This window comes from Agrobacterium tumefaciens (assembly GCA_025560025.1).
GTDB lineage: Bacteria > Pseudomonadota > Alphaproteobacteria > Rhizobiales > Rhizobiaceae > Agrobacterium.
Genome location: CP048485.1, coordinates 1,940,089 through 1,997,759 on the forward strand (window position 1 = coordinate 1,940,089; position 57,671 = coordinate 1,997,759).

Annotated in this window: 53 protein-coding genes (2 of these 53 only partly in view); 22 read left to right on the top strand and 31 right to left on the bottom strand. The window is 59.1% G+C overall.

All coding sequences use genetic code 11. The annotated features are described in order from the left end of the window. On the top strand, positions 1 to 65 hold the 3' portion of the coding sequence (locus FY152_09530) for a metallophosphoesterase (GenBank protein UXS32316.1). Its footprint begins 886 nt before the window's first position; only the last 65 of its 951 coding nucleotides appear in the window; its start codon lies off the left edge, out of view; the stop codon is at positions 63 to 65. Between the two features lie 214 nt (positions 66 to 279). Here FY152_09530 and leuA read toward each other — a convergent pair whose 3' ends face one another. From leuA to benE, 4 genes are all read right to left on the bottom strand, one after another. Further along, complete coding sequence (gene leuA, locus FY152_09535; protein ID UXS32317.1) at positions 280 to 1,989, bottom strand: 2-isopropylmalate synthase; 1,710 nt, start codon at positions 1,987 to 1,989, stop codon at positions 280 to 282. A 319-nt stretch (positions 1,990 to 2,308) separates the two neighbouring features. Further along, entirely contained in the window at positions 2,309 to 2,551 is a 243-nt protein-coding gene (locus FY152_09540; protein UXS32318.1) for a CopG family transcriptional regulator, read from the bottom strand. Continuing rightward, a complete protein-coding gene (locus tag FY152_09545; protein ID UXS32319.1) occupies positions 2,532 to 2,801 on the bottom strand; it encodes a BrnT family toxin in 270 nt (89 codons plus the stop codon). Before FY152_09545 ends, FY152_09540 begins: the two co-directional genes overlap by 20 nt. 34 nt (positions 2,802 to 2,835) lie before the next feature. Then, positions 2,836 to 4,014 (bottom strand): benzoate/H(+) symporter BenE family transporter, encoded by a 1,179-nt coding sequence (gene benE, locus FY152_09550; protein ID UXS32320.1) that lies wholly within the window; start codon positions 4,012 to 4,014, stop codon positions 2,836 to 2,838. Positions 4,015 to 4,299: 285 nt separating this feature from the next. Here benE and FY152_09555 point away from each other — a divergent pair, with 285 nt between their 5' ends. After that, positions 4,300 to 5,382, top strand: coding sequence for an esterase-like activity of phytase family protein (locus FY152_09555; GenBank protein ID UXS32321.1), 1,083 nt, complete (start codon positions 4,300 to 4,302; stop codon positions 5,380 to 5,382). 85 nt (positions 5,383 to 5,467) lie between these two features. On the opposite strand, the gene FY152_09560 is transcribed toward FY152_09555, so the two are convergent. Together FY152_09560 and FY152_09565 are read right to left on the bottom strand one after the other, a co-directional pair. Then, a complete protein-coding gene (locus FY152_09560; protein UXS32322.1) occupies positions 5,468 to 6,112 on the bottom strand; it encodes a DUF1109 family protein in 645 nt (214 codons plus the stop codon). Further along, on the bottom strand, positions 6,109 to 6,657 hold the full coding sequence (locus FY152_09565) for a sigma-70 family RNA polymerase sigma factor (protein UXS32323.1): 549 nt from the start codon (positions 6,655 to 6,657) through the stop codon (positions 6,109 to 6,111). Before FY152_09565 ends, FY152_09560 begins: the two co-directional genes overlap by 4 nt. Positions 6,658 to 6,842: 185 nt before the next feature. Between FY152_09565 and FY152_09570 the strand changes: the two genes are divergently transcribed. Beyond that, positions 6,843 to 7,100, top strand: a complete 258-nt coding sequence (locus FY152_09570; protein ID UXS32324.1) for a pentapeptide MXKDX repeat protein — start codon at positions 6,843 to 6,845, stop codon at positions 7,098 to 7,100. A 173-nt stretch (positions 7,101 to 7,273) separates the two neighbouring features. Here the strand turns inward: FY152_09570 and FY152_09575 are convergent, their stop codons facing one another. Then, positions 7,274 to 7,855, bottom strand: a complete 582-nt coding sequence (locus tag FY152_09575; protein ID UXS32325.1) for an ATP-dependent Clp protease proteolytic subunit — start codon at positions 7,853 to 7,855, stop codon at positions 7,274 to 7,276. A gap of 235 nt (positions 7,856 to 8,090) precedes the next feature. Here FY152_09575 and FY152_09580 point away from each other — a divergent pair, with 235 nt between their 5' ends. Together FY152_09580 and FY152_09585 are read left to right on the top strand one after the other, a co-directional pair. Beyond that, positions 8,091 to 8,681 (top strand): protein hupE, encoded by a 591-nt coding sequence (locus FY152_09580; protein UXS32326.1) that lies wholly within the window; start codon positions 8,091 to 8,093, stop codon positions 8,679 to 8,681. 100 nt (positions 8,682 to 8,781) lie between these two features. Beyond that, positions 8,782 to 9,528, top strand: a complete 747-nt coding sequence (locus FY152_09585) for a DUF2076 domain-containing protein (protein ID UXS32327.1) — start codon at positions 8,782 to 8,784, stop codon at positions 9,526 to 9,528. Between the two features lie 25 nt (positions 9,529 to 9,553). Here FY152_09585 and queF read toward each other — a convergent pair whose 3' ends face one another. The 4 genes from queF to FY152_09605 form a co-directional block, all read right to left on the bottom strand. Continuing rightward, complete coding sequence (queF, locus tag FY152_09590; GenBank protein ID UXS32328.1) at positions 9,554 to 10,018, bottom strand: NADPH-dependent 7-cyano-7-deazaguanine reductase QueF; 465 nt, start codon at positions 10,016 to 10,018, stop codon at positions 9,554 to 9,556. Positions 10,019 to 10,035: 17 nt separating this feature from the next. Beyond that, on the bottom strand, positions 10,036 to 10,938 hold the full coding sequence (locus tag FY152_09595; protein ID UXS32329.1) for a cation transporter: 903 nt from the start codon (positions 10,936 to 10,938) through the stop codon (positions 10,036 to 10,038). A gap of 156 nt (positions 10,939 to 11,094) precedes the next feature. Further along, on the bottom strand, positions 11,095 to 11,523 hold the full coding sequence (locus FY152_09600; GenBank protein ID UXS32330.1) for a VOC family protein: 429 nt from the start codon (positions 11,521 to 11,523) through the stop codon (positions 11,095 to 11,097). A gap of 69 nt (positions 11,524 to 11,592) precedes the next feature. Continuing rightward, the gene (locus FY152_09605) at positions 11,593 to 12,699 is read right to left on the bottom strand and encodes a branched-chain amino acid ABC transporter substrate-binding protein (GenBank protein UXS32331.1); all 1,107 of its coding nucleotides are present in this window, start codon (positions 12,697 to 12,699) and stop codon (positions 11,593 to 11,595) included. Positions 12,700 to 12,983: 284 nt separating this feature from the next. Between FY152_09605 and FY152_09610 the strand changes: the two genes are divergently transcribed. After that, complete coding sequence (locus FY152_09610; protein UXS32332.1) at positions 12,984 to 14,159, top strand: DUF3095 domain-containing protein; 1,176 nt, start codon at positions 12,984 to 12,986, stop codon at positions 14,157 to 14,159. Positions 14,160 to 14,298: 139 nt separating this feature from the next. On the opposite strand, the gene FY152_09615 is transcribed toward FY152_09610, so the two are convergent. The 4 genes from FY152_09615 to FY152_09630 all read right to left on the bottom strand — a co-directional run bounded on the left by FY152_09615 (position 14,299) and on the right by FY152_09630 (position 18,298). Continuing rightward, positions 14,299 to 14,619 (bottom strand): helix-turn-helix transcriptional regulator, encoded by a 321-nt coding sequence (locus FY152_09615; protein UXS33257.1) that lies wholly within the window; start codon positions 14,617 to 14,619, stop codon positions 14,299 to 14,301. 545 nt (positions 14,620 to 15,164) lie between these two features. Then, on the bottom strand, positions 15,165 to 16,211 hold the full coding sequence (gene choV / locus FY152_09620; protein ID UXS32333.1) for a choline ABC transporter ATP-binding protein: 1,047 nt from the start codon (positions 16,209 to 16,211) through the stop codon (positions 15,165 to 15,167). Beyond that, the gene (gene choW / locus FY152_09625; protein ID UXS32334.1) at positions 16,208 to 17,059 is read right to left on the bottom strand and encodes a choline ABC transporter permease subunit; all 852 of its coding nucleotides are present in this window, start codon (positions 17,057 to 17,059) and stop codon (positions 16,208 to 16,210) included. The genes choV and choW overlap by 4 nt, the downstream gene beginning before the upstream one ends. A gap of 285 nt (positions 17,060 to 17,344) precedes the next feature. Beyond that, positions 17,345 to 18,298, bottom strand: a complete 954-nt coding sequence (locus FY152_09630) for a choline ABC transporter substrate-binding protein (GenBank protein UXS32335.1) — start codon at positions 18,296 to 18,298, stop codon at positions 17,345 to 17,347. Positions 18,299 to 18,614: 316 nt separating this feature from the next. Here FY152_09630 and FY152_09635 point away from each other — a divergent pair, with 316 nt between their 5' ends. From FY152_09635 to FY152_09645, 3 genes are all read left to right on the top strand, one after another. Then, positions 18,615 to 19,196 (top strand): thymidine kinase, encoded by a 582-nt coding sequence (locus FY152_09635; GenBank protein UXS32336.1) that lies wholly within the window; start codon positions 18,615 to 18,617, stop codon positions 19,194 to 19,196. Positions 19,197 to 19,408: 212 nt separating this feature from the next. After that, entirely contained in the window at positions 19,409 to 19,861 is a 453-nt protein-coding gene (locus tag FY152_09640) for a pseudoazurin (GenBank protein UXS32337.1), read from the top strand. 238 nt (positions 19,862 to 20,099) lie between these two features. After that, positions 20,100 to 21,257, top strand: a complete 1,158-nt coding sequence (locus tag FY152_09645) for a DUF2333 family protein (GenBank protein UXS33258.1) — start codon at positions 20,100 to 20,102, stop codon at positions 21,255 to 21,257. A 22-nt stretch (positions 21,258 to 21,279) separates the two neighbouring features. Here FY152_09645 and FY152_09650 read toward each other — a convergent pair whose 3' ends face one another. Together FY152_09650 and FY152_09655 are read right to left on the bottom strand one after the other, a co-directional pair. Continuing rightward, a complete protein-coding gene (locus FY152_09650; GenBank protein ID UXS32338.1) occupies positions 21,280 to 21,996 on the bottom strand; it encodes a LuxR family transcriptional regulator in 717 nt (238 codons plus the stop codon). A 100-nt stretch (positions 21,997 to 22,096) separates the two neighbouring features. Continuing rightward, the gene (locus FY152_09655) at positions 22,097 to 22,618 is read right to left on the bottom strand and encodes a TIGR00645 family protein (GenBank protein UXS32339.1); all 522 of its coding nucleotides are present in this window, start codon (positions 22,616 to 22,618) and stop codon (positions 22,097 to 22,099) included. A gap of 359 nt (positions 22,619 to 22,977) precedes the next feature. Between FY152_09655 and FY152_09660 the strand changes: the two genes are divergently transcribed. Continuing rightward, entirely contained in the window at positions 22,978 to 25,215 is a 2,238-nt protein-coding gene (locus FY152_09660; GenBank protein UXS32340.1) for a TonB-dependent hemoglobin/transferrin/lactoferrin family receptor, read from the top strand. A gap of 57 nt (positions 25,216 to 25,272) precedes the next feature. Here the strand turns inward: FY152_09660 and FY152_09665 are convergent, their stop codons facing one another. Beyond that, positions 25,273 to 26,211 (bottom strand): extensin family protein, encoded by a 939-nt coding sequence (locus FY152_09665; GenBank protein UXS32341.1) that lies wholly within the window; start codon positions 26,209 to 26,211, stop codon positions 25,273 to 25,275. A 282-nt stretch (positions 26,212 to 26,493) separates the two neighbouring features. Here FY152_09665 and FY152_09670 point away from each other — a divergent pair, with 282 nt between their 5' ends. Then, the gene (locus FY152_09670; GenBank protein ID UXS32342.1) at positions 26,494 to 28,683 is read left to right on the top strand and encodes an anthranilate synthase; all 2,190 of its coding nucleotides are present in this window, start codon (positions 26,494 to 26,496) and stop codon (positions 28,681 to 28,683) included. An 85-nt stretch (positions 28,684 to 28,768) separates the two neighbouring features. Here the strand turns inward: FY152_09670 and FY152_09675 are convergent, their stop codons facing one another. After that, positions 28,769 to 29,716, bottom strand: coding sequence for an HD-GYP domain-containing protein (locus tag FY152_09675; GenBank protein UXS32343.1), 948 nt, complete (start codon positions 29,714 to 29,716; stop codon positions 28,769 to 28,771). Positions 29,717 to 29,993: 277 nt separating this feature from the next. Between FY152_09675 and ade the strand changes: the two genes are divergently transcribed. After that, complete coding sequence (gene ade / locus FY152_09680; GenBank protein UXS32344.1) at positions 29,994 to 31,688, top strand: adenine deaminase; 1,695 nt, start codon at positions 29,994 to 29,996, stop codon at positions 31,686 to 31,688. 226 nt (positions 31,689 to 31,914) lie between these two features. Here the strand turns inward: ade and FY152_09685 are convergent, their stop codons facing one another. Then, the gene (locus FY152_09685) at positions 31,915 to 32,370 is read right to left on the bottom strand and encodes a GNAT family N-acetyltransferase (GenBank protein ID UXS32345.1); all 456 of its coding nucleotides are present in this window, start codon (positions 32,368 to 32,370) and stop codon (positions 31,915 to 31,917) included. Beyond that, positions 32,367 to 34,031, bottom strand: coding sequence for an alpha-glucosidase (locus FY152_09690; GenBank protein ID UXS32346.1), 1,665 nt, complete (start codon positions 34,029 to 34,031; stop codon positions 32,367 to 32,369). The genes FY152_09685 and FY152_09690 overlap by 4 nt, the downstream gene beginning before the upstream one ends. A 154-nt stretch (positions 34,032 to 34,185) precedes the next feature. Here FY152_09690 and FY152_09695 point away from each other — a divergent pair, with 154 nt between their 5' ends. Both FY152_09695 and FY152_09700 read left to right on the top strand, forming a co-directional pair. Then, complete coding sequence (locus FY152_09695) at positions 34,186 to 35,106, top strand: sugar kinase (protein UXS33259.1); 921 nt, start codon at positions 34,186 to 34,188, stop codon at positions 35,104 to 35,106. 203 nt (positions 35,107 to 35,309) lie between these two features. Further along, positions 35,310 to 36,359: a glycosyltransferase family 1 protein gene (locus FY152_09700; GenBank protein ID UXS32347.1), complete on the top strand. Its 1,050-nt coding sequence runs from the start codon at positions 35,310 to 35,312 to the stop codon at positions 36,357 to 36,359. A gap of 185 nt (positions 36,360 to 36,544) precedes the next feature. Here FY152_09700 and FY152_09705 read toward each other — a convergent pair whose 3' ends face one another. The 5 genes from FY152_09705 to FY152_09725 form a co-directional block, all read right to left on the bottom strand. Next, positions 36,545 to 37,156 carry a hypothetical protein gene (locus tag FY152_09705; protein UXS32348.1) on the bottom strand — a complete coding sequence of 204 codons (612 nt, stop codon included), beginning with the start codon at positions 37,154 to 37,156 and terminating at the stop codon, positions 36,545 to 36,547. Positions 37,157 to 37,277: 121 nt separating this feature from the next. Further along, positions 37,278 to 37,886: a DUF2026 domain-containing protein gene (locus tag FY152_09710; protein ID UXS32349.1), complete on the bottom strand. Its 609-nt coding sequence runs from the start codon at positions 37,884 to 37,886 to the stop codon at positions 37,278 to 37,280. 199 nt (positions 37,887 to 38,085) lie between these two features. Further along, positions 38,086 to 39,516 carry a ribosome biogenesis GTPase Der gene (gene der, locus FY152_09715; GenBank protein UXS32350.1) on the bottom strand — a complete coding sequence of 477 codons (1,431 nt, stop codon included), beginning with the start codon at positions 39,514 to 39,516 and terminating at the stop codon, positions 38,086 to 38,088. A 133-nt stretch (positions 39,517 to 39,649) separates the two neighbouring features. Further along, positions 39,650 to 40,321, bottom strand: coding sequence for a tetratricopeptide repeat protein (locus FY152_09720; protein UXS32351.1), 672 nt, complete (start codon positions 40,319 to 40,321; stop codon positions 39,650 to 39,652). A gap of 155 nt (positions 40,322 to 40,476) precedes the next feature. Next, complete coding sequence (locus tag FY152_09725) at positions 40,477 to 41,061, bottom strand: NnrU family protein (protein UXS32352.1); 585 nt, start codon at positions 41,059 to 41,061, stop codon at positions 40,477 to 40,479. A 149-nt stretch (positions 41,062 to 41,210) separates the two neighbouring features. Between FY152_09725 and FY152_09730 the strand changes: the two genes are divergently transcribed. Next, complete coding sequence (locus FY152_09730; GenBank protein ID UXS32353.1) at positions 41,211 to 42,194, top strand: polysaccharide deacetylase family protein; 984 nt, start codon at positions 41,211 to 41,213, stop codon at positions 42,192 to 42,194. Between the two features lie 243 nt (positions 42,195 to 42,437). Here FY152_09730 and sbmA read toward each other — a convergent pair whose 3' ends face one another. From sbmA to FY152_09750, 4 genes are all read right to left on the bottom strand, one after another. Further along, positions 42,438 to 43,706 carry a peptide antibiotic transporter SbmA gene (gene sbmA / locus FY152_09735; GenBank protein ID UXS32354.1) on the bottom strand — a complete coding sequence of 423 codons (1,269 nt, stop codon included), beginning with the start codon at positions 43,704 to 43,706 and terminating at the stop codon, positions 42,438 to 42,440. Positions 43,707 to 43,891: 185 nt separating this feature from the next. Next, the gene (locus FY152_09740) at positions 43,892 to 45,082 is read right to left on the bottom strand and encodes an MFS transporter (GenBank protein ID UXS32355.1); all 1,191 of its coding nucleotides are present in this window, start codon (positions 45,080 to 45,082) and stop codon (positions 43,892 to 43,894) included. Between the two features lie 318 nt (positions 45,083 to 45,400). Continuing rightward, a complete protein-coding gene (map, locus tag FY152_09745) occupies positions 45,401 to 46,153 on the bottom strand; it encodes a type I methionyl aminopeptidase (GenBank protein UXS32356.1) in 753 nt (250 codons plus the stop codon). Between the two features lie 54 nt (positions 46,154 to 46,207). Beyond that, positions 46,208 to 47,269, bottom strand: coding sequence for an LLM class flavin-dependent oxidoreductase (locus FY152_09750; protein ID UXS32357.1), 1,062 nt, complete (start codon positions 47,267 to 47,269; stop codon positions 46,208 to 46,210). 220 nt (positions 47,270 to 47,489) lie between these two features. Between FY152_09750 and FY152_09755 the strand changes: the two genes are divergently transcribed. The 5 genes from FY152_09755 (at position 47,490) to FY152_09775 (ending at position 54,621) form a co-directional block, all read left to right on the top strand. After that, a complete protein-coding gene (locus FY152_09755; protein ID UXS32358.1) occupies positions 47,490 to 48,266 on the top strand; it encodes a 3-hydroxybutyrate dehydrogenase in 777 nt (258 codons plus the stop codon). 139 nt (positions 48,267 to 48,405) lie between these two features. After that, positions 48,406 to 49,875, top strand: a complete 1,470-nt coding sequence (xdhA, locus tag FY152_09760; protein ID UXS32359.1) for a xanthine dehydrogenase small subunit — start codon at positions 48,406 to 48,408, stop codon at positions 49,873 to 49,875. A gap of 194 nt (positions 49,876 to 50,069) precedes the next feature. Then, positions 50,070 to 52,409 (top strand): xanthine dehydrogenase molybdopterin binding subunit, encoded by a 2,340-nt coding sequence (gene xdhB, locus FY152_09765; protein ID UXS32360.1) that lies wholly within the window; start codon positions 50,070 to 50,072, stop codon positions 52,407 to 52,409. Between the two features lie 193 nt (positions 52,410 to 52,602). Further along, positions 52,603 to 53,457 (top strand): xanthine dehydrogenase accessory protein XdhC, encoded by an 855-nt coding sequence (gene xdhC / locus FY152_09770; GenBank protein ID UXS32361.1) that lies wholly within the window; start codon positions 52,603 to 52,605, stop codon positions 53,455 to 53,457. Positions 53,458 to 53,694: 237 nt separating this feature from the next. Next, positions 53,695 to 54,621, top strand: coding sequence for a LysR family transcriptional regulator (locus FY152_09775; protein ID UXS32362.1), 927 nt, complete (start codon positions 53,695 to 53,697; stop codon positions 54,619 to 54,621). Here FY152_09775 and FY152_09780 read toward each other — a convergent pair. Then, the gene (locus FY152_09780; protein UXS32363.1) at positions 54,597 to 54,935 is read right to left on the bottom strand and encodes a hypothetical protein; all 339 of its coding nucleotides are present in this window, start codon (positions 54,933 to 54,935) and stop codon (positions 54,597 to 54,599) included. The two genes, FY152_09775 and FY152_09780, sit on opposite strands and share 25 nt — an antisense overlap. 566 nt (positions 54,936 to 55,501) lie before the next feature. Here FY152_09780 and puuD point away from each other — a divergent pair. After that, complete coding sequence (gene puuD / locus FY152_09785; GenBank protein UXS32364.1) at positions 55,502 to 56,764, top strand: urate hydroxylase PuuD; 1,263 nt, start codon at positions 55,502 to 55,504, stop codon at positions 56,762 to 56,764. Beyond that, positions 56,761 to 57,671 carry the 5' portion of a guanine deaminase gene (gene guaD, locus FY152_09790; protein UXS32365.1) on the top strand. It continues 400 nt past the right edge of the window, so 911 of the gene's 1,311 nt are visible here — the first part of the coding sequence; its start codon is at positions 56,761 to 56,763; the stop codon falls past the right edge of the window. Before puuD ends, guaD begins: the two co-directional genes overlap by 4 nt.

Here is a 57,671-nt window from a genome sequence, read left to right on the forward strand (position 1 = left end):
TGGAGGATGTGCGGGTGTTTTATGAAAACGGCCGGCCGCTGGGGTTCTCGCTGCCGAAGGAATAGAGTCCGGAGCGGTTGTGTCAGTGGGTGGGGCTTACCCCCCTCTGCCCTGCCGGGCATCTCCCCCTCAAGGGGGGAGATCGACTCGTGGTTGGGTCTCGCCTATCTCAACATTTGCGAATGAAGTGCCGGTAGCGCTTCTTGCTGATCTCCCCCCTTGAGGGGGAGATGTCCGGCAGGACAGAGGGGGGTGCCCTGCCCCACCCTCAAAGCAAGCTCACTTAGCCCGCTCTTCCAGCACCCGATTGGCCGCCGAAACGATCGCCTCCAGCGAAGCCGCCACGATATTCGTATTGACGCCTGCCCCGAACAGCTTGCCGCCCGGATGCTCCATCTCGACATAAGCGATGGCCGAAGCGTTCGAGCCATGCTGCAGCGAATGCTCCGAATAATCATTCACCGACAGGTCGATGCCGAGATAGACCGACAGCGCATTGATGAACCCGTCGATCGGGCCGGTGCCCTTGCCCTCGATGCGCTTCACCTCGCCATTATCGGTAATTTCGGCAGCGACGATGCGCACGCCCTTGAAATCACCGGCCGGATAGGTGTGGTGATCCACGAACTTGATGCGCGCATTCGGCTGCGTCACGTAACGCTCGATAAAGCGCTCGTAGATGCGCTTGGCCGGCAGCTCCACGCCCTCTTCATCGGTGATGCGCTGAATGTCCTCGCGGAATTCCACCTGCAGGTTGCGCGGCAGGTTGATGCCATAATCCTGCTGCAAAATATAGGCGATGCCGCCTTTACCGGATTGCGAGTTGATGCGGATGATCGCCTCATAGGAGCGGCCGACATCCTTCGGATCGATCGGCAGATAGGGCACTTCCCAGACGGGATGGTTGGCGACCTTGATCGCCTTCATGCCCTTGTTGATCGCATCCTGATGCGAGCCGGAAAAGGCGGTGTAGACCAGTTCGCCGACATAAGGGTGACGCTCGGGGATCGTCATCTCGTTGGAATATTCGTAGACGTCCTTGATGCGCTCGATATCGCGGCAATCCAGCTCAGGGTCCACGCCCTGCGTATACATGTTCAGCGCCAGCGTCACGACATCGACATTACCGGTGCGTTCGCCATTGCCGAACAGCGTGCCTTCCACGCGGTCAGCACCCGCCATCAGGCCCAGCTCGGTCGCGGCGATGCCCGTGCCGCGGTCATTATGCGGATGCAGCGAGATGATGACGTTTTCGCGATTGTCGATATTGCGGCACATCCATTCGATCTGGTCGGCATAGATGTTCGGCGTCGCCATTTCCACCGTCGAAGGCAGGTTCAGGATCAGCTTGTTGTCGGCCGTCGGTTTCACAACCTCGACCACGGCGTTGCAGATTTCCAGCGCCACTTCCAGCTCGGTGCCGGTAAAGCTCTCAGGCGAATATTCGAAGCGGTAACCGCCGCCGGCCTTCGCCGCCATATCGGTGATCATCTTGGCGGCATCGACGGCGATCTGCTTGATGCCGTGCACATCCTTGCCGAACACCACGCGGCGCTGCAATTCGGAAGTGGAATTGTAGAAGTGGATGATCGGCTTGTTGGCGCCTTCCAGCGCTTCAAACGTGCGGGTGATCAGCTCCGGGCGGCATTGCACCAGCACCTGCAGGGAAACATCATCAGGCACATTGCCTTCTTCCACGCACCAGCGGGCGAAATCGAAATCCGTCTGCGAGGCGGAAGGGAACCCGATCTCGATTTCCTTGAAACCCATTTCGAGCAGCAGCTTGAACATCCGGGCCTTGCGGTCGTGGCCCATTGGGTTGACCAGCGACTGGTTGCCGTCGCGCAGGTCCACCGAACACCAGATCGGCGCCTTGTCGATGGTCTTGCCCGGCCAAGTGCGGTCGGGGATATTGATGGTCGGATAAGGGCGATACTTCACGCTCGCGTCAGCCATGCCCTTGGAAATATTGGTGATCTTGCCGTCCATTTCGCTTCCTCCTTGCGCAGTCCGCGGGCTTCTTCAAGCCATCGGCGGATGCGCGGCCCTTGAGAGCCTAAATCCAGTATAAAATGAGATTTCGAGATGAGGAGCGTTAGCGCCAGCGGGCTTTCGGCCGCCGGGCGCTCCTCACTGGACCCGGCAACCGCGTGTAAGGTCGAGGCTAAGAAGCGAGAGTGCACCGCACAGCGAGGCCATCGCAGAAATCTGCGCGCTCATGCCGGAAATGGTTGCGATGCTGTTGCTCATGGCGATGTGTATAAACAGCGGCTGGCGGTCTGACAAGTGATCTTGTGCCGTGCGCCGGTTATTTTCCCGGCCTGCCGCTCTCCAGCCTTTCGGCGATCCATTCAGCCATCAGGGATTGACGTGTCCTGCCAAGGCGCGCCGCTTCCGCATCCACTCTCCGCAAAACTTCTTCAGGAAGATCAACATCGACATGCACCAACTCCAGCCCGGGACGAGTTGCCTTGGACCAGTCGACATAGTCATCCAGATCTTCGCCATCATCGAATTTTTTGTCGAAATCTTCAGCGCTTATCGTCTTCATAACGCTGCTTCTCCTTGTCTCTGGAACGCCTGACGGAAATGATCCGCAACCGGTCATTTCTATAGGTATAGACGGCGCTCCAGCACTTTCCGCGCAACTGAGCGATCATAATATACCGCTCTTCGGAGGTGGTTTCGAGAGGAACGACGAGTCTTTTCTCGTCCAGCCAAAGCGCTCTTGCCTCGACGAAATCTATTCCGTGTTTGTCTTTGTTACTTTCACTTTTGGCAGGATCGAATTCGAAATCCATAAATAATTTTTCTTTAAAACAATAAGCTCCCTATCTAACCACGCTTCACCACCCGCTGCAACGCCATCATCAGCCCCCCACCGATCAAACCCCAGAAGGCCCCGGAAATGCCGCCGAAGGAAAGGCCGGATGCGGTGATGAGAAAGGTGATGGCCGCCGCCTCGCGGGTTTCCGGCTCCCTGAAGGCTGCGACAGCGGAGCCGGAAAAGGCCCCAACCAGTGCCAACCCTGCCACCGCCTGAATGAGAATAGGCGGCGCCAGCGCCACGAAGGCCGTGACCACGCCCGCCAAAAGACCGAAAATAATATAGCCGACACCGCCGATGATCGCCGCCCAGTAACGTCGCTTTGGATCAGGATGGGCGTCCTCGCCAGCGCACATAGCCGCCGTAATCGCCGCAAGATTGACCGCATGGCCGCCAAACGGTGCGGAAAGCAGCGAGAAGAAGCCGGTCGAGGCGAAAAGCGGGCCGGGCTGCGGGTCGTAATGATTGACCTTCAGCACCGCGATACCGGGAATATTCTGCGAGGCCATGGTGACGATGAAGAGCGGCAGCGCGATGGAGACAACCGCGCGGAGACTGAAGACGGGCGTTACCCATTCCATCGGCGGTGTCAGCGATTGCGCCACGCTATCAAGCGCACCCGCCGGAATTTCAACGCCGAAAATCATCACCAGTACGAAGGCGGCAAGGGCCGCCGGCACGGCGAACAGTCGTTTGAAGGCTCCCACCACGATCCAGGCGAGGATGATCGGCAGGCCAAGTGCCGGGTTGAAGCCGATCGCCTTGATCGGTGCAAAACACAGGCCGATGATGACGCCGGAGAGCATGGCATTGGCAAGCGGCGCTGGAATGGAGGCGACCGCCTTTCCAAGCGGCCTGAACAGGCCGGCGATGATGATCAAAATGGCGCAGATGATGAACCCGCCGACGGCCGCCGGAAAGCCGCCCTCAATGACGCCGGTGGTCGCAAGCAGCGCGGCGCCTGGCGTCGACCATGCGATGCTGATGGGGAGCCGGGTGGCGACGGAAAGAGCGATGGCGCAAACCCCCATCGCCACCGAAAGGGCCATCAGCCCGGATGCCGCCTCGAAATCCGTCGCGCCGACAGCCTTCAGGCCCTGCAACACGACGGCAAAGGAACTGGCGAAGCCGACAAAGGCGGTCAGGCACCCCATGAACAGGCTCTGGACGGAAAAATCTCTCAGCATAAAAGCACTCTGCGGCCTGCTGCCCGTCGCGGAAGACGCACAGCGGCTGCACTGGCGACAGGCGGAAAACAAAACTTGAAGCATGCTTGCGTGCATCCGGAGATGGCGACACGCTTTGGATGAAGCACTGATCTATTCAGAATCAAAAAAGAAGCGGCTTGGCAAGATGAAGCACCGGACTTCAGGTACGGCGGTATGGAAAACGTCATCAAAGTTTAGCGGCAGGGCGCTAATCCTCTCGGCAGTCGTCATTACAGGGCATTCGCCACAACAGGGGTCGTCTCCATGCTTCGCATCGTCACCATCGCCGCTTTCTGTTTCGCTGCCCTTCCAGCCGCAGCGCAAACCCCGCCAGCACCGGCCTTTCTTGGCCAGATCGTCGTGCCTTCGGGCCTCTCCATCAATGGCGTCACCTTCGGCGGCATTTCCGATCTGAGCTTCGACAGCCAAACCGGACGTTATCTCGCCATCTCCGATGACCGTGTCGAAAAAGGCCCGGCCCGGTATTACGAACTGGAACTGGCAGTCACGGAAGGCGTCGTCACGCTGAACATTGCCGCCATGCGGGAATTGAAGGACGAGACCGGCGCCGCTTTCGCCCCGAAGGGCATCGATGCTGAAGGCATCGCGCTCGACCGCAAGGGCGGCAAGCTCTACTGGTCCTCGGAACGCGACCTGAAGAACCAGCCGGCGCTTTATGTCTCGGACCTCGATGGCAGCAATGTGAAGCGGCTGGAATTGCCTGATGCCTATCTCGTCGATGACGCAAAGACCAGGGGCGTGCAGAACAATCTCGGCTTCGAGGGACTGACACTGGCATCCGGAAAGCTCATCGCCGCCACGGAAAATGCGCTGACACAGGACGGTCAGAAGGCCACGCCGCAGGCCGGCAGCCCCGCGCGTTTCCTCGTGATCGATACTGCAACGCTGAAACCTGTCGCGGAACATGTCTACGTCACGGAAGCGATCTCCAAGACCCCGACTTCCGCCGAACCGAAATATAACGATAACGGTCTCTCAGCGCTGGCGGCCATGCCGGACGGCCGTTTCGTCGCCGTGGAACGCAATTTCGCGTCCGGCGTCGGCAACCACATCCGCTTTTTCATCGTGGACCTTTCCAAAGCGGAGAATATCCTCGGCAAAGACAGGATCGACGTGGCAAATCTGCGCCCCCTATCGAAAACGCCGTGGTTCGAAATCAACGAAGGCGATTTCGGCCTCGATATCGACAATATCGAAAGCTTCGCCTTCGGGCCGGTCGTGGATGGCAAGCAGATATTCGTCATCGCCTCGGACGACAATTTCAATGCGGGCAAACAGTTCACCCAATTCGCGGCTTTCGCAATTCCCGCCAATCTGGGTCAGTGACATCCACCATAGCAGAGTGCCGGCTCCGGACGACGTCCGGGCCGGCATCGGCTAATAGAGGCGCTGCAGGCAATGGATACGCTCTTTACCAGCGCAGAAGGCGTGCGCCGGCAAAAGCGCCGATAAAGCCGGTCAAGAGAATGCCGAGCGAATACCAGATCAGCACGAATGCCATGCCGTTTTCGGTGCAGAACCACGAATAGACCCAGGCTCCCGCCGCACCTGCCGCGATGCCTGCGACAAAACCCGCAAGTGTCGGATCGGCGGGCGCGGAACGCTTGAGAACCGAAAAATTCGCCAGAAAGATGGGAAGCGCAAAAGCAATGATCAGAAACGGGCAATGCAGCGCCGACGATCCCATGATCAGGGCACCGTAATTGCCCGGCAAGGCGAACCCCAGCTGAACGAGCGCTATCGCCGCCATTGCAACGAAAATCACCGCAAGCCACACGAAAAGACGGCCGCTCTCGCCATCGGGCCGGGCAAGACGTCTGACAGCAAAAAAAGCAGCCACGGCCAGCAAGGCATTATAGGCGGACTTGATCCAGAAACCCACTTCGGTCATCGCACCGCCCATATCGCCGCGCATCCCGAGAATGAAGAGCAGCAGCAGCAGCGAAACGACAATCCCCGCCAGGACGGCAAGCGTCAGCCTGCGCTCCAGCGCAAAAGCGGGGACAGGCTTCAGATCACCCGCCAGTCGGTCAATGATGTCATCCGTCTTTCTCACGTGTCTCCCCGCAACTTTGCCGCCAGGATTTTCAATGTCCTGTGAATGCCGACCCTCGCTGCAAGCTCGGTCTGGCCGGATTTCTCTGCCGCTTCGGCGATTGACTGACCTTCGAGTTTTACCCGTCGAATGAGGTCGCGTTGCCGCTCCGGCAAATCATCGAGCAACCGCTCGACATCCATGCGCGCCGTGACCGCGTCGACAGACGATTCCGCCTCCAGCGTCTCATCCAGCTCGACTTCCGCCAGCCTGCGCGCGCCCCTGCCCCGATAGTGGTCGATGAGCTTGTAGCGCGCTATCGAAAAAAACCACGCCGTAAAGGGTCGCGCACGGTCGTAGGTCTCCCGCTTGGCGTGGAGCGATAACAGCGTCTCCTGCACAAGATCCTCCAGATCACCTCTGGAGGAGGACGCCATGCGGCGTCCGTAATAGGCGATCAGCAGCCTGCGAAGGGCATGAAGCAAATGCCTGTAGGCGCCTTCGTCCCCGTCAAGGGAACGCAGCATCAGCATTTTTAATGTTTCTTCCGAAAGGCTGCCTGTCATCGTCACTATCAGGTTATTCGCAGTCCGCAGGATATTGTTACATAATGGTTTGAAAAAAATCTCGCCCGAATATCTCGTCACAAGCGCGTGAAGCTGTAACGATGGGCCACTCCCGACCGAATGGACAAGAGTGAGCCCCGGCACAATGCCGGCGGACATAAAACGACGTCCAGAGGAGACCCTTCATGACCCGCATTTTTGCCGCCATCGCCACCGCCTCGATGCTGTCAGCACTGTCTTTCGCAGGCATTGCCCAAGCCGACAGCATGAAAACCGATGCGATGAAGAAGGATACCATGCACAGCGACACCATGAAGACGGAGACGATGAAAAAGGACGGCATGTCCATGGCCAGCAAGAAGGACTGCATGCACAAGGCCGGCATGGAAATGGACAAGATGAAAAAGGCCGACATGATGAAGGCCTGTGACACCATGAAATGACACCAGAGCATTTCCGCTTTTCTCCGAAACGCGAAAACAATCTGTCTCTTTGTTTTTACGCATTGTCCTGACGTAAAAGCGATCCCGCTTTTACTGGAAATGCTCTAGCCTGAATGGAAAAAGCCCGCGCCGGTTCTCACCGGCACGGGCTTTTTCAACGGAAAGTCAGAAACTTAAAGTTCCGACTGGCTTTCGACGATCTTGCCGACGAGGCCATAATCCTTGGCTTCTTCCGCGCCCAGCCAGTAGTCGCGGTCGATATCCTTGGCGATCTTTTCTTCGCTCTGGCCGGTGGCCTTGGAGAAGATCTTGATCAGGCGCTGGTTCATCTTGATGATTTCGCGAGCCTGGATTTCGATGTCGGATGCCATGCCGCGCGTACCGCCGGAGGGTTGGTGCAGCAGGAAGCGGGTGTTCGGCAGGCAAAGGCGGCGTTCCTTCGGCACCGATACATAGATCAGCGCGCCGGCAGAGGCGACCCAGCCCGTGCCGATGATATAGACCTTCGGCTTGATGAAATTGATCATGTCATGGATGGAATCACCCGATTCGACATGGCCGCCCGGCGAATTGACGTAAACGCGAATGTCGTCGTCGCTGGCGGCGGCAAGGGCCACGAGCTGCGTGCAGACCTTCTGCGCCAGTTCCTGCGTGATGCCACCATAGATGAAGATCGAACGCGACTTGAAAAGATTCGCTTCCGTTTCCTTGCCGATCGGCAGTTCCTTGCTCTTGTCGTCTTCGTCTTCGTTCATCAACGGCTCTCTCCAGCGTAATTCGTGCATGCCCTTCGGACATAGTGCGACTTGTTACGTAAGGCAATGAGAGAAAAAGGCAAGGTTTGCGCCTGAACAATAAACATTACCCCCGGCAGATGACGCATGGACAGCCTCTCGCCATTCGCGATATCGTCGGCCCCTCGTTGCAGTGCCGCTGTTGCTGGAAACCCCAAGATTCCCATGCCGGCGGCGACAATCAAAAGAGGGAACCATGCTGAAAAGACTAAGCCTCACTGCCGCCGCACTGGGCATTACCACCCTGCCCGCTTTCGCCCATCTGAACCCGGAAGAACACGGTTCCTTCATGGCCGGTGTTTCCCACCCCTTCTTTGGTGCGGACCACATTCTGGCGATGGTGGCCGTCGGCATCTGGGCCTCGCAGATCGCCGTGGCGCAGAACGACCGCAAGGCATTGTGGATCGTGCCTTCCGCCTTCGTCGGCACCATGGCCGCCGGCTTCCTGATGGCGGTCTACGGCATCGAACTTCCCTTCGTCGAACCTGCCATTCTCGCCTCCGTCATCGGCCTCGGCCTGCTGGTTGCCATGGCGGCAAGGCTTCCGACGGCCGCCGCTGCTGCGGTGGTCGGCGCTTTCGCCCTTTTCCACGGCCACGCCCATGGCGGTGAACTCGGCAGCGCCGGCGCATGGCAATTCGGCATCGGCTTCATGATCGCGACAGCCATCCTGCATGCGGCCGGTATTGCACTCGGCCTCGGCATTGCGCGTTTCGGCACAGTCGCAAGCCGCACCGTCGGCGCGTTGACGGCGATAGCGGGCCTGTCGCTCGCCTTCGGCGGCTGACGATCATTACCGAAATTTAAAATTCGGACCGCTTTGAAAAGCCGGAATTGAGGCCTACCTCCTTATCGTGGATTTTCGCTTCACGGTAAGGAGGCATCATATGTCACCGGAAGAAAGCCAGCTTCTCAAGGCCCTGTTCGACAGGACCAGAACCGCATCCGCCACCCCGCGTGACCGCGAGGCGGAAACATTGATCGCAGACGCCGTGCGCGATCAGCCCGCAGCCCCCTATTATCTCGCCCAGGCGGTGATCGTTCAGGAAAAGGGTCTCGAAGCGGCAGCAGCCCATATCAAGCAGCTCGAAGACCGTATCCACGCGCTGGAAAGCGGCAATGCCGCCCCGCAGGCGGCCGCTCAGGGCGGTTTTCTGAGTTCCATCTTCGGCACCGGCCAGCCGCAGCCGCCTGCACCGACGCCCGCCCCTGCCCCACAGACATCCTGGCGTAACGACACCGCCGGCCAGACAGCCGGTCCCTGGGGATCGCCAGCCGGTCAACAGCAACCCGGCGGCCCCTGGAGCCAGCAGCCCGGCGCAGTCGGCCGTTCAGGCGGCGGCTTTTTGCAGGGCGCGCTCGGCACCGCCGCCGGCGTCGCTGGCGGCATGCTGCTTGCCAATTCGCTGAGCGGAATTTTCGGCAGCCACATGTCGTCACTCGGCCTGGGGTCGCCCTTCGGCGGCGGGACTGCCGCCGGCAACGCCCCCGTCGAGGAAACCGTCATCAACAATTACTACGGCGACAGCAACAACCCGCAGAATAACGACGATGACGATATCCAGCAGGCCGACTACGATGACAGCACTGACGACGTGGATTCCGATTCAGGCGACGACGGTTCGTTCGCCTGAATCTTCGTGACTTTAAACAGCCGGATCAGCCGCGACCGCGATAGGGCGCAACACCCTGATCCGGCAGCCACACGCCTTCGGGCGCCGCTCCGGTCTGCCAGAAAACGTCGATCGGAATGCCGCCGCGCGGATACCAGTAGGCGCCGATCCTCAGCCATTTCGGCTGCAACAGGTCCACAAGCCGCTTGGCGATATAGACGGAGCAATCCTCGTGGAAAGCGCCGTGATTGCGGAAGGATTGCAGGAACAGCTTCAGCGACTTGGATTCCACCAGGAAATCACCCGGAATATAGTCGATGACGATATGGGCGAAATCCGGCTGGCCGGTCATCGGGCAAAGCGAGGTGAATTCGGGCGCGGTGAAACGCACCACGTAATCGGTGCCGGCATTGCCGTTCGGCACCTTTTCGAGAATGGCCTTTTCCGGGCTCTCTGGCGTATCGACCTTCGTGCCCAGCTGCGACAGGCCGGAAACATCCGTCACGGACATGGAAAACTCCTGACTATTCAAACAATCACTTTGACGCCATGCGCCTTTTCGCCTTCCGGCTCGACGTGAATGGCAAGGCTTGCGCCCGGTATGACGTCCCTTATGGCATCTTCAAGGCGGTCGCAAATATCATGCGCCGCCCGCACCGTCATCGTTGCGGGGACAACGACGTGAAAATCGATGAAGGCGGCCGCGCCGGCGCGGCGCGTCCTGAGGTCATGTACGCCAATGACGCCGCCGGAATGTTCGGCGATGGCCTTCTTGATCGCCTCGTCCTCTTCCGGCTCCACCGCACGGTCCATCAGCCCGCCAAGCGAATGCAGAATGACCTTCGATCCCTGAAACAGGATGTTGATGGCCACCAGAATGGCGAGCAGCGGATCGAGAATGGCATAACCCGTTACCAGAGCCAGAATAAGACCGACGAGAACACCCGCCGAGGTCACGACGTCGGACATGATGTGGTGGCCATCAGCGGCAAGCGCCGGCGAGGCATATTTTCTGCCGACGCGGATCAGGGTCGTTGCCCATACCGCATTGATGACGGCTGCAAACGCGTTGATGGCAAGACCCAGAACCGGAGCCTCCGGCAGCCTCGGGTTGAACAGACCGCCCCAGGCCTCCTGCACGATCAGCAGTGCGGCAACGACGATCAGCACGCCTTCCACCACGGCGGAAATATATTCCGCCTTGTGGTGGCCGAACTGGTGATCGTCATCGGCAGGCTTCTGCGCATAACGAATGACGAAATAGGCAATGAAGGCCGCGACTACATTAACGGTCGATTCCAGACCGTCAGACAGAAGCGCCACCGACCCCGTGACCCACCAGGCCACTAGCTTGAGACCCAGCACGCCGAAAGAAAGCGGAATGCCCCAGAATGCGAGCTTCCTTACCAGTGCATTGCCTTCACTGTTCATTTTTTGCCCCCGTGCGGATGCGAACGAATTGCAGAACCGACTGCCAAAACGCACGAACCGCGCGCACGGGTTTCCCGTGCGCGCGGTTCGCTATTTGCGTTTTCTATCGTTCAAACCGCAGCCGAGGTCAAGACCCTCAAGGCCGCGCCAAGGCTGTCACGCCTCGCTTTTCTGTTCGCAGAAACGGATTCGGTTGCCGAACGGGTCGATGACTTCCATCATCTCGCCCCAGGGCAATGCCTCAACCCCCGGCTTCAGGAAGCGATAATCCTTGCCCGCCAGTTCCTGCTGAAAGGCGTGGACGCCCCGCATGGTGACGAAGACGTTGGAGCCCGGCGTCGCATCGCCGTGATGACCGCTGAGGTGAAGCCCCATTCCGGCCCGGGAAACCTGCATATAGAGCGGAAAGTTTTCGCCGAAACGATGTTCCCAGTCGATCTGGAAGCCGAGAAAATCAACGTAGAATTCCCGCGCCTTGGCTTCATCGAAAATTCTGATGATCGGGAATATCTGGCGGAAGCCGATGTCCGGAAGGTCTTCCGCGCCCGAGGCGCTCACATCCGGGGCATTAAGATCGTTGCCCATTCTGCATTCCCTTTTCCAGACGTTTGGAAACGGTACCGGCCGCAGCGGGTGCGGCCGGTACTTATCGCCTTATTCGGCTGCGACGATCTTGCCGTCCTGCCACTTGTAGAGCGAGAAGGCCTGCGACGTCAGGTCGCCGTTTTCGCCATAGGTGACCTTGCCGATTGCGGTTGCGAAAGCATCGCCGCTCTTCAGAGCCGTGGCGACCGCTTCGGAATCCTTGGCGCTGCCAGCCTTCTCAATGCCTGCTTTGAGCACTTCGACGGCGGCATAGGCGTTGAGGGTGAAGGCTTCCGCCGGAATGTTGGCGGCCTTCAGCGCCTCGGCGGCGGCCTTGGAATCGTCATTCTTCAGCGCGTCGGAAGCATTGGTGAAGATCGTGCCTTCGCCGGCCTTCGAGCCGATGTTCCAGAACTCGCTGTTCGAGAGGCCGTCACCGCCGATAACGGCAGCCTTGGCGCCGATATCGTTCAGCTGACGCACAAGAAGACCGGCTTCCGGGTGGTAACCGCCGAAATAGACGATGTCGACATTTTCAGACTTCAGGCGGGCCGTCAGCGCGCCGAGGTCCTTTTCGCCGGGCGTCAGGGCATCATAGAGAACTTCGGTAACGCCGCCGGCATTCAGCGTCGTCTTGAAGGCATCCGCCAGACCCTTGCCGTAAGCGCCCTTGTCGTGAATGATGGCGATCTTCTTATCCTTGAGGTTGCCAAGCACGTATTTCGCTGCAACCTCTGCCTGCTGGTCGTCACGGCCGCAGGTACGGAAAACATTGGCAAGGCCACGGTTCGTCAGGCCCGGCGCGGTCGCCGTCGGCGTGATCATCAGGACGCCGTTTTCAGCAAAGACATCCGATGCCGGGATGGCGACGCCGGATGTGACCGGGCCGACCACGAAGTGGATGCCTTCGGCGACGAGCTGGTTGGCTGCGGAAACGCCCTGCTTCGGCTCACCGCCGTCATCGGCGAGCTTCAGAACAACCTGTTCTCCGAGAATGCCGCCCTTCTTGTTGATTTCATTGACTGCCGTCTGAGCGCCGTTCTTGACCTGGTCGCCATAGGCGGCGACAGGACCGGTCAGGGGCGCAATCAGGCCGATGACGATTTCGGCATGGGCAAGTGGTGCGAATGCGAAGGACGCTGCGAGCGTCACGCTGGTCAATGTCTTCAGTTTCATCCTGGTGTCTCCTTGGATAGGGGGTCGCGGACCCGATGAGCGCCTTGGGCGTCGACCGAGTGAAACTTATCGGACGCCTCCCGGCGAAAACCCGTTCCATGTTTGAATTCCGAGCCTTCAACTCAACTCATACGGAAGGTTTGATGATTTATGCAAGTCACCTTTGCTGGATAAGGTCTATTCGCGGTAAATCAATCGCGAAGCTTGCCATGATCGCGTCATCGAAACGAATGAGGGACAGCGTAAATCCTTTGCGTTTGGCCACGGCTCGGGGATAATACGCCATGATCGCAGTAGACGACGAATTTCTGACGGGCCTGCCCGTCTTCCAGCATTTTGAGGACGTGGCCGACCCGGCGCTTTATCGCGCCCTGCCGCCGGGATGGGGGCTGGCCATTGCCGACATCATCGATTCGACCTCCGCAATCGGCACCGGCAGATACAAGGCCGTCAACATGGCCGGCGCCGCCGTCATTTCCAGCATCTCCAACAGCCTCGGGCGCCACGACCTGCCCTTCGTTTTCGGCGGCGATGGCGCCGCCGTCGCCGTGCCGCCAGACGGGCTATCCGTTGCGGGCATCGCGCTTTCCAACGTGCAGCGCTGGGTCAAGGACGACCTCAGCCTCGCAATGCGTGTGGCGCTGGTGCCGATAGAGGATATCCGCGACAACGGCTTCGATATCAGGGTCGCCCGCTTCCAGGCGAGCGAGGATGTGTCCTATGCGATGTTTTCGGGCGGCGGCAACAGCTGGGCGGAAGCGCGGATGAAGGAGGGGCAATATGCTCTCCCCGCAGCAACGGCAGGCGGGCGGCCCGACCTGACCGGGCTTTCGTGCCGCTGGAACCCCATTCCGGCAACCCATGGCAAGGTGGTGTCGGTCATCGCCGTGCCCGGTCCCTCACGGGATATGCCGGCATTCCGCCAGCTCGTCATCGATCTTGTCGATCTGGCGGAACAGGATGCAAGACATGGCCACCCCGTACCGGAGGACGGGCCGAAACTCGGCTTCGTGCGGGAGGGGCTCGGCCTCGAAGCCCGGGCCGGGGCAGCATATCGCGATAGCTGGGGCAAGCTACGCCGTTCGCTCCGCATCCTCGGCGAAAGCTTTCTCGTCAATCTCCTCGGTTTGACGGGACTGTCGCTCGGACGATTTAATGCGGATCGTTACAGGCGCTCGGTCGCCAGCAACACCGATTTCAGGAAATTCGATGACGGCCTGAAGATGACGGTGGATATAGACGTCATCAGGCTCGAAAAAATCCGCGCGCGGCTGGAATCGGGGCGTATCTCCGGAACCTGTTATTTCGGCCTGCACGAACAGGACGCCGCCTTGATGACCTGTATCGTGCCTTCCCCGCTGTCGAAGGACCACATGCATTTCGTGGACGGCGCAGACGGCGGTTATGCAGCGGCGGCAAGCCGGCTCAAGCAGCAGATATTGGCGGCGTCACAACCCTGAAGACCGTCCCTGGCACGATCTGTTCACCCGGTCGTTTTTACCAATCAAAATGGACGATGGGCCAGAAAACGAAAAACCGGCGTCGTGCGCCGGTTTCAACGGATTGGGGCCGCCGGGCCTTATAATTATGGCCGTGGGATCAGGCGGCGGTCTTGCTGCTCTTCTGCGCCTGGCAATAAATTTCCTCGAGTGAAGCGAGGATCTTTTTGACGGATTCGGAATTGCTGGAATAATAAATGGTCTGCGCGTCCCGTCGTGTCTTTACCAGCCGCTGCGCACGCAATTTCGAAAGATGCTGCGAGAGAGCGGACTGGCTGAGACCAACCTGTGAGGCGAGAACACCGACCGGCACTTCCGTATCCACCAGCGTACATAAGATCATCAGGCGCTTGGGATTCGCCATCGCTGAGAGCAAGTCTGCAGCGGCGATGCTATGTTCCGACAGAGATTGGTTATCCATACGCTCAAGTCTCCTGATGACAGTCAAAAAGACGGTCATGGTGGCTATTATAGGTGTTCCAAAAGATGTTTTTATAATTCGGTTGATACGTTGTATATACCTAAATCTTGCTTATATCGTGTCCCTTTCAAAGACTATTCTTCACTGGTTATTTACTTAAGACACTGTGACCAAATTATCAGCTTTTTGCCTGTTTTTTGTCAATTCAGCAATAAAGATATGTATTAGCGGCAGTATTTATAAGCAACAAACGATCAAAAGTTGAGCGTCGAAATCTTGATTCCCAATGCCGGATTTTAAGGCCACAATCTTTTACCACCTTAAATTTAGCAGCGAGCAACAGAATCTAGATTAACTTTGCGCAATTTTCTCTAAGTTTGCAATATGATTTTTATTAGCAATTATTTTAATGCATAACTTATGCCGATAAAAATATTCTTTGCTACTGTGGGAAGGTATAGCTTGCGCAGCAAGAAACGCCTGAAACAAAAAAAAGGGCCTTCCGTTGTGGAAGGCCCTTTTTGTGTTTCAGGCAGGATGCAGTATTATTTTTTGCGGTGACGGGTCAGTCCGGCCACAACTTCATCGGCTGAAATCGTGCCGACGATAGCACCGTTATCGACGATGCCGATTGCGCCGGAATGTTTCGCAAGTGCATCGAGAATGTCGATCAGCGGCGATGACGGGCGGGCAGTGGCAGCCACATTCAGCCGGCCGTTTCGCTCATCCACACCCGGCTTCATCACGTCGGCCGCGGTCAGCATCGAGATCGGATTCATGTTCTGCACGAAATCCGCGACATATTGCGTGGCGGGCTGCCTGACGATCTGCTGCGGTGTGCCGCACTGGATGATGCGCCCGCCTTCCATCATGGCGATGCGGTTGCCGATGCGGAATGCCTCGTCCAGATCGTGGCTGACGAAGAGAATGGTCTTCTTCAGCCGGCTTTGAAACTCCAGAAGCTCGTCCTGCAGGCGGCTTCTGATGAGCGGGTCGAGCGCGGAGAACGGCTCGTCCATCAAAAGAATGGGCGCGCCGGTGGCAAAGGCTCTCGCCAGCCCCACACGTTGCTGCATGCCGCCGGAGAGCTCCCCCACCTTGCGGTCGGCCCAGGCGGACAGGTTCACCAGTTCCAGCTGCTCGGCCACCATGCGCTTGCGCTCGGCTTCCGGCACGCCGGAAAGCTCAAGCCCGAAACCGACATTGTCGGCCACATTGCGCCAGGGCAGAAGGCCGAATTGCTGGAAGACCATGGAGACCGTGTGCATGCGCAGGTCGCGCAGCGCTTTCGCCGTCGAGCGATAGGGATCGACATAGCCTGACTTGGTCTTCACGCCGACATTGCCGCGCACCACCGGCGCAAGCCCGTTGACGGCCCTGAGCAGGGTCGACTTGCCCGAGCCGGAAAGCCCCATCAGCACGAGTATCTCGCCCTCGCTGACCGAGAGCGAAGCATTGGCGACACCGAGAACCAGTCCGGTTTCGGTATTGATCTCGTCACGCGTGCTGCCCTTGTCGATCAGCGGCAGCGCCGCGTCGGGCCGGTCGCCGAAGACGATATCGACATTTCCGAAGATGATGGCGTCGCTCATAGATCATCCTCCGCGCCGGGAAGACGGAAAAGCCGGTCCAGAACGATCGCCAGTATGACGATGCACAGTCCCGCTTCGAAGCCCATGGCGATGTTGACGGTGTTCAGGGCGCGCACCACGGGTACGCCGAGACCATTGGCGCCGACGAGGGCGGAAATGACCACCATCGACAGCGACAGCATGATCGTCTGGGTAAGGCCGGCCATGATCTGCGGCGCGGCGAAGGGAAGCTCCACCTTGCGCAGCACCTGCGATGGCGTGGCACCGAAGGCGACGGCCGCCTCCACCAGCGCCGGCGGCGTCGAGACGATGCCGAGACGGGTGAGCCGCACGGGTGCCGGAATGGCGAAGATGACGGTGGCAATGAGGCCAGGAACCATGCCAAGACCGAACAGCACCAGCGCCGGAATGAGATAGACGAAGGTTGGGATCGTCTGCATCAGGTCCAGCACCGGGCGCATGCCGGCATAGATCCACTTGCGCCGCGCCGCCAATATGCCGAGCGGTATGCCGATGATCATGCACACGGCGCTCGCCGCAATGACCAGCGCCAGCGTTTCCGTCGTCGCCTTCCAGTATCCGAGATTGATGATGAGCAGAAGGCCGAGCGCCGTGAAGACCGGCATGCCGACGGAACGGCGCGTCCAGGCCGAAAGAGCCGTCAGGATCGCCACGATGACAAGCGGATGCGGCGCCTGCAAAACGAAAAGCAGGGCATTGATGACGCTTTGGAAAATGAAGGAAAGCCAATCGAAGAAAAAAGCGAGATTGCCGGTCAGCCAGTCAATGGCCTCCTTGGCATATCGGCCGACGGGCAGGCGGTTTTCAGGAGCGCTGAGCCATTCCACGGTAAGAAAAGACCTTTCGTGAACTAAAACAATTCCGGCAAAAGTGCAGAGCGGTTTTGCGTCCGGAATTGCGCAGACAACAAAGAAACGGAGCATCGTCATCCCGTTTCACCGGAATTGCTCCAATGCAGAAATGACGGCCGGCAGCGGAACTGCCGGACGCGGTGCTGGCGCATGACCTTCAATGTCTGAAAATTCACAGGCAAGGTCATGCATGGGCATCGTTATTTCCCGCTGATCCGGCCCGCCGCGCAGGCCGGATACAGTCATGCATCGTCTTGCAGCTTAGAGGCCGAGAGCCTTCTTGGCAGCAGGCAGGGCGTCAGCGCTGCCGTCCTTGGTCTTGACGTTGGCGAGCCAGGGCTCGATCGCCGCCGGATTGGCCTTCAGCCAGGCGGTTGCAGCCGCCTCGCCTTCAAGGCCGTCATTCAGGATCTTGCCCATGATCTGGTTTTCCATGGGCAGGGAAAATTGCAGGTTCTTGAGGAAAGCACCGACATTCGGGCATTCCTCGACGTAACCCTTGCGGACATTGGTATGGATCGTCGCGCCGCCGAGATTGGGGCCGAAGACGTCGTCACCGCCGGTCAGATAGGTCAGCTTGAAATTCGCATTCATGGGATGCGGTTCCCAGCCGAGGAAGACGATGGGCTCGCCGGATTTTTCGGCGCGGGCCACCTGGGAGAGCATCCCCTGTTCAGACGACTCGACCACCTCGAATGACTTCAGACCGAAACTGTCCTTGGACACCATGTCGAGAATCAGGCGATTGCCGTCATTGCCCGGCTCGATGCCATAGATCTTGCCGCCGAGATCAGCGCTATGGGCGGCGATGTCCTTGAAATCCTTGATGCCGAGTTCGGCGCCCTTGGCATTGGTCGCAAGCGTATATTTCGCACCCGTCAGGTTTTCACGCAGCGTTTCAACCGACTTGTCCGCACGGTAAGGCGCGATGTCGCCTTCCATGGTCGGCATCCAGTTGCCCAGGAAGACATCGATGTCCTTGTTCTTCAGCGAAGTGTAGGTCACGGGCACCGAGAGAAGCTTGACGTCGGTTTCATAACCAAGGCTTTTCAGGAGTACCGTGGCGGTCGCCGTCGTGGCGGTGATGTCGGTCCAGCCCACATCGGAGAAACGCACCGTGCCGCAACTTGCCGGCTCCGCGGCACCGGCCGCGCTGAACGTCATGACGGAGATTGCTGCGGCCAAAGCCAGACAGCGACTTCTATTTGCAAACATTCGCTTGCTCCCTGTTTTTTCGTTCCCTTGCCATTATCAATATCTGCCGGACACAATCAACTCGCGCGCATTTGCGTGCTTTGGCGCACCGTTTGCGACAAAACGCGCAAATTAGGCGGTTTCAACCCCATGATGCGGGAAATGGCAGGTTGCGGAAATCTGTGTTTTTCCTGTCTCGGCACTTTTCAACCCGCTTCTTCGCCGTCAAAAGACGCTCAATACAGCATCGGCTTATAGACTGGAATCGATTCCGCGGAACGCGATGTGCCGATTGAAGAGGTTGGAGCAGCCCTGCAAGGCGCTCCGGGAGTGAATGATGGCAAAACTCTATTTCAATTATGCGGCGATGAACGCCGGCAAATCGACCATGCTGCTGCAGGCATCCTATAATTATCAGGAGCGTGGCATGCGCACCCTGATTTTCACGGCCGCCTTTGACGACCGGGCGGGCGTCGGCCGCGTCGCTTCGCGCATCGGCCTGTCTTCCGACGCCCGCACCTTCGATGAAAACACCGATATTTTTTCCGAAGTATCGTCCCTGAACGCCGAAGCGCCGGTCGCCTGCGTTTTTATCGATGAAGCCAATTTTCTGTCGGAACACCACGTCTGGCAGCTTGCCGGCATTGCCGATCGGCTGAACATCCCCGTCATGGCCTATGGCCTGCGCACGGATTTTCAGGGCAAGCTCTTCCCGGCCTCCAGGGAACTGCTCGCCATTGCCGACGAGCTTCGCGAAATCCGCACCATCTGCCATTGCGGCCGCAAGGCGACGATGGTCGCCCGCTTCGACAATGAAGGCAATGTGGTCAGGGAAGGCGCGCAGATCGATGTCGGCGGTAACGAAAAATATGTCTCCTTCTGCCGCCGCCACTGGGTGGAAACGGTCAAGGGTGAATAAAGCATTTCCAGGAAAAGTGCCCCCGGTTTTCCGCCCGGAAGTGCGACTAACAAAGAGTTGGAGCGTTTTCTCGATTCGAAGAAAAGCGAAAACACTCTGACCCTGCGTCCGGTTGCCGCATTTGATTTTTCGCAAGGATGACCCGCCCGCTCCCGCGCTAGAACCGCAAAGACACATTCGCGTGGATGTGCTTTCTCCCAGGAGCAAAAGATATGCACAACAAAACTGCCACCATAACCGGCCTCGCCATCGCAGCCGGCCTTTTTGCCTTTCCCGCCCTCTCGGCGGACATCGAGGTGAAGATGCTCAACAAGGGCAGCGACGGCCAGGCGATGGTGTTTGAACCTGCAAGCATCAAGGCGGCCGTTGGCGACACCATTACCTTCGTCCCCGTCGACAAGGGCCACGATGCGGCAGCTGTCAAGGAAATGATCCCCGAGGGGGCTGCTGACTTCAAGGGTAAAATGAACGAGGCCGTGAAGGTGACGGTGGAGAAGGAAGGCGCCTACGTCATCAAATGCACGCCGCATCTCGGCATGGGCATGGTCGCGCTCGTCGTTGTCGGTGATGCCGCGCCGGCCAATCTGGACGCCCTCAAGAATGGCAAACTGCCGAAAAAGGCACGCGACCGGCTGAATGCCGAGATCGCCAGGCTCGGCCTCTAAGCGCATCTTCAACTGTCCGCGGCCGGTGATGTTCGGTTAAGCCTGCTGTGAATACCGGAGCGGCCGGCGCGGACCACAGGTTGAGAAAAGTTTCGCAATCATGTTGTATCCCGGGTGAGCGGGACATATCTGCAAGGCAGTAAATGACCGCGGTTTGATGAAATGCCGGGAACGCGCGGCGAGGATGCAGCTTTTCCAGGCGGCATCCAGCCCCACGGGCAGAGGAGACTATGACGACATGATCGACCGGATCACCGCTTTGATTCAGGCAGCCTTCAGCGCCATCGGCAGGGCCGCCGGTCTCGTCGTCGCCTGGCTTTTATGGCCTTTCATGGCCGCCCATGGCTGGTATAGCGGCCGCAACTGGATCGTAAAGGGCCCGATCGCTCTGGTGCTCATTCTCCTTGCCGGCTTCTACGGATATTTTGTCTGGCAAACGCAGGTCTGGAGCAATTTCGACCCGGATTACATTTCCCGTTACAAGCTTGCCGAACGCACCGTGCCGCCCGGACAGGAATTGCCGGCCGCAAACCCCGCTGCACCCGCCGGTGCAACCGGCGCTGCCGCAAACACCTCAGCGCCGGTGTGCCAGCGCTCGGCCATTGTCGATGCCGCCGCCGATCTCACCGATTTCAACGTCAACCAGAATGCATGGATTTCCTCCATGCTGCTCTATCGCCTCGGCCTTTTCGGCATGGACTGGGACAGCACGCCGTTTCTCGACAACAAGGCGTCCTTCCAGCGCGGCGTGAACCAGGCCGTGCGTCGCACCTCTGTGGAACTGGTGGATACGCTCGGCCGCGTTCGCGGAACCTCCGGCATCAACAACAATCTCCAGGAAGCGCGTGGCAACATGCAGTTCAGCGAATATTCCTGGTATTTCGGCCTTGATCCCTTTGGCCCGAAGACGCCGACGCCCAGCTATTATCGCGCCGCCATCCGCAGCTTCCAGGCCTTCAATGGCGAACTGACCGCCTGTAAGGCCGTCTTCGATACCCGCGCCGACAACCTCATCCAGTTTATCGATCGCATTGCCGGCGATATCGGTTCGACATCGGCCATCCTGCGCGAGCGGTCGGAAAACTATAATGGCGGCTGGTTCGATACCCGTGCCGATGACCGTTTCTGGTTCGCCTATGGCCAGCTCTATGGCTATTACGGCGTGCTTTCCGCCGCCGGATCGGACTTCGCGCAGGTCATCCGCGAACGCAACCTGACCAATCTGTGGAACGACACGCTGCTCCAGACCCGTGCGGCGCTGCGCATCCAGCCGGCGATCATTTCCAACGGCGAGGAAAGCGGCTGGATCATGCCATCGCATCTCGCCACCATGGGTTTTTACGTTCTGCGGGTTCGCTCGAATCTCGTGGAGCTCCGCTCGGTTCTCGACCGCTAACGGTGCCGGCCCTGCGGCCGGCTCAATCTATCAGGCGCTGGCGTATGGCCTTGGCCACCAGTTGCGTGCGGTTGACGCAGTCCAGCTTGCGCATGGCGTTGTTCAGATAGGCGTTGACGGTGTGTTCCGAGATGGACAGAAGCTCGGCGATTTCCACTGACGTCTTTCCCTGCGCCGTCCAGCGCACCACCTCAAGCTCCCGCTTCGTCAGCGGTGACGGGCCTTTGAAGCCGCTTCGGCAAAGGCGGTCATAGGCTTCGAGCGCATGCAGCGCGATCATGCCCAGTTCGTTCAGCGACGCCTGCGACAGGGCATCGCGGTCGCCTGCGAAATTCATCAGATGACGATATCCGTTCATGCCGTTGACCGGCACCATGAGACCGGAGGTAATGCCTATGCTGCTGAGCGAGGCCCCCGCCTCCGCCAGCGTCTCACAGGCAAGCTCCGCATCATCGAGCGACCAATATTGCGGCATCATCGAAGAGGCGCCGCGCTTGATGACCGGGCAATCGCCAAGCGCACCGTTCTTTGTCATCGCATTCACGACCCAGACCGGCAGACTGCTTTCCACCACCGTCGGCAAGGCCTGGGCGTTGCCGAAGCCCGGCAATCTGAGAAGGGTCACATGGGAATAGCCGAAAGCATGCATCACGGCCTGGAGCGCCACCAGCCATTGCTGCCTGTCGGCGGCAGCCGACAGATCCCGGCAAAGGCTGGCCTGGCGCTCCGTCTTCGGCATTCAGGCGCCGCCACCAAGGGGGGCCGGGATACGCCGAAGCATGGGACATACGGCGCGGGCAGACACGGTTTCGACCTTCATATTCAGCGGACCACCTTCATCAAATGACCTGTTTCTCAGATTTGTCCTTCGGCTTGGCCATCAGTTTTTCCAGGAAGCCGAGCATGACCGCCGAAACGACAAAAGCCAGATGGATGATGGTGAACCACATCAGCTGGCTGTCCGTATACTGGCTGGCATTGAGGAAGATCTGCAGCAGATGGATCGACGAAATCGCCACGATCGACGAGGCGACCTTGATTTTCAGACTGCCCGAGTCAAGCTTGCCCAGAAACGAAACTTCATCATCCGCCTGATCGAAGCGGCTGACGAAATTCTCGTAGCCGGAGATCATCACCATCACGATGAGGCTGGCGACCAGCGCCGCATCGATCAGCCCGAGCATGGCGAGGATCATGTCCGCTTCATCGTAGGTGAAGACGTTTTTCGCAACCTTCAGGAACTTGAGCATGAAGGAGAAGGCGTAAACCGCCAGCGCCGCGACGAGCCCGAGATAAAATACAACGAGCAGCCAGCGGCTGGAGAGAATGATCCGCTCGACGAGCAGTTCAAGAGACTTCATTTCCGTATCCGATTAATGATCTGTTTATTGTTAGGGCATTCTTTATTTCGCCATCTAAACTGGCTGCGAATATCCTAGCAAGCGGCAATGTCGGGACTTTGGCCGCATGGCGGCGTTTTCGCCCCTATCTGCCGCTTTGGATGCGGCATGGTGAAGCGTCACATTTTTGCAACGCACTGTTATGCTTTAAAACATGATGTAAAAAGTCATATATAATATGTTGACAGTTATCGTCATGTTTTTTAGTCCTCGCTTATCGGCTTGCCCGTAACAAATCAAAACAGTTTCAGCCGCGACAGCAGGCGCGGCGCGTTTTTTGCGCGCCGTGGTTTATGCGCGCGCCTACCCGGGGGTATTTAATGTCCATCTCGCGCAAGCATTCCACGCTGCTTTTGTGCACCGCCATGTCTCTTCTACCGCTTGCCGGCCCAGCACTTGCACAGGATGCCGCTTCGCAGGCGAACGGCGCCACCACGCTCGAAAAGATCGTGGTCAAGGGCAAGCGCGTTAAAAGCGCCAATGCCGCTGCCGACACGCCGCTGGCGAGCCAGACCACCGCCGAAGACATCCGCGAGAAAGACATCGGCAGCATCAAGGACCTTGGAAACACCACCGAGCCAGGCGTCGATTTCATCGAAGCCAAGCCCGGCAAGCCTGGTGGCCTGTTCATTCGCGGCCTCGGCGGCGCACGCGTCGTGACACTAATCGACAATATCCCCGTCCCCTTCTTTGAAAACTTCGCCCGCCAGGGTCAGGCCACCACCACGTTAAGCAATACGAATTCGAGCTTTGATTTCTCGTCCCTTTCGACGGTTGATGTGGTGCGCGGCGCCGACTCCAGCCGTATCGGCTCCGGCGCTCTTGGCGGCGCGCTCGTGCTGCGCACACTCGAGCCGGAAGACCTGATCGGCGAAGGCAGGGATTGGGGCGGCGTTGCCAAAACCACCTATGACAGCGAGGACAGAAGCGTCGGCGGCTCGCTCGCCGTGGCCAAGAAGATCGAGAACACCTCGGTCCTGTTCCAGGGATCCTACAAGCGCGGCAACGAGACGGACAACAAGGGCAGCGCCGACATTTACGGAACACGCCGTACCAAACCCAACCCTGCCGACACCTATGAAAGCAACCTGATGTTCAAGATCCGCCAGGATCTGGAAGGCGGCCACCGCATCGGCCTGACGGCCGAACGTTATTCGCTGAGAAACCGCAGCGACATGAAGACCCTGCAGGGCGTCAGCGTTTCGGGGTCGACCTACCGCATCGGCGATTACAGGGGTTATGAGGACACGGAACGCGACCGCGTATCGCTGGACTACGAATATGAGGCGCCCTCGACCGATGGCTTCATCGATGCCGCCAATCTTTCGCTTTACTGGACACGCCTCTCCAAGGAATCCGGCGCGGGCGATCGCCTGACCAACAATTCGCTCTATATTCGCGAAGACAGCATGCGCAACAGCGCTTTCGGCATCGTCGGCGGCCTTGAATCCGGTTTCGAACTCGGCGGTGTGCAACATACCGTGCGCTTCGGCGGCAACGCCATGACCACCGATTTCAGCCAGGAGCTTTTCGCCAACACGGCCGGAGTGACCTCGTCCTCGCAGTCGGACATGCCTGACGTCAGCGGCAAGAGCCTCGGCCTTTATCTCGATGACGAAATCGCGTTTGGCAACGGCTTCCGCCTCACTCCCGGCCTACGGTTCGATTCCTATGATTACGATCCGGACGGCTCGGTATCCAGCAACAGCGGCTACAGAACCTTCGGTCTGCCGAGTGGCAACAGCGGCTCGCGCTTCTCGCCAAAACTGCTCGCGACCTATGACCTTACCCCCGAGGTGCAGCTTTTCGCACAATGGTCCATGGCTTACCGTGCACCGACCATCAACGAGCTTTATCTGAACTTCTCGAACATCACTTCGGGCGGATATGCCGTTATCGGCAATTCCGAACTGAAGCCAGAAACGAGCAATGGTTTCGAAATCGGCGCGAACTACGCCTCCGGCGATCTGGCCGGAAGCCTGACGCTGTTCCACAACAAGTACAAGAACTTCATCGAGCAATATACGACGACCACCAACCTCTTCTCCTTCAGAGGGTCGCCGGGAAGCCTGTTCACCTATCGCAACCGCAACAATGTTGAAATTTCTGGTGTGGAAGCCAAGGTGCGCAAGGAGCTCGCAAACGGCTTCTTCGCCCACGCCTCGCTTGCTTACGCCTATGGCAAGGACACCGACACGAATGAGTTCATTCGCACGGTTGCGCCGTTCAAATCCGTCCTCGGCGTCGGCTATGAACAGGACACTTGGGGCACGGAATTCACCGGCATCTTCTCCTCCGGCATGCGTGACGACAAGGTGGCCAACACCTTCGATGCGCCCGGTTATGGCGTCTTCAACCTGAGTGGCTGGTGGGAGCCTGAACAGACGAAGGGCCTGCGTATTCAGGCCGGCATCTACAACCTGTTCGACAGGAAATATTGGAATGCCGTCGGTGTCCGCGACATCAACCCCAACACCGCCAGCACCGTCAACCAGCCGGTTGATTTCTATTCCGAAGCCGGCCGCACCTTCAAAATCTCCCTGACCCAGAAATTCTAAAACCGGTCAGAAACATCATCTCCAGTCGGGGCGGCCTTCGGGTCGCCCTTTTCTTTATCAGCGGCAATAGAGGTAGCCGCCCTTCCGTTCCAGCACGTCGAGATGCAGGTGGTCCTGATGGGTGGCGTCGCTGCCGGGGGAAAGAACGGTACGGAAAAACAGGCAGGCGGCTGCCGTGATGGCGCGCTGGAAAGCGCCTTCGGGCGTTCCATCCTCACCGCGCGGCTTCATCACCAGCGGCTCGCCCTTGTCGAAGGCAATGGTGGAGATATCCACGGCATTGCCCTTTGCGTGTTCGGAAATCTTGCCGTTTTCAGCACTGTTGCGGTTGCGGCAAATATAGGTCGAGGCATTGGCAATCGCCGTCACCTTCTTCTCCGGCAGGGCAAGGGCTGCCGCCGGTAGCATCATCTCCCTGGTCCAGCGCGATAGTGCAAGGGCGGTTTCACAACGCATGGTGCCCGATGGCTCAAGCTTGATGCCCGGCAGGACCACGGAAAGCTCGATCGGCGCTTCAATGCCGCAGCCCTGCTCCTCATCCCGGATCGGTTCAAGCTGCTTGAACTCCGCACCGATCTCCTTCAAGGCACCAAGGCAGGCCTGCAACGCGGCCGGATCTTCCGGCTTCACCGGTTCGGCCTGTTTCTCCTCCGGTTTTGCCGCCTCGTCAGCCGGCTTCTGGCGCTCGCCCTCTTTGTCTTTGTCTTTGTCTTTGTCTTTGTCTTCGTTGCGCTCCCCCTCATTCTTCGCACCGTCGGAGCCCTTCCCGGCTGGCAATTCCTTGCCATCGGGTTGCTGCTCTTTCGGCATCTCCGGTTTGGGGGCGGGCTTTGGTGCTTCAGCCGGCTTTTGCGTATCCTCTTCCATCGGTTTTTCCGCCCCGGCGGGGGCTTTCCCCTCAACCGGTTTCGGTTGCGGCACCGGCACCTGCGGCGGCGGTTCGGAAGCGGAAATCAATGTGAGGCTGATCACCAGAAGACACAGACGATGAAGCATTTTGCGGGGCACTCCTGACCGTTTCGGCAGGGCAGGAACGCGACGGCGCCCGGTAAGGTTCATTCCGCCGTCGGAATCCCCTTGCCAAGGCCAATTGTGCACGCTAACAATTTTCCCATGAACATCGTGTCTATGAACATTGCTAACTGGTGGTGGAGCAGCTTTACGCGGCCTTGACCAGTCATGTCTTCAGACAAAGTCCAAGCCGCCCGAATTTTCAGGCGGCTTTTTTGTTATTCTGCCGCCTGTCATCGGGCCTGAACAACGGGAAGTGCGAAAGAAATGGTAACGATCATTCAGGATGACGGAGCGGAAACCTACGAGACGAAAGGCGGCATCAAGGTCAGCCGAAAGCGCCGGCCCGCCGATTACACCAGCGCCATCGATAATTATATCGAAAAGCTCGATTCCCATCGCGGCGCGGTTTTTTCGTCCAACTACGAATATCCGGGCCGTTACACACGCTGGGATACGGCCATCGTCGATCCGCCGCTCGGCATCTCCTGTTTCGGCCGCAAGATGTGGATCGAGGCCTATAATGGTCGCGGCGAAGTGCTGCTTTCCTTCATCACCGAAAAGCTGAAGGCGACGCCCGATCTCACGCTTGGCGCTTCCACCACGCGCCGTCTCGATCTCACCGTCAACGAACCGGACCGCGTTTTCACCGAAGAAGAGCGTTCGAAAATCCCGACCGTCTTCACGGCGCTGCGCGCCATCGTCGACCTCTTCTATTCGAATGCGGATTCGGCCATCGGCCTGTTCGGCGCCTTCGGTTACGATCTTGCCTTCCAGTTCGACGCGATCAAGCTGTCGCTGGCGCGCCCGGAAGACCAGCGCGACATGGTGCTGTTCCTGCCGGACGAAATCCTCGTCGTTGATCACTATTCCGCCAAGGCCTGGATCGACCGTTACGATTTCGAAAAGGCCGGCGTGACGACGGACGGCAAGTCTTCGGAGATCACACCCGACCCGTTCAAAACCACCGATACCATCCCGCCCAAGGGCGATCACCGTCCCGGCGAATATTCCGAACTGGTGGTCAAGGCCAAGGAAAGCTTCCGCCGCGGCGATCTGTTCGAGGTCGTTCCCGGCCAGAAATTCATGGAGCGTTGTGAAAGCAATCCGTCGGCGATCTCCCGCCGCCTGAAGGCGATCAATCCCTCGCCCTATTCCTTCTTCATCAATCTCGGCCATCAGGAATATCTGGTCGGCGCCTCGCCGGAAATGTTCGTACGTGTCTCCGGCCGCCGCATCGAGACCTGCCCGATTTCCGGCACCATCAAGCGCGGTGACGATCCGATTGCCGATAGCGAGCAGATCCTGAAACTGCTCAATTCGAAGAAGGATGAATCCGAACTCACCATGTGTTCGGATGTGGACCGTAACGACAAAAGCCGCGTCTGCGAGCCGGGTTCGGTAAAGGTCATCGGCCGCCGCCAGATCGAGATGTATTCGCGCCTCATCCACACGGTGGACCACATTGAAGGCCGCCTGCGCGATGACATGGACGCCTTTGACGGTTTCCTCAGCCACGCCTGGGCCGTCACCGTCACCGGTGCACCGAAGCTGTGGGCCATGCGCTTCATCGAAGGCCATGAAAAGAGCCCGCGCGCCTGGTATGGCGGCGCAATCGGCATGGTCGGTTTCAACGGTGACATGAATACGGGCCTGACGCTGCGCACCATCCGCATCAAGGACGGCATTGCCGAGGTGCGTGCGGGTGCGACGCTGCTCAACGATTCCAATCCGCAGGAAGAAGAAGCCGAAACCGAACTGAAGGCCTCCGCGATGATCGCCGCCATTCGCGATGCCAAAGGCACCAACGCCGCCGCCACCAAGCGTGACGCCGCCAAGGTGGGTAACGGCGTCAAGATCCTGCTGGTCGATCACGAGGACAGCTTCGTTCACACGCTGGCGAATTATTTCCGCCAGACCGGCGCAACGGTGTCGACAGTCAGAACGCCGGTTGCGGCAGAGGTCTTCGATCGCTTCCAGCCCGATCTCGTCGTGCTCTCTCCCGGACCGGGCAGCCCGACGGATTTCGACTGCAAGGCGACGATCAAGGCGGCCCGCGCCCGCGAACTGCCGATCTTCGGCGTCTGCCTCGGCCTTCAAGCCTTGGCGGAAGCCTATGGCGGTGAGCTCCGCCAGCTTGCGGTGCCGATGCACGGCAAGCCCTCACGCATCCGCGTGCTGGAACCGGGCCTCGTCTTCTCCGGTCTCGGCAAGGAAGTGACCGTTGGCCGTTACCACTCGATCTTCGCCGACCCCTCCACCCTTCCGCGTGATTTCATCATCACGGCGGAAAGCGAGGATGGCACGATCATGGGCATCGAACACGCCAAGGAGCCGGTCGCTGCCGTTCAGTTCCACCCGGAATCGATCATGACGCTCGGCCAGGATGCCGGCATGCGGATGATCGAAAATGTCGTGGTGCATCTGACCCGCAAGGCGAAGACGAAGGCGGCCTGAACATTCTGCATCGGCGGCGTTGCGTCAGCGTCGCCGATCCTCTCCTGATAAAGGCTGCCTGCGGACTTGGTGTTTTTACGGCCGCCTAACCCCTCGGCAGCGAGGCGGAAATGCACAGGGCGAATTTCTTCAGAAGCTGCGTGTCGAAATGGCCTTCCCGGCGCAGCATCCAGGTCAGGGCATCATTCGCCGTCCACGGCTTCTTGTAGGGCCTGACCGAGGTGACGGCGTCATAGACGTCGCAGATTGCCGCGATCCGCGCGTAAAGGCTGATTTCGTTTCCGACGCGCCCGCTTGGATAACCGCCGCCATCTATCCGTTCGTGATGATTGAAGCAGACGTCGAGAACCATGGCCGGCATCTGTTCATTGCGTGACAATATATCCCGGCCGAAAGCCGGGTGAAGATTGATGATTTCCCGTTCGCTGGCGCTCAGCCCTTCTGCCTTGTTGAGGATCGACGAGGGAATTTCCACCTTGCCGATATCGTGCAGCAGCCCGCTGATGCCGAGCAGATCGACGGTTCCCCTGTCCAGCCCGAGATAATTTCCAAAATGGATCATCAACCCGCTGACGGAGACCGAGTGCACGAAGGTCGTCTCGTCCTTCGATTTCAAACGGGTGACGCCGATGAAGATCGCCGGGCTCGACTGTACGGCATCGGAAATCTTGCCCGCCGCGGACGCCATGCCCTTCAGCGATACGCAGCCGCCTGCTTCGGCGACCGCAAAGGTCTCGGCTATGGCGTCGGCGGCCGAGCGCACGGCATGGGTCACGGCGGCGATCGTTTCCGGGCAATTCTCCGGTTTCGGCGGAATGGTCGCGCCCGAGCGCGGCCTGCCGTCAACGTCGCTTCCCTTGGCCGTGTTGATGATGATGGTTTCGGCGCCGCTCAGTTTTAATTGCCGCATCAATTCCTCATGCCGCAAAAGGAAACGGTGCCGCCGTAAAAAATCATTGTTCGAAAGCGCTCCTTCGACCGCTTCGATAAACATGCCAACAGTCAATTGCTGGGTGGAAATTCGTTTGAGCATCAGACGCTTTTATTTTCCTTCCCGGGGATGGTAACCTCAACCGCTATCTTGGAAACGCCAGCACAGGACCGGCCCGCCCTTAAAGATGAAGTTACACTTTCCCAAAATTATTCAAATGCTGAACTTTAAATATAAGATAACACAAATATGAAAATTTTTTACTCTCGTTATATTTAAAACACAAAGAATCAACATGAATAACTCAAGAAACAACCCAAGAATGTAAATACTGTAAATTCTCGCATACGACGTAAACCAGGAGCCGAAGAAAACCCGCATGAATTCGAAAATTGAAACACGCATCGATCAGGGTACAGGCCGCGAACCGGCAGATATGGTTCTCAAAGGCGGGCGATTCTTCGATCTCGTGACCGGGGAACTAGTTGCCTCCGATATCGCCATCTGCGGCGATACCATAGTCGGAACCTGCGAAAGCTATAATGGCCGCCGGGAAATCGATATTTCCGGTAAAATCGTGGTTCCAGGCTTCATCGATACTCACCTTCATATCGAATCGTCGCTGGTCACCCCGCATGAATTCGACCGCTGCGTTTTACCCTATGGCGTCACCACGGCCATCTGCGACCCGCATGAAATCGCCAATGTACTGGGCGCGGAAGGGCTTCAATTCTTCCTCGACAGTGCCATGGAAACCATCATGGACATCCGGGTGCAGCTCTCCTCCTGCGTGCCAGCGACCCATCTGGAAACCTCCGGTGCCGACCTGCCGATCGGAAAGCTGCTGCCGTTTCGCGATCATCCAAAGGTTATCGGGCTTGCCGAATTCATGAATTTCCCGGGCGTCATCCACAAGGACCCGGTATGCATGGCGAAGCTGGAAGCCTTTCAGGGCCAGCATATAGACGGGCACGCACCGCTTCTGTCGGGAACGGCGCTGAACGGCTACCTCTCGGCCGGCATCCGTACCGAACATGAATGCACGAGTGCCGCCGAAGCGCTGGAGAAGATCCGCAAGGGCATGCATATTCTGGTGCGCGAAGGCTCGGTCTCGAAAGACTTGCATGCCCTGATGCCAATCATCACCGAGCGCCTTTCTCCCTATCTGGCGCTCTGCACGGATGACCGCAACCCGCTCGATATCGCCGAACAGGGCCATCTCGACTATATGATCCGCACGGCCATCGCCAGCGGCGTGGAGCCGCTCGCCATCTATCGCGCCGCTTCGATTTCCGCAGCCAAAGCCTTCGGCCTGCGCGATCGTGGTCTCATTGCACCCGGCTGGCGCGCCGATCTCGTGGTGGTCGACAGCCTGCAGAATTGCAAGGCCGGCATGGTGCTTTCCGGCGGCCGGATCGTCGATGATGCGCTGTTTGCAACCCGCAAACCGGTCGCTCCCGTCGGTCTGGACAGCGTCAAGGCAAGACCCGTGCTCGCCTCGCATTTCGGTGTGCCGGTGACGGAAGGCGAAAGCCCGGTCATGGGCGTGCTTCCCGGCAAGATCATCACCGAGCACCGCCGCTACAGGCTGCCGACGGATGGCAACCAGACCACCGTCGATCTCGAGAACGATATCATCAAGGTCGCCGTCATCGAACGCCACGGCAAGAACGGCAACCACGCCAACGGCTTCGTTCAGGGCTTCGGCCTGAAGAAAGGCGCCATCGCCTCCACCGTCGGCCATGACAGCCACAATATCTGCGTCGTTGGCGTGAGCGAAGACGACATGGCGCTGGCCGCCAACCGGCTCGGCGAAATCAAGGGCGGCTTCGTGGTGGTGGAAGATGGCAGGGTGACGGGCGAAATCCCGCTCCCCGTTGCCGGCCTGATGAGTCTTGAACCTTACGAGACGGTGCGCGACACGCTGCACACCCTGCGAAAGGCAGCCTATGCGCTCGGAACGACGCTTGAGGAACCCTTCCTGCAGGTCGCCTTCCTGCCCCTGCCCGTCATCCCGCATCTGAAGATTTCCGATATGGGAATGGTGGATGTGGACCGGTTTGCGCTGATCTGATTGGCGGAAAATGCCTCGGCGGAAGACGGTAAAAGCGCATAAGCCGCACCGACCTCCTCATTCCTGTGCTTGTCACAGGAATCTAGTCGACGCGCGTCTGCGCGGCGAGAGAGTCTTTTCAGCCCAATGACTTGGGCTGGCTAGATTCCTGTGACAAGCACAGGAATGAGGGAAACAGGATGCGTAATCAGCAGAGATCGCTGCATCTTCTGCTGTGCCCATACCCTCAATCCGGAGGCAGAAGCTTGCGAAAATAAACCACCCGCTGCGTTTCCTCAAATCCCAGCGCCGCATGCATGCGGTGTGAATCGACATTGGAAATATCGGCATCGGAAGCAAGCTCGCTCACACCCTTGCTGGTCGCCCAACGGGTTACTTCGGCAATCAATGCAGCCGCAACGCCCTGTTTGCGAAACGCCTCCTCCACATAAACGCCTTCGAGAAACGCCACAGGCGAGGTGTCGCATCCGTTGACATAATCATTCCGCAGGCTGGCTTCAGCGAAACCGATGGCCATGCCCGCCGGATCATGGGCAATAAATCCAACCTCATTGTTGGAGACGTCCTGCAATTCCGCCCGGTGTTCGGCGGGTGAAGCATCGGGCCACAAGCGGTGCCGCAGAAGGGACCACTCATCGAGCGATGCTTCGCCAGCCGTCTCGATGACAAATTGCCCGCTCATGCAACGACCCCACAAAACACATCCAGCCCCTCGAGCGTCACGATCCCCGCATCGAATAACGGTGCGAAACCCGGCATCGGCAGTATATCAGTGACCCGCATGGCCTTCGGTATCGGGAATTCCACCGGTTCGCGGGTGAGGTTGAAAACGAAGAGCAGTTTTTCATCGCCCTTTTGGCGCGTGAAGGCCAGCACATCGAGATTGGTCTTGATGAAGTGCATGTCGCCATCGCGCAGCACGCCGTGACCTTTCCGGAAGGACAAAACCGCACGATAGTGGTTCAGAACCGAGTCCGGCTTGCGCTCCTGCGCATCCACAGCCTGCATGGCATGGACATAGGGCACCGGCAACCACGGCTTTTCTGCGCTTGAAAAACCGGCATTCGGCTTGCCGGTCTCCCACACCATCGGCGTGCGGCACCCGTCGCGCCCCTTGAAGGCGGGCCAGAAACGAATGCCGTAGGGATCGCGCAGATCCTCGAAGGCAAGTTCCGCCTCGGTCAGTCCCAATTCCTCACCCTGATAAAGACATATCGAGCCGCGCAGGCTGGCGAGAACGCAGATGGCAAGTTTCGCTACCCGCGTCTGCTCTTCAGTGCCTTCGGAAAACCGGCTGAGGTGGCGCACCACATCATGATTGGAAAAGGCCCAGCACACCCAGCCATCCTTGACTATTTTGCCGAAAGTTTCGACCGAGCCACGAAGATGTTTTGCGCTGAAATCAGGCCCCAACAGATCGAACGTATAGCACATGTTGAGCTTGTCGTTGCCGGACGTATAGGCCGCAACCGTCTTCAGCGACCGGGACCCGTCGCCCACCTCGCCCACCGTAGCCCGGCCCTCATAGTCGTCGAGCAGCGCGCGAAAACGCTTCAGGAAAGCCACGTTTTCCGGCCGTGTCTTGTCGTAGAGATGGTCCTGCATGCCATAGGGATTGACGTCGGAGGCATCGAGACCGAAACTTTCCTCGTCGAGAAGCGGCGGGTTGTCGCGCAGAAGCCTGTCGTGGAAATAGTGGTTGACGGTATCGAGGCGAAAACCGTCCACGCCGCGATCGAGCCAGAACCGCACGGTTTCCAGAAGAGCGTCCTGCACATCCGGATTATGGAAATTGAGATCCGGCTGCGAGGCGAGGAAACTGTGCATGTAATATTGCTTGCGCACGCCGTCCCATTCCCATGCCGGGCCGCCGAAGACGGAAAGCCAGTTGGTGGGTGCGGTGCCATCCGGCTTGGGATTGGCCCAGACATACCAGTCGGCCTTGCTGTTGGTGCGGCTTGCACGGCTGTCCACGAACCATGGATGCTGGTCTGACGTGTGCGATATGACCTGGTCGATGATGACCTTCAATCCCAACCGATGCGCCTCCGCCATCAACGCGTCGAAATCGGCAAGCGTGCCGAACATGGGATCGACATTGCAATAGTCGGAAACGTCATAACCCATATCGGCCATGGGCGAGGTGAAGAAGGGCGAAAGCCAGATGCCGTCGACGCCGAGGGACGCGATATAGGGCAGGCGTTTCGTCACCCCGGCAAGATCGCCGTAACCGTCGCCGGTCGTATCCTGAAACGAGCGCGGATAGACCTGATAGATCACCGCCCCCTTCCACCAGTCCGATTGCGCTTGAGGTTTGTGGGCCGGGGCATGGGGTAGCGTCATCGGCAATCTCCTGATGTGTCTGGCAGGAGAATATAAAGCCATCGCGGCGGCGTAAACCGGAACTTCGCACATGCACAAACGGCCAGAACCGCCCTTGTCAGCGGCGCGCACTCGTCGTAAGCCGCATGGCTGGAAAAAACGGGAGGATGACGGCGTGGGCGGACGGTTTCTGTCGATTGGCGAATGCATGGTGGAACTGTCGCAGGCCGGCAACGGGCTGCTGCGCAAGGGTTTTGCCGGTGATACCTTCAATACCGCCTGGTATGCGCGCGCCTGCCTGCCCGAAGATTGGTCCGTTGATTATTTCACCGCGCTCGGCGACGATCCTCTCTCTGAAGACATGCTCACCTTCATCGCGGATGCCGGCATAGGCACGGAAAAAATCCGCCGCATCAAGGGCGGCACGCCCGGTCTCTACCTGATCAACCTCAAGGATGGCGAACGCACCTTCAGCTACTGGCGCAACGCCGCCGCCGCAAGGCAGCTGGCGGCCGATGCGGATCACCTGCGCAGGACGGTGGAAAGCGCCGATGTCATCTATTTCTCCGGTATCACCCTCGCCATTCTCGCCTCGCCGCACGATGTCGATACTTTCCTTGCGGAACTGCGCCGGGCGAAAGCGGCGGGCAAGCCCGTGGTCTTCGACCCGAATATCCGCCCACGGCTGTGGACGGACAAGGACACGATGCTGGAGACGATCACCAACGGCGCGCGCGCCGCAACGCTTGTCATGCCGAGCTTCGATGACGAAGCCAGCCATTTCGGCGATAGTACCGTGGAAGCCACCATCGACCGTTACCGAGCGCTCGGCGTCGCCAATGTCGTCGTCAAGGACGGCGCCAAGGGCGCAACGCTCGATTTCGGCGGCAGCCGCAGCCATGCGCCGGCGGTGGAGGCCGTGGAGGTGGTGGACACGACGAGTGCGGGCGACAGCTTCAACGGTGCCTTTCTCGCCCGTTACGTGACAGGCAGTTCGCCGCAGGAAGCCGCCGTTTTTGCCGCCAGGGCGGCCGCAACCGTCATCGGCCATCACGGCGCGCTGATCAGCCCCGAGCTCCTTCCACTGGTAGGATAGACCCATCTGCCCCTCATTCCTGTGCCTGTCACAGGAATGAGGAAAGAAGGAGCGCCGTTGACAACCGCAAACTTCTGCGCGCAAACCACGCTTCCCCGCCGTCAAAGACGCTGACATGATCCTGTAACACGCACGCCGCATATACGGGCGGAAGCCGGGCAATGGGGAATCGCCTGCGCGCAGATGAGCAGGATCAGTGTTTCATGACGAGAATCACGATTGTCACAGATGCCTGGCACCCGCAGGTCAACGGCGTGGTTCGCTCGATAGAAAACACCAATACCGAACTTGCGCGGCTGGGCGTGGATGTCCACATGGTCACGCCACAGAGTTTCTACAGCATTCCCTGCCCCACCTATCCGGAAATCCGCCTGTCAGTCGCGGGTTATCGCCGTGTGGCGGTGGAGATCGAAAAAAGCCAGCCTTCCTTCGTGCATATCGCCACGGAAGGACCGCTTGGTTTCATGGCGCGGCGCTGGTGTGTGAAGAACCATATGCGGTTTTCCACCAGCTATCACACCCGCTTTCCCGAATATGTCGCGGCGCGTTTTCCCATCCCGGAAAGCTGGCTTTATGCCTTCGTGCGCTGGTTCCACAATGGCGGCAACACCTGCATGGTTGCAACCCAGAGCCTCGAGACCGAACTGGAAGCCCGTGGCGTGAGGAACCTGAAACGCTGGAGCCGCGGCATCGACGCTGAACTCTTCCATCCCCGCCCCAAAACCACGCTGCCTTTCGATCTGCCGAGACCGATCTTCATGACGGTCGGGCGGGTAGCGGTGGAGAAAAACCTGCCGGAATTCCTCGAGCTCGACCTGCCCGGATCGAAAGTCGTTATCGGCGACGGGCCTGCCCGCCACGAGTTGCAGGAGAAATATCCCGGCGTGCTGTTTACTGGCGTCAAGACCGGTGAGGAACTGGCCGATGCCTATGCGCAGGCCGATGTCTTCGTTTTCCCCTCCAAGACCGATACTTTCGGCAACACCATTCTGGAAGCGCTGGCAAGCGGCGTGCCCGTGGCAGCCTTCCCCGTCACCGGGCCGATCGACATCCTCGGCGGCAACCCTGCCGCCGGTGCGCTGGATGATAATCTTCGCGATGCCTGTCTCGCGGCGCTTCATTGTTCGCCGCAGGAGGCGCTGGCGCTTTCCAGAAGCTACAGCTGGGAAAAGGCCTCGCGGCAATTCCTCGACAATGTCATCCACGCCGCCGGCAAATCCCTGCCGCTGCTGTCGCGTTCTCAACTTGCATGAGGCGATCCCCGAGATTCTGTTCGGGAACGGTGGACGAAACGAAGCGGGAATGTCACAAGGCAATCAGGACGCGACTGCCGTTATCTTTAGAACGGGGTCGGGCTGCTGATTGACGTCAGGCGGCTGCCGCGAGAACACGCAGGCCGTCCTATTTCCGGACGATACCCCCAATTTCAGATGCCGCTTCAGGATAAGGGAAGAAGCTCTTTCTGCTGGGCTGCGGACCAGTGATTGATCTTCTCGATGATGTCCTTTGCAGCGATCGGCAGGGCGCTGTTGGGTATGACAACCACCGTCCCGTGGAAAACCAGAACCAGATTGTCCGGCGGCGTGATGGCGAGGTGATAGCGCGCCCAGCTCAACTGCACGGTGTCCAGTCTTGTGACCTGCTTGTAACCCTCGGGTCCTATCTCGACCTCCGTGTGAGGCGAATACATCCGATCATTGGCAATATTCCAATGTGCCAGGACCTCGTAGTAGGATTTCATCTCCTTTCTCGAGCCCCGCCAGATAATGAACCATATGGCGAGGGCCACAAACGGTGCGGGTGCAAACACCCAATAACCGACCACCGGCCAGACACCCGGAAACCACGGCAGGCTTAAGGAATAGATGAAACCGGCAGCAAGTCCCGCAAACGAGGATAGATGCGCTCTGGCCAAGGCGAAATGCCGCTTCCAGGACTTGTCGAAAATCATGCTGTAATTTTCATAGGCCTGATGTTGATAACCGTGGACATAGTCGGGAACATGTTTCGGGTCGGGCGTGAAGCTTATTGAAATGGTGTCATCGGCCATAGGAACACGTCACTCCCGTCGCTGTTGAAGCCCAGTCTGCGTAGCAACATTGCCCCTATAAATCAAAAGACCTTTTGCTGACAAAACCTTCGGGATCGACACTGCGCGGCGTAATCTGCCTTCACCATGCTCCGGTGAGCATCTGGCCGGAAAGCGGCACGGTCCGCGCCTTGCCGTCGCGATCCGTTACCGAAAGCGATGCGGCCATCTGTTTCGGTGACTTGCGGAACCAGTTAGCGGCAACGCTCGCCATATCGCCGATCATCGCCTGCCTGTGCCAGTCGGCAAAGCGCTTGGCCGTGGCTTCGGGTTCGGAGCGATAGAAGAAATCGCCGGATTGCCCGAGATCGTTGATGGATGCCGCCATGGCGGCAAGCGGCCGCTGGAACATTTTCGCCGGCACGGAAAGCCCACCGGCACCTTCCGAAAATGCCGGGGCCATGAAATCGATCGCCCAGCCATCCGCCTCGATCCAGCAATGGAAATTCTCACCCGCACCCGTCACATAACCGTCTTCACGGTGATCGGCGAATAGCAGGACCGTTCCACCGAGATTATAGGCCGCAAGCCCGCCCTTCGGCACGGCCTTCACCTTGTAGTGCTGCTGCAGGATAAAGGCGCCGAAGGTGCTGAAATACATGGAGGCCGAGGCGGGATCGGCATTCTGGCTGATGAGCAGGCTGTTGATGACGCGGTAAATCCGGTGATAGTCGGTCTGCTTGATCAGCATGGTCTTTTACTCTTCAAAACCGTGAAATTGGGACGAGCGGATGCCGCTTGTTTCTTCTCCCCGAGGGGGAGAAGTCCGCGGCAGCGGGATGAGGGGGCGACGGTCGAGATATACGGAGAGGGTGCCCCCTCATCCGACCCTTCGGGCCACCTTCTCCCGAATGGGGAGAAGAAATACGCGGCGACCCTTCACGTCAAAATCAACGCCGCTTCTTCGCCTTGCTCTCGAACGGATTATCAGACCCACGATAATGCACACGAATCGGCACACCCGGCATGTCGAAATCCTTGCGCAGACCGTTCACCAGATAACGCGTATAGCTTTCCGGAATAGCTTCCGGCCGCGTGCAGGAAATCATGAATGCCGGCGGGCGGGCCTTCACCTGCGTCATATATTTCAGCTTGAGACGACGACCGGAAACGGCCGGTGGCGGATGCTGCGTCGTCTGCGAATCCAGCCAGCGGTTCAGCTTGGCCGTGGAGATGCGGCGGTTCCAGATCTTGTCGGTATCGATGATATTCTGCATCAGCCGGTCGAGGCCATAACCCGTCTGGCCGGAAATCGGCACGGCGCGAATGCCGCGCGCCTGCGGCAGCAGACGCTCGGTCTTTTCACGCAGATCGGCCAGATAGGCCTGCGGGTCTTCCACCAGATCCCATTTGTTGAAGGCGAGCACGGCGGCGCGGCCTTCGCGGATGACGAGATCGACCAGCTGCAAATCCTGCTTTTCGAAGGGAATGGTGCTGTCGAACACGATCACCACGGTTTCGGCAAAGCGGATGGAGCGCAGCGAATCCGCCACCGAGAGCTTTTCCAGCTTCTCCGTCACTTTGGCCTTGCGGCGCATGCCGGCGGTGTCGAACATCTTGATGGTGCGGCCGCGCCAGTCCCATTCGACCGAAATACTGTCGCGGGTAATGCCCGCTTCCGGGCCGGTCAGCAGCCGGTCTTCGCCGAGGAAACGGTTGATGAGCGTCGACTTGCCCGCATTCGGTCGGCCGATAATGGCGACGCGCAGCGGCTTGGTCTCGTCATAAACCGGCTCTTCGTCTTCTTCATCCTCGCTGCCCGGCTCGCTGCGCGGCAGAACGATATCCGTCTCTGCCTCATCAACATCAGGCGGGAAAGCGACGTCTTCGCCGATTGCCTCGACAATCGCGTCACGCAGGTCAATCATGCCCTGACCGTGTTCGGCCGAGATCGGGCAAGGGTCACCGAGGCCGAGCGTGAAGGCATCGTAGAAACCGGCATCGGAACCGCGCGCTTCGGACTTGTTGGCCACCAGCACCACCGGCTTGCCGCGACGGCGCAGCATTTCGCCCAGCGTCTCGTCGGCGGGCGTCAGGCCGGCCTTGGCGTCGACGACGAACAGCGTCACATCGGCTTCGTCGATTGCCGCTTCGGTCTGCGCCCACATGCGGCCCTGAAGCGTTTCCGGCCCGGATTGCTCCAGACCGGCGGTATCGATGATGGTGAAACGCAGGTCGACAAGCTTCGCCTCGCCGGGGCGGCGGTCGCGGGTCACACCCGGCGTATCGTCCACCAGCGCCAGCTTCTTTCCGACGAGACGGTTGAAAAGCGTGGACTTGCCGACATTGGGGCGCCCGACTATGGCGACGGTGAAGCTCATTGATCCTGGTTCCTTGAAGCAAGTCTGCCCAAAACGTTACCTGTTTTGGGCAAAAGACATGCGTAAAATAAAGAGTTGGATCGCTTTGGCAATGCGAAGAAATGCCGGGGCGATCTCGCGTGGCGAAGCGGCGTTAAGCAGCTTTGCCCGAAGCGGTGATATTGTCGAGCATGATCTGTGCGCGGTTCGTCACGTTGCGCGGCGCCTGCGCGTCGCCGACGATCTGCTCGAACCATTGTTTGGCCTTGACGAAATCGCCGGCCTTGTATGCCGCAAGACCCAGCGCCTCACGGGCAGACGCCCGCATGGTCTGGCCCTCGGCGCTGAGCGGCTCGGCCAGTGCGACGACCTGGTCATAGGTGCCGTTATCCACCAGCAGCCACGCCGCGCGTACCTTGGCGGTATCGCGGAAGACCTGCGGTGCGGATGTGTCGTTGCCGATGGCGGTGAAGGCGGCGATGGCGCCGGCCGCATCGCCCTTCTGCGACAGCAGCGTGGCGGAACGGAACTTCGCCAGAACCGGATAATTGCCGTGACCGGAGGTTTCCAGATCGGCAAAGGCCTTCAGCGCATCGTCCGTCTTGTTTTCGGAAGCAAGCTTCAGCGCCGCAAGGAACTGGTCCCCGGAATTCGAAGCGCGGCTGGTGTTCCAGTATTCGTAGATGCCGGCACCGGCAGCGCCGACAACCACGAGAATGGCGGCGCCAACGACCACGATACCGTAACGGCCCCAGAAGCGCGACAGCTGCTCGGAACGGATCTGCTCGTTCACTTCGCGGATAAAGGTATCATTTTCGTTTGCCATCAAATTCTCCGTTACCCGCGCGGAGATCGTCGCCGATCCATCCGTTCGCGGACATACCAAGCCGCTTACCCGGGTCAGCAAAAGTCAGGCCAACCGGGTCATGGTCGGCCTTCTAGCCTATTTTGCCTGATATGTAAGGGGGAAACGTTGATTTCCTACATGGCGATGGGCTGAACGCCGATCAACCATTCGTGCAGTTTCAGGATGAATGCACCCCACAGAACGATGCCGCCGACAATGGCCACCAGATCGTAGCGGCCTGAAACGAAGTCCCGGACCACTTTTTCGCCCGCTCGTTCCCGGCGCTTCAGTGAAATCCGCATCACCACGCCCCAGGCAAGGAACGATACGAAAAGAAGGATCGAAGACGTCTCGCCATTGGCCAGAAGATGCGCGAGCGCCCAGATCTTGACCGAAAGGATGAGCGGATGTTTCGTCTTCGTCGCGATGTGGCCAGCCGGTATGAGGCTGGCGATAAGACAGATCATCGCCGGCAGCATCAGGGTCACGGCAATGTGGCTCATCCAGACCGGCGGATACCACAACATTCCGGTTTCCTGCCGCGCTTCACCGAAGGCATAGATGACCAGGCCGAGCGTGATGAGGCTGACAAGCGAATAGACGCCCTTGAAAGGCCCCTCTCCCATCGCCGCGATCATCCGCGTGCGAAACTGCGGTGCAACCACCTTCAAAAGATGCGTCAGCAAAAACAAGGCAAGACAGAGTGCGAGAAAAATCATGAAACACGGTCCCCCGGTGGAACGAAGCGGCCCTATCACCGCAAGCTGCAACAGGAATTAGGCCGAAAGTCACGAAAACGCCAGACTATTCAAAGCTTCGCCTTATTCCACCCGCAAAAGGCCAGGATGTTTCATATGACGGATAACTGATGTTTCGCTCACTTGCCGCTTTTTCCCTGTCGCTTCTCGCCGCCCTTCCCGCTTTTGCCGAAGAGGCTGAGAAGCCGAAGCAGCTCGTCATCGTCTCCTTCGACGGTGCGGGCGACAATACGCTGTGGGAAAGAAGCCGTGCGACGGGCAAGCAAGTCGGCGCGCATTTCACCTATTTCCTTGCCTGCACGCTGGTGATGGACAGGAAGACCAGCGCCAAGACCTATCAGGGGCCCGGCCAGAAGGCGGGTCGTTCCAATGTCGGTTTCGGCCAGTCACCCGAAGAGGTGGAGGCAAGGCTGAGGAACATCTGGGCGGCCTATCGCGAAGGTCACGAGATCGGCAACCACACCTGCGGCCATTTCGATGGCGGGCAATGGACCGCCGAACAATGGGACGGCGAATTCACCACCTTCACCAGCACGCTGGAAAACGCCTGGCAGATGATCGGCAAAAAGGGCGAGGAACCCGAAGGCTGGCGCAACATGGTGAAAAAGATCAACGGTTTTCGCGCGCCCTATCTATCACAGGGGCCGGCGCTGACCGCCGCGCAGAAAAAGCACGGCTTCATTTATGACGCCACCAGCATCACCAAGGGGCCGGAATGGCCGGTGGAGCGCGAGGGCATCGAGCATTTCGGCCTGCCGCTCATTCCCGAAGGTCCGGAAAACCGCCCGATCATCGCCATGGACTACAATCTCTTCATCCGCCACTCCATCGGCGTCGAAACGCCCGATCGTTCGAAGGAATTCGAGGAACGCGCCTATACGGCCTTCCGCAAAGCTTTTGACAGGCAATATAATGGCGAACGCATTCCGTTGCAGATGGGCTTTCACTTCGTGAAGATGAATGGCGGCGCCTATTGGAACGCCTATGAGCGGCTGCTGCGCGAAGTCTGCGGCAGGCAGGATGTCGCCTGTGTGAGCTATGCTGAGGCGATGCCGATGATCGAGGCGCGGAAGAAACAAAAGACTGAGGGGTAAACTTCCTCATACTCTCCGGTTCGTGACAAGGTCGAACACCCCTCCTCCGTCATGCCGGGCTTGACCCGGCATCCAGTCACGGCGCGTCTGCGCCGTGATAAGAGTCTTTTGCGATCAAGGACTTGATCGCGCTGGACCCCGGATCTAGTCCGGGGTGACGGGTGCGGATGAGGCAGTTCACCAAACACATCGTCTCCGTACGACGTGCTCAAGACCTGAAGGCGGCCAATCGACCGCCTTTTTTCAGGGCTTGTTGGCCGCCAGTTCTCCGGCTTCCGCTTCGCGCTGAAGATAGCGCTCGTCAATATCCGGCAGGGGCTTGTCGTCGATTGCGGCCTCGAAGGCCACAAGACGTTTGTGGATGGACAGCAGCTCGATGATCGTGGTCCATGAATTGACCAGATACTGGAACGAATTGCTGACCTGACCGAAGGCCGTGGCGATCTGCTGGTAAATACCATAGGTGATCTTGCCCGCCACGATGGTCGGAACGAGCATCAGAAGCAGGAACACCGCATCGGCCTGAATGTAGAAATACCGTGCGACGTTGAAATAGAGATAGTGCCAGTACATGCGGAAATAGTTTTTCCGCACATTGGAGTAGAGTTCCTTGACTGTCGGCGGCTGGGCGCGGTCGGCGTGGTCCTCGCCATAGACCAGTTCCTTGCGATAGGCGGCTTCCACACGCTGGTTGCGGAAGTTCAGGCCGGGCAGCTTGATGCCGACTGTCGCCAGAAGCACCGTACCAAATACCGACCAGACAATCGCCAGCCAGAACAGCGCATGCGGCACTTCACCGAGGATCGGCAATTCCGAGACATAGGACGACAGCGCAAACAGGATCGGCAGGAAGACGACGAGCGTCATCACCGAGTTGATAAGCGTAATGCCCAACCCCTCAAGCGTTGAGGAGAACCGCATCGTATCTTCCTGAACACGCTGGGAGGCACCTTCGATATGGCGCAGCTTTTCCCATTTGGACATGTAGAAGTCGTTCATCGCGGTGCGCCAGCGGAAGATATAATGGCTGGTGAAGAAATCCGTCAGGATCGAAACAGCCATGCTGAGGAAGGCGATCTTGGCGAAGACGATCTGTAGGCTGTAAAAATCCCAGACCTCGATACCCGGCTGTTTCGACAGGGCATTTTGCAAAAGGTCGCCGAAAGGCCGCCGGAAATTGTTGATGACGACGGAAATCTGAACGCCGAAATAGGTCACCGCGATAATCAGCAGCGATCCCCAGATGGACCAGAATTTCCAGGGATGATCCTTGGCGATAACGGTCCATACACCGCCGAACGCCGCCAGACACAATGCCAGATAGCCGTAGAAGAACAGGTTAGCCGGGACCAGGAAGTAGCTGAGATCGTAGGGTTCCTGTTCAGGCATTACATAGCCCCAAGACCGACCTAACCCTTCAACGATGAAATACCATCCAAGAATGGCGAAAAAAGCCCAGATAATGGCCGACGTGAAGAAGATTTTCGGTTTGGGAAAAAAGGAATGAAACACGTTTCGAACTCACGCGCGTTTGAAATCAGCCATTATTGGCGAAGCACTAGATGGCCCGAACCTAGGGCAGAAATTTGTGCACAGCAACGGAGAAGCGACGACCTTAACAAGATGTAAGGCGCAGATAGTGGCGCGATCCCCGCAAAACAGCGTGAATTCGGACCGGTCAGGACGCCGTCAAAGACTTAACGCCGTTGCTCCGTGGCAAGCACTGGCAGCATCAGCAGAATGCTGACGACGAGCACGGCCGAAGCGAGAATGCTGGGCGCGGTAAAACTTCCCGTCACCTCGGCAATCCAGCCGGCGGCAAGCGGCCCAACGATCTGGCCCGTGCCGAAGGCAGCCGTCATCAGCGCAAAGGCACGACGCGGGCTCGGCCCGGCAAATTCCCGGCCGAGCTGCAGGCCATAAGCGGTGATGACCATGAAGGTCAGCCCGAGAAGCAGGCCTCCGGCGAGAACACCCGGCACCGGCGGCAGCATGACGGAAGCGAAGACGCCGACGGCTTCGACGGCAAGAACGATGACGAAGGCGCGTTTCAGCCCCTGCGATTTCAAGACCGGTTTCCAGAGGAAAAGCGAAATGGCGGCGGCGCAGCCGGTGATGAACCAGGCCAGAAATTCCACGAAAGCGCCGGCGGCGGCCATGCGGGCGATTGCCACGATGAAGGTCGCGGTGATGACGTAACCGAAGCCGAAAAGCCCATAGGCCAGCGTCGTCAGGAAGAGCGGCCGCGTCCAGTGGAGCGGCGGCTCCGCGACCGAGGATGCATGTCGCGGCGGGCCTGCGGGCAGCACCCGCCAGACGAGAATGAATGTGATGAAGGAAAAGACAGCGCCTGCAATCCACTCCTCCCGCCATGAGGAACCGCCGCCGTCAAAAACGACGCCGATCAGATAGACCGCAAGCGAGGAGATCGCGATGCCCGCACCGACGCCGCCATAATGCAGCGCCTGAACGCTGTCCCTGCCCGCCTTGACGGCATGGCCGATAACGATCTGCGAGGTGAAGATCATGGTCAGCGCGCTGGCGACACCGGCCAGAAACCGGATGACGGTGAAGGCCGCGACGGAGTTGAAAGCCGCCATGGCAAGCAACAATGCCCCGGTGGAAAACAGGCCGCAAAGCGCCACCAGCCGTTCCCGCCCCGAACCCCACGAATAGGCCGCCAGAACCGCCCCCGCCAGATAACCGGCGAAATTCCCGGCCGCCACGATCCCCGCATCCCCCGCCGAAAGCGGAACATCCGCCATCATGCCGGGTAGAATGGGGGTGAAGGAAAAGCGGCCGAAACCCATGGCGGAGGCCATCATCAGCGCCCCGGAAAATCCAAGTGCAGTCAGATGTTTGGCGGAAAGTGGCTTGTCGATGCTCATGCATGGCTTATCGCAACGGGGCGGATAAGGGACAAGCGAGTTATTTTGATCGGCGTTATAAGCGGTCGTTATCTGTCATGAATCGTCGGATGTCGCCGCTTGTTTCTTCTCCCCGCCGGGGAGAAGGTGGCCCGAAGGGTCGGATGAGGGGGCAAGCTCTCCGAAATCCAGCGAGGGTGCACCCTCATCCCGCTGCCGCGGACTTCTCCCCCTCGGGGAGAAGAAACAAGGGGCACCCGCTCGCCTCACCCAAGGGCCAAGACGAGATAATGGACGTTTGTAATTTGCCCTTGATGAACGGAAGCCAGTCCCCGCCCCTCACTCAGCCAGCGTCAGCACCAGCGGCCCGTTCTTGGTCGCAACCACGGTGTGCTCATACTGCACCGTCGGCGCGCTCGGATCGCTATAGAGCGTCCATGGATCGTCATCGCCGTCTTCGGCCCAATAGGCGCCCGTCGAGAGAAACGGCTCGACGGTGAACACCATGCCTTCCTGCATGATGCGCCGCTCGTCCTTGTCCGGCCAGGTCGCCAGCTCCTTCGGCTCCTCGTGCAGCGAGCGGCCGATGCCGTGGCTGGCGAGATTGGTGATCAGCGTATAGCGGTTCTTCTTGGCGAAAGCGCCGATGGCATTGCCGATATCGGCGAAAGGCCGGCCGGTCTTCACCTGCTGCAGGCCCGTCCACATGGCGCGCTTGCCATCGCGGCACAGCCGTTCGATGTCCTTCTTCACCGGCGGCACGGCGAAAGATGAACCCGTATCGCCGAAAAAGCCGTTCTTTACCGCCGAGACATCGATATTGACGAGATCGCCCGCCTTGATAATGCGGGGACCCGGAATGCCGTGAGCCACTTCCTCATTGACGCTGATGCAGGTCGCGCCGGGAAACTTGTAGCAGAATTCCGGCGCCGATTGCGCACCGTTATCCTCCAGCACCTTGCGGCCGATGGCATCCAGCTCGGCCGTGGTGATGCCGGGTTCCAGCGCGTCCGCCATGGTCTGAATCGCGACGGCGCATAAACGGCCGATGTCCTTCAGCAGAACCAGTTCTTCTTCGGTGGAAATGACCATGTCTCTGTCCGTCGTTCTGTATGGCGGGTCTGAAAGCGCCCGCCTTGGCAATCATCAGGCCGTGGCTTTCACCGGATCGGCGCTCCCCGTCAATTCTTTTCTGACGATAGGGGCGACTTTCGTACCATAAAGCTCGATGCCGCGCATGATCTGATCGTGCGGCATCAGGCCGATGGCCATCTGAAGCAGGAAGCGGTCATTCCTGAACACGCCATGCGCCTTGATGATCTTTTCCGCCACCAGCTCCGGCTCACCGAGGAAGAGATTGCCCTCCGGCCCGCGTGCGGCGTCGAAATGCGCGCGGTTCGTCGGCCCCCAGCCACGCTCGCGGCCAATGCGGTTCATCACCTCCGCCTGCGGTCCGTAAAACTGGTCCGCCGCCTTGTCGGTGGTGTCGGCAATGAAGCCGTGCACATTGATGCTGGTGCGCAGCTTCGTCTTTTCTTGCCCGGCGCGGCGCGCAGCCTCATGATAGAGATCGAACAGCGGTGCAAAGCGGCGATATTCACCGCCGATGATGGCAAGCGCCACCGGCAGACCCATGGCGCCGGCCCGCGCCACCGATTGCGGCGTGCCGCCAACCGCGATCCACACCGGCAGACGCTCCTGCAAGGGCCGCGGATAAACGCCGCGCCCGTGAATGGCAGGATGCTTGGTGCCGGACCAGGTGACGATTTCCTGCTCCCGCAGCGCCAAAAGCAGATCGAGCTTTTCGGCGAAGAGCACGTCGTAATCCTCGAGATCGTAACCGAACAGCGGGTAGGATTCGATGAAGGACCCGCGCCCCGCCATGATCTCGGCGCGGCCGTTCGAGAGAAGATCGACGGTCGAAAACTGCTGGAACACCCGCACCGGATCATCCGAACTCAGCACCGAAACGGCGCTCGTCAGGCGGATGTTCTTCGTCTTCACCGCCGCCGCCGCGAGAACGGTGGAGGGTGAGGAAGCGACATAGTCGGGGCGGTGGTGCTCGCCCAGCCCGAAAACATCGAGCCCGACCTGATCGGCAAGCTCGATTTCCTCCAGGAGATCCTTAAGCCGGCGTGCGCCTTCCGGGCCACGACCATCGGCAGGATTGGGATTGACATCGGCGAATGTGTAAAGACCGAGTTCCATAACGATACCTCTGTTTGCTTGCCTGAGAGATAGGAACGGAAGGCCCCGCACACAAATGCAGAATCTGGATGCTTAGCTTCGAAAAATTGGATGGCTGCGGCCTGTTTTGCCGCTCCACCGTACTCCCCCGAAATGACCCCCGAAATGGGCGATTGCCAGCCCGCCCCCTTTGGGCATACCCTGCTTAAATATGTGCGAAGTAATGCAAAAAGGGGAAAGCATGCATCGGACAGTTATCGTGACAGGCTCCACAAGCGGTATCGGCCTCGGCATCGCCCAGCGATTTGCGCGGGAGGGCGCCAATATCGTGCTGAACGGCTTTGGTGACGAGGACGAGATTGAGAAGCTTCGTCTTCTGCTGGAAGCAGAAAGCGGCGGGCGTGTGCTTTACCACCCGGCGGACATGACGAAACCGGACGAGATCGCCGACCTCATCAATTCCGCCAACGAAAAACTTGGTTCCGTGGATGTGCTCGTCAACAATGCCGGCATCCAGCATATCGCGCCCATCGAGGAATTTCCGCCGGAGAAATGGGACTGGATCATCGCCATCAATCTGACCAGTTCCTTCCATACCATGCGGGCTGTGATACCGCTGATGAAGAAGGCCGGAAAAGGCCGTATCATCAACATCGCATCCGCCCACGGTCTCGTCGCCTCGCCGTTCAAATCGGCCTATGTGGCGGCCAAGCACGGCATCATGGGCCTGACGAAGACGGCAGCGCTCGAGCTTGCGCAGACCGGGGTTACCGTCAACGCCATCTGTCCGGGTTATGTGCTCACACCGCTCGTCGAAAAGCAGATACCGGAAATGGCGAAAGTGCGCGGCATCAGCGAAGAGGCGGTGAAGAACGACGTGATGCTGGAACTGCAGGCGACCAAGCAGTTCGTCACCGTCGATGACGTCGCCGCCGCTGCACTGTTTCTGGCAAGCGATGCCGCAAGCAACATTACCGGCACCCATATTTCCGTTGATGGCGGCTGGACGGCGCAATAATTGCCAAACTTTCTTTCCGTTTTGGAAACAATGAATTGCCAAAACGGAAATCGATATACGCCTGCGGGCGTGCATATGATGCGCAGGGACAATGACAAGAAACCGGCTCGGCAGCCGGTCAAAAAAAGCAGGGCATTGCATGAACGACGCGATCAGCTTCATCCTCAACAGCGAAACCATCTCGCTGAAGGATTTCGGACCGACAGACACGCTTCTCGATTATCTCCGCATCAGCAAGCGGTTGACCGGGACAAAGGAAGGCTGCGCCGAAGGCGATTGCGGCGCCTGCACGGTGCTGGTCGGGCGGCTGCTGGACGGCTCGCTGCGTTATGAAAGCGTCAATGCCTGCATCCGCTTTTTAGGTTCTCTGCACGGCACCCATATCGTGACGGTCGAGCATCTGGCCGCGCGCGATGGCACGCTTCACCCCGTGCAGCAGGCGATGGTGGATTTCCACGGCTCGCAATGCGGTTTCTGCACGCCGGGCTTCATCATGTCGCTTTACGGCCTGTGGCTTTCCAGTGAAAACCCCGGCCGCGCCGACATTGAAAAGGCGCTGCAAGGCAATCTCTGTCGATGCACGGGTTATGAGCCGATCGTGCGCGCCGCCGAAAAGATCGCCGCTGCGCGGCCGAGCGCCCTCTTCGACCCGCTGCAACGGGACCGCACCGATATCATGGCCAGGCTCTGGGCGATCCGCGCCAATGAGACGATCATCGTCACCCACGGCGAGGACCGCACCATCATTCCAGCGACACTGGCCGAACTGACCGAGATTTACGCTGCTGAACCAAAGGCGACCATCGTGGCTGGCTCCACCGATGTCGGCCTGTGGGTGACGAAGCAGATGCGGGCGCTGAACCCGGTGATCTTCATCAACAATCTCGGGGATTTGCAAACCATCACCGTGGATGAGGACGGCGTAACACTCGGCGCCGGCGTCACCTACAGCCAGGCCTTCAAGACCATTGCGGAACACTTCCCGCCGCTTGCCCGGCTGTTCGACCGCCTCGGCGGCGAGCAGGTGCGCAATATGGGAACCATCGGCGGCAATATTGCCAACGGTTCGCCCATCGGCGATACCCCGCCTGCGCTGATCGCACTTGGAGCAACGCTAACCTTGCGCTCCTCCTCCGGCAGCCGCACCGTGCCGCTGGAAAGCTACTTCATCGACTATGGCAAACAGGACCGGCTGAGCGGCGAATTCGTCGAAAAACTCTTCATCCCGTTCCAGAAAGCCGAAAGCCACTACGCGGTCTACAAAATCTCCAAGCGGCGCGACGAGGATATTTCCGCGCTCTGCGGCGCCTTCAACCTGACGCTCGATGCCGACGGCGCGGTCGAAGACATCCGCATCGCCTTTGGCGGCATGGCCGGCACGCCGAAACGCGCCGCGCATCTGGAGGCAGCCCTTCTCGGCAAACCATGGCGCCAAGAAACGATCGATGCGGCGCGCGATCTGCTGGACGAGGATTTCACCCCGCTGACCGACTGGCGTGCGACTGCCGAATATCGGCAACTGACGGCCAAGAACCTGCTGACGCGGTTTTTCCTCGAGACTTCGGGGCAAAAGCAGGAACTCAGCCGTTTCTCGCTTCAGGAGGCGTGATGATGGCGATGGCGGCACCCGCACCCTCCCTCATTCCTGTGCTTGTCACAGGAATCCAGCCGACGCGCGTCTGCGCGGCGAAAGACTCTTTTCAGCCCAAAGACTTGGGCTGGCTGGATTCCTGTGACAAGCACAGGAATGAGGGACTATTATCGCTGTCATATGCCGTAATTCACCAAGGAGAGGCTTGAACCATGGACACCACAAGCTTCGACAAGACCAAGACCGAAATCGACGGCCCGATGCACGCTTCGCTCCGGCACGATTCCGCCCATAAGCATGTGACGGGCAGCGCCGAATATATCGACGATATTCCCGAACCCGCCGGACTGATCCACGGCGCTCTCGGCCTTGCCGACCGGGCACATGCCGAAATCGTTTCGATGGACCTCTCGGAAGTGGAAAAAACACCCGGCGTGCTCTGGGTCATGGTTGCCAAGGACGTGCCCGGCGAAAACGACATCTCTTCCGGCGGCCGTCACGACGAACCGCTGCTGGCCGAAACCAAGGTGGAATTCCACGGCCAGCCGATCTTCGCGGTTTTTGCCGAAACCCGCGATATCGCCAGAAAGGCGGCCCGCAAGGCGAAGATCACCTATAAGGACCTGCCGCATTTCACCGATATCGACACGGCGATTGAAAATGGCGGCGCGCTGGTCATCGATCCGATGACACTTAAGCGCGGCGATGCCAAGATCGAAATGGATGTCGCACCCCGCCGCCTCACCGGCACGATGCGGATCGGCGGGCAGGAACACTTTTATCTCGAAAGCCACATCGCCATGGCCGTGCCGGGCGAGGATGACGAGGTGACGCTATGGAGTTCCACCCAGCATCCGAGCGAAATCCAGCACATTGTCAGCCATATGCTTCAGGTGCCGTCCAATGCTGTAACGGTGCAGGTGCGCCGCATGGGTGGCGGTTTCGGCGGCAAGGAAACGCAGGGCAACCAGTTCGCCGCCCTCTGCGCCATCGCCGCCAAGAAGCTGAACCGGGCCGTGAAAATCCGCCCCGACCGCGACGAGGACATGACAGCGACCGGCAAACGCCATGATTTCCGCGTCGATTACGAGCTTGGTTTCGATGAGGAAGGCCGCATCCACGCCGTCGACGCCACCTATGCCGCCCGCTGCGGCTTTTCCTCCGATCTCTCCGGTCCGGTGACAGACCGCGCCCTGTTTCACGCCGATTCCAGCTATTTCTATCCGCATGTGCACCTCACCTCGCGGCCGCTGAAAACCCACACCGTCTCCAACACCGCCTTTCGCGGTTTCGGTGGCCCGCAGGGCATGCTGGGCGCGGAACGTTTCATTGAGGAAATCGCCTATGCGGTGGGCAAGGACCCGCTCGATATCCGCAAGCTGAATTTCTACGGCGAGACCGGCTCGGGCCGCACCACGACGCCCTATCATCAGGAGGTCGAGGACAACATCATCGCCCGCATCGTCGAGGAGCTGGAAACCTCCAGCGACTACCGCGCGCGACGTGAGGCGATCATCGAGTTCAACAAAACGAGCCCGATCATCCGCAAGGGCATCGCGCTCACGCCCGTCAAATTCGGCATCTCCTTCACCATGACCGCCTTCAATCAGGCGGGTGCACTGGTGCATATCTATAATGACGGCTCCATCCACCTGAACCATGGCGGCACCGAAATGGGCCAGGGCCTTTATACCAAGGTGGCGCAGGTGGTGGCCGATGCCTTCCAGGTGGATATCGGCCGGGTGAAAATCACCGCAACGACCACCGGCAAGGTGCCGAATACCTCGGCCACCGCCGCCTCCTCCGGTACGGACTTGAACGGCATGGCGGCCTATGACGCCGCCCGCCAGATCCGCGAGCGGCTGGTCAAATTCGCCGCAGAGAACTGGAGCGTCCCCGAAGAAGAGGTCGTCTTCCTGCCGAACCGGGTGCGCATCGGCCTCGAGGAAATCGCCTTCAATGATTTCATCAAAAAGGCCTATTTCGCCCGCGTGCAGCTTTCCGCCGCCGGTTTTTACAAGACGCCGAAAATCCATTGGGATCGGGCGGCCGGCCGCGGCACGCCATTTTATTATTTCGCTTATGGCGCGGCCTGCTCGGAAGTGTCGATCGATACGCTGACCGGCGAATATATGATGGAGCGCACCGATATCCTCCACGATGTCGGCAAATCGCTGAACCCGGCCATCGATATCGGCCAGGTGGAAGGCGCCTTCGTGCAGGGCATGGGCTGGCTGACGACGGAAGAATTGTGGTGGGATGGCAAGGGACGGCTGCGCACCCACGCGCCTTCTACCTACAAGATCCCGCTCGCCTCCGACCGGCCGAAGAGTTTCAACGTCAAGCTGGCGGAATGGGCGGAAAATGCCGAACCCACGATTGGCCGTTCCAAGGCCGTGGGCGAACCGCCCTTCATGCTGGCGATCTCGGTTCTTGAAGCTCTCTCCATGGCGGTCGCCTCCGTCGCCGATTACAAGGTCTGCCCGCGCCTCGATGCGCCGGCAACGCCCGAACGGGTTCTGATGGCGGTGGAACGGCTGAAGAAGGTGTGAGGGGAAGTATCCATGCGGCCAAGCCCCCTCATCCGGCCCTTCGGGCCACCTTCTCCCCGGCGGGGAGAAGAAAGTTCCCGCAAGCTCCCCGCTGCGGCCAAAAGCCTCTTGAATTGCCGCGACAACGCGGCAGGTTTCCTCTCCCCGCCGGGGAGAAGGTGGCGCAAAGCGCCGGATGAGGGGGCTAGCACCAATGCCTGACACCTCCCTTTCCAACTTCCTCGCCCGCTCCCCCGCCGCGATCCTCGTGGAAATCGAGGCCGTCAAGGGCTCCTCGCCGCGTGAAGCCGGAACCTTCATGCTGGTGAGTCAGGATGCGCTGTGGGCAACAATCGGTGGCGGACAGTTCGAATATATGGCGATGGACCATGCCCGCGCCATGTTGAGGAATGGTGCGGCCGAGGACCGCATGGATATTCCGCTCGGCCCGGAAATCGGCCAATGCTGCGGCGGCCGCACCCTCATCCGCTTCCAGCGGGTGACGAAGGAGATCGCGGTCGCTCTTGAGACGCGGCTGAAAGGCGAAGCCGAACAGCAGCCCGCCGTCTTCATTTTCGGGGCTGGTCATGTCGGCAAGGCACTGGCCGAAGCACTGTCGCTGCTGCCCCTGACGCTGACAGTGGTGGAAACCCGGGAAACGGAGTTGCACGATCTTCCAGCCGATGCCACATCCGTGCTCACTCCCATACCGGAGGCGCTCGTCGCGAAAATCCCGACAAACGGGGCAGCGATCATCGTCACCCATGATCACGCGCTCGATTTCCTCATAGCCAAGGAAGCGCTTGCCCGCGACGATCTCGCCTATGTCGGTATGATCGGTTCAAAGACCAAACGCGCCACCTTCTCCCATTGGCTGGAGCGGGAGGGCGAACCGCCTTCCCGCCTTGCAAAACTCACTTTGCCCATCGGTGGCAATAGCGTCAGGGACAAGCGCCCCGCCGTCATAGCGGCCCTTGTGGCAGCCGAGTTGTTGCAAGCATTTTCCGCTGCCGAAATCCGTCGCAACGAAAATCGACACGGCCATCCTCAAGGCCAAGATCACGCCTGAGCCCGTCGGGCAGGCTTTCATCCGCCAGATTGTCGGGCGCAATGCTTTCAAGGGCAAACCGTTCCGCTGTCCGCAGGCCCGCGCGCAGGCGGGACCACGCGCGCAAGAGTGCTGTGCGCATGTTCGTCTCCATTCAAAAATGTCAGAAGCTCAGTTGATGAGTTGGGCTAAAAATGCTCTGATTTATGAGTAAAAACCAATGAAACCTTTGGCGATTAGCATAAAGAGAACTTATCCATGAAAATGTCTCGCCAGTTCCCGCTGAATGCCTTGCGCGTGTTCGAGGCCGCTGCCAGGCATCTGAGTTTCACCAAGGCTGGCGAGGAACTGGGCATGACGCAGACGGCGGTCAGCTATCAGGTGAAGCTGCTGGAGGAGAATATCGGCGAGCCGCTCTTTATACGCAAAGCGCGCCAGGTTCAGCTGACCGAGGCCGGGCAGAAGCTGGCGCCGAGAGTGGCCGAGGCCTTTAACAGCCTGCGGGAAGCCGTCGACAATGTGCGTGACACGTCAGACACGACGCTGACCATTCATTCCACCGCCACTTTCGCATCACGCTGGCTTTCACGACATCTGGGGGCGTTCCAGCTTGAACATCCTTCGATCGCCGTCCGGCTGGAAACCTCCAACGCCTTGATCGATTTTGCGCAGTCCGATTGCGATGTCGCCATCCGCTGGAGCAACGACGATGGCAAGGGGTTGATTTATCACCGGCTTGTCAGGGGCGTTTATACGCCGATGCTGCATCCCGACCTTGCCGAAACCATCGGCGGATTGAAAAAGCCGGAGGATCTTCTGCGCCTGCGCATCATCGATCCCGGCGACATCTGGTGGAGCCAATGGTTTCAGGAAGTAGGTGTCGAAAATCCAGGCCTCGACCGTTATCCGCGCAGCCGCCTTAACGTCCAGGCATTCGAAGCCGCGGCGGCCATCGCCAGCCAGGGCGTGGCCATGCTCACCCCTGAACTTTATGCGGACGAAATTGCACTCGGCCGGCTGTATCAACCCTTCGAGCATCTTAGCAGCGAAGGACAGAACTATTGGCTGGTCTATCCGGAAAACCGCAGGAACATTCGCAAGATAAGGCTATTTCGCGACTGGATATTGCAGCGGATCGAGGAAAGCCGGCCGCAGCCATCTCAATACCCCATGTCCGGCGCATAAAAACAGCGCGGCGTGTCTTCATCCGGGAAGAGGCAGAGATGATATTCGCCATCCTCAGACCGTCTTGCCTCGCGTTGCGACCAGTTGAAGACATGCCGCCGCGTGACCATGCGATGATCGCCGGGGGCCAGCGACACCTCATAACCATCCGGCGTGACACGAACGCTTCGCGTGGGGATCATCTGGCAATCTCCCGTCTGGGCATCGCCGTTGCAGCAATAGCTTTCATATTTGAACCCCTTATGGGATTCATGGGCAAGCGCTGTGGCGGTGAACGCCAAAAGCAGGAAGAGAACCGTCAGAACAAGGCGCATCGGCATGGTCTCCGTTGAAACAACGGCGGTTGCCGGAAGGTCATTGCGTCCCTTTATTCAAATTCCACACATCAACACGCACCCGGACGCGATGGCACCGGGAACTGCGACACCCGCCCCCTGAACTGCCCCCGCCCCAGGGTTCGCAGCACCCGCTTTCGGCATGAACCGCCAGCGAAACATGTCATGGGAGCCCTGCGCATCGGCTTGAAAATCGAGACCGATTTTCGCCAGGAACGATGCGCCACTTAAAAAGTTAGAGCGTCCTTTGTCGCGTCCTTTCGGACGCAGGGCACTCCAAAGCTCCGCAGCCTTTTATTTTAGCACATTGGCAGGCTGCACAAAGGATAATAGCTGAGTCGCGTTAGCCAGCTAAGCACAAACTATGCGACAGCAAACCTCCACTGCAACTTTACCGGGCCTGCCACCAGAGGCGAGCCGCTTCGACCGATGTTGTGGACACAAGCGAACCAGATTGTGAACAATCACCTCCTGCCCTCTGCTTTTCCCTTTCCTAACGGTCAAATTTCTCGCAAGGTGCGCTGCACAAGGATCAGGGGAACCGCATGTACGAATATGCCATTGCGTGGGAATGGATGGCCTTTGCCGTCCGCTGGCTCCACGTCATCACCGCCATCGCCTGGATCGGCTCATCCTTTTATTTCATCGCGCTCGATCTCGGGCTGGTAAAACGGCCGCATCTGCCGCCGGGAGCCTATGGCGAGGAATGGCAGGTGCATGGCGGCGGCTTTTATCACATCCAGAAATATCTGGTCGCGCCTGCCCAGATGCCCGAGCACCTGACATGGTTCAAATGGGAAAGCTATGTTACCTGGCTTTCCGGCTTCGCCATGCTCTGCATCGTTTATTATGGCGGCGCGGATCTCTTCCTCATCGATCATTCGGTGCTGGCGCTTACCCAGTTCCAGGCCATCTGTCTGTCGCTCGCCTCGCTTGCCATTGGCTGGTTGTTTTACGATTTCCTCTGCAAATCGCCGCTTGGCAACAATACCTGGGGCCTGATGATCGTGCTCTATGTCGCGCTGGTGGCGATGGCATGGGGTTATACGCAGGTCTTCACCGGCCGCGCCGCGTTCCTGCATCTCGGTGCCTTCACCGCCACCATCATGTCGGCGAACGTGTTCTTCATCATCATTCCGAACCAGAAGATCGTCGTGGCCGACCTCGTCGCCGGGCGCACGCCGGACCCGAAATATGGCCGCATCGCCAAGCAGCGCTCGCTGCACAACAACTACCTGACGCTGCCCGTCATCTTCTTCATGCTGTCGAACCATTATCCGCTGGCCTTTGCCACGCAGTTTAACTGGATCATCGCCGCACTGGTCTTCCTGATGGGCGTCACCATCCGCCACTGGTTCAACACCACCCATGCCCGCAAGGGCAAGCCGACTTGGACCTGGCTGCTGACCGCGCTGATCTTCATCGTCATCATGTGGCTTTCCACTGTGCCGAAGGTGCTGACCGGCGAAGAAGAACAGAAGGCCGCGACACTGTCGCCGATGCAGCAGCAATTCGTCGTCGACGCCCATTTCGCCAAGGCGCGTGAAGTGGTTCAGGGCCGCTGTTCCATGTGCCATGCGGTCGAGCCGGTGTGGGAAGGCGTGCCCTTCACACCGAAATCCGTAAAGCTCGAAACCGACGAACAGATCGCCGCCCATGCGCGCGAAATCTATTTGCAAGCCGGCCGCAGCCATGCCATGCCTCCCGGCAACATCACCGCCATCACCCCGGATGAGCGCAAGGTGCTGACCGCCTGGTATGAAAGCGCGGTTTCCGGGGCTGGAAAAGCCGAAGGAAAGACTGAATGAGCATGGTTCTGCTGCGTGGCCGCCTGCTGAGCTTCCGCCGCGCGCCGCTCGCAATCGACGATACGCAAAGCTATCTCTATATCGAAGACGGTGGCCTGCTGATCGAAGACGGCCGGATCGCCGCCATCGGCGACTACGCCGATATCCGCAAGCAAGCCCCCGAAGATATCGAGGAAAAGGACCACCGGCCGCATCTCATCGTGCCGGGCTTCATCGACATGCATCTGCATTTCCCGCAGATGCAGGTCATCGGCTCCTATGCCGCCAATCTGCTGGAATGGCTGAACACCTATACTTTCCCGGAGGAATGCCGTTTCGTCGAAAGCGCCCATGCCCAGCGCATCGCCACGCATTTTTACGACGAGCTTCTGCGCCACGGCACCACCACGGCCGCCGCCTATTGCTCCGTGCACAAGACTTCCGCCGACGCCTTTTTTACCGAAGCCATGAAGCGCAACATGCTGGTGGTGGGCGGCAAGGTGATGATGGACCGCAACGCCCCACAGGGCCTGCTGGACACGCCGGAAACCTCCTATGACGAGACCCGCGCTGTCATCGCCGACTGGCACGGCAAGGGCCGCAACCACGTCGCCATCACCCCCCGCTTTGCCATCACCTCCACCCCGAAACAGATGGAAGCCGCGCAGGCGCTGGCGCAGGAATTCCCCGATCTCTTCATCCAGACGCATCTCTCGGAAAATCTCGACGAGATCAAATATACCTGCGAGCTTTACCCCGAAGCGACCGACTATACCGATATCTATGTGCGCTACGGCCTGATGGGCAAAAAGACCCTGCTCGGTCACGCCATCCACCTCTCGGAGCGCGAGGCGGATGTGCTGTCGGAAACCGGCGCGGTGGCCGTACATTGCCCCACCTCGAACCTCTTCATCGGCTCCGGCCTGTT

Bases quoted from the DNA above. Each gene is read 5' to 3' on its own strand.
- leuA (UXS32317.1), bottom strand. From the start codon at position 1,989: ATGGACGGCAAGATCACCAATATTTCCAAGGGCATGGCTGACGCGAGC.
- FY152_09540 (UXS32318.1), bottom strand. From the start codon at position 2,551: ATGAAGACGATAAGCGCTGAAGATTTCGACAAAAAATTCGATGATGGC.
- FY152_09545 (UXS32319.1), bottom strand. From the start codon at position 2,801: ATGGATTTCGAATTCGATCCTGCCAAAAGTGAAAGTAACAAAGACAAA.
- benE (UXS32320.1), bottom strand. From the start codon at position 4,014: ATGCTGAGAGATTTTTCCGTCCAGAGCCTGTTCATGGGGTGCCTGACC.
- FY152_09555 (UXS32321.1), top strand. From the start codon at position 4,300: ATGCTTCGCATCGTCACCATCGCCGCTTTCTGTTTCGCTGCCCTTCCA.
- FY152_09565 (UXS32323.1), bottom strand. From the start codon at position 6,657: ATGACAGGCAGCCTTTCGGAAGAAACATTAAAAATGCTGATGCTGCGT.
- FY152_09570 (UXS32324.1), top strand. From the start codon at position 6,843: ATGACCCGCATTTTTGCCGCCATCGCCACCGCCTCGATGCTGTCAGCA.
- FY152_09575 (UXS32325.1), bottom strand. From the start codon at position 7,855: ATGAACGAAGACGAAGACGACAAGAGCAAGGAACTGCCGATCGGCAAG.
- FY152_09580 (UXS32326.1), top strand. From the start codon at position 8,091: ATGCTGAAAAGACTAAGCCTCACTGCCGCCGCACTGGGCATTACCACC.
- FY152_09585 (UXS32327.1), top strand. From the start codon at position 8,782: ATGTCACCGGAAGAAAGCCAGCTTCTCAAGGCCCTGTTCGACAGGACC.
- queF (UXS32328.1), bottom strand. From the start codon at position 10,018: ATGTCCGTGACGGATGTTTCCGGCCTGTCGCAGCTGGGCACGAAGGTC.
- FY152_09595 (UXS32329.1), bottom strand. From the start codon at position 10,938: ATGAACAGTGAAGGCAATGCACTGGTAAGGAAGCTCGCATTCTGGGGC.
- FY152_09600 (UXS32330.1), bottom strand. From the start codon at position 11,523: ATGGGCAACGATCTTAATGCCCCGGATGTGAGCGCCTCGGGCGCGGAA.
- FY152_09605 (UXS32331.1), bottom strand. From the start codon at position 12,699: ATGAAACTGAAGACATTGACCAGCGTGACGCTCGCAGCGTCCTTCGCA.
- FY152_09610 (UXS32332.1), top strand. From the start codon at position 12,984: ATGATCGCAGTAGACGACGAATTTCTGACGGGCCTGCCCGTCTTCCAG.
- FY152_09615 (UXS33257.1), bottom strand. From the start codon at position 14,619: ATGGATAACCAATCTCTGTCGGAACATAGCATCGCCGCTGCAGACTTG.
- choV (UXS32333.1), bottom strand. From the start codon at position 16,211: ATGAGCGACGCCATCATCTTCGGAAATGTCGATATCGTCTTCGGCGAC.
- FY152_09630 (UXS32335.1), bottom strand. From the start codon at position 18,298: ATGTTTGCAAATAGAAGTCGCTGTCTGGCTTTGGCCGCAGCAATCTCC.
- FY152_09635 (UXS32336.1), top strand. From the start codon at position 18,615: ATGGCAAAACTCTATTTCAATTATGCGGCGATGAACGCCGGCAAATCG.
- FY152_09640 (UXS32337.1), top strand. From the start codon at position 19,409: ATGCACAACAAAACTGCCACCATAACCGGCCTCGCCATCGCAGCCGGC.
- FY152_09645 (UXS33258.1), top strand. From the start codon at position 20,100: ATGATCGACCGGATCACCGCTTTGATTCAGGCAGCCTTCAGCGCCATC.
- FY152_09650 (UXS32338.1), bottom strand. From the start codon at position 21,996: ATGCCGAAGACGGAGCGCCAGGCCAGCCTTTGCCGGGATCTGTCGGCT.
- FY152_09655 (UXS32339.1), bottom strand. From the start codon at position 22,618: ATGAAGTCTCTTGAACTGCTCGTCGAGCGGATCATTCTCTCCAGCCGC.
- FY152_09660 (UXS32340.1), top strand. From the start codon at position 22,978: ATGTCCATCTCGCGCAAGCATTCCACGCTGCTTTTGTGCACCGCCATG.
- FY152_09665 (UXS32341.1), bottom strand. From the start codon at position 26,211: ATGCTTCATCGTCTGTGTCTTCTGGTGATCAGCCTCACATTGATTTCC.
- FY152_09670 (UXS32342.1), top strand. From the start codon at position 26,494: ATGGTAACGATCATTCAGGATGACGGAGCGGAAACCTACGAGACGAAA.
- FY152_09675 (UXS32343.1), bottom strand. From the start codon at position 29,716: ATGCTCAAACGAATTTCCACCCAGCAATTGACTGTTGGCATGTTTATC.
- ade (UXS32344.1), top strand. From the start codon at position 29,994: ATGAATTCGAAAATTGAAACACGCATCGATCAGGGTACAGGCCGCGAA.
- FY152_09685 (UXS32345.1), bottom strand. From the start codon at position 32,370: ATGAGCGGGCAATTTGTCATCGAGACGGCTGGCGAAGCATCGCTCGAT.
- FY152_09690 (UXS32346.1), bottom strand. From the start codon at position 34,031: ATGACGCTACCCCATGCCCCGGCCCACAAACCTCAAGCGCAATCGGAC.
- FY152_09700 (UXS32347.1), top strand. From the start codon at position 35,310: ATGACGAGAATCACGATTGTCACAGATGCCTGGCACCCGCAGGTCAAC.
- FY152_09705 (UXS32348.1), bottom strand. From the start codon at position 37,156: ATGGCCGATGACACCATTTCAATAAGCTTCACGCCCGACCCGAAACAT.
- FY152_09710 (UXS32349.1), bottom strand. From the start codon at position 37,886: ATGCTGATCAAGCAGACCGACTATCACCGGATTTACCGCGTCATCAAC.
- der (UXS32350.1), bottom strand. From the start codon at position 39,516: ATGAGCTTCACCGTCGCCATAGTCGGGCGCCCCAATGTCGGCAAGTCC.
- FY152_09720 (UXS32351.1), bottom strand. From the start codon at position 40,321: ATGGCAAACGAAAATGATACCTTTATCCGCGAAGTGAACGAGCAGATC.
- FY152_09725 (UXS32352.1), bottom strand. From the start codon at position 41,061: ATGATTTTTCTCGCACTCTGTCTTGCCTTGTTTTTGCTGACGCATCTT.
- FY152_09730 (UXS32353.1), top strand. From the start codon at position 41,211: ATGTTTCGCTCACTTGCCGCTTTTTCCCTGTCGCTTCTCGCCGCCCTT.
- FY152_09740 (UXS32355.1), bottom strand. From the start codon at position 45,082: ATGAGCATCGACAAGCCACTTTCCGCCAAACATCTGACTGCACTTGGA.
- map (UXS32356.1), bottom strand. From the start codon at position 46,153: ATGGTCATTTCCACCGAAGAAGAACTGGTTCTGCTGAAGGACATCGGC.
- FY152_09750 (UXS32357.1), bottom strand. From the start codon at position 47,269: ATGGAACTCGGTCTTTACACATTCGCCGATGTCAATCCCAATCCTGCC.
- FY152_09755 (UXS32358.1), top strand. From the start codon at position 47,490: ATGCATCGGACAGTTATCGTGACAGGCTCCACAAGCGGTATCGGCCTC.
- xdhA (UXS32359.1), top strand. From the start codon at position 48,406: ATGAACGACGCGATCAGCTTCATCCTCAACAGCGAAACCATCTCGCTG.
- xdhB (UXS32360.1), top strand. From the start codon at position 50,070: ATGGACACCACAAGCTTCGACAAGACCAAGACCGAAATCGACGGCCCG.
- xdhC (UXS32361.1), top strand. From the start codon at position 52,603: ATGCCTGACACCTCCCTTTCCAACTTCCTCGCCCGCTCCCCCGCCGCG.
- FY152_09775 (UXS32362.1), top strand. From the start codon at position 53,695: ATGAAAATGTCTCGCCAGTTCCCGCTGAATGCCTTGCGCGTGTTCGAG.
- FY152_09780 (UXS32363.1), bottom strand. From the start codon at position 54,935: ATGCGCCTTGTTCTGACGGTTCTCTTCCTGCTTTTGGCGTTCACCGCC.
- puuD (UXS32364.1), top strand. From the start codon at position 55,502: ATGTACGAATATGCCATTGCGTGGGAATGGATGGCCTTTGCCGTCCGC.